This is a genomic window from Streptomyces sp. CNH287, assembly GCF_000424825.1.
Window position 1 is genome coordinate 1 of sequence record NZ_AUKQ01000021.1, and the last position, 55,285, is coordinate 55,285.

The 55,285-nt window shown below is 74.5% G+C and carries 54 protein-coding genes and 1 pseudogene (1 of these 55 cut by a window edge); 31 read left to right on the forward strand and 24 right to left on the reverse strand.

The genetic code is table 11. The features are described 5' to 3' along the window. Nucleotides 1-158: 158 nt before the first annotated feature. A complete protein-coding gene (locus tag H299_RS0120525; protein ID WP_027749939.1) occupies nucleotides 159-833 on the reverse strand; it encodes an SUMF1/EgtB/PvdO family nonheme iron enzyme in 675 nt (224 codons plus the stop codon). A gap of 158 nt (nucleotides 834-991) precedes the next feature. Here H299_RS0120525 and H299_RS38495 point away from each other — a divergent pair, with 158 nt between their 5' ends. Further along, a complete protein-coding gene (locus H299_RS38495) occupies nucleotides 992-1,591 on the forward strand; it encodes a PadR family transcriptional regulator (RefSeq protein ID WP_078512904.1) in 600 nt (199 codons plus the stop codon). Nucleotides 1,592-1,633: 42 nt separating this feature from the next. Here H299_RS38495 and H299_RS0120535 read toward each other — a convergent pair whose 3' ends face one another. Then, the gene (locus tag H299_RS0120535) at nucleotides 1,634-1,861 is read right to left on the reverse strand and encodes a hypothetical protein (protein ID WP_037759849.1); all 228 of its coding nucleotides are present in this window, start codon (nucleotides 1,859-1,861) and stop codon (nucleotides 1,634-1,636) included. Nucleotides 1,862-2,060: 199 nt separating this feature from the next. Here H299_RS0120535 and H299_RS35250 point away from each other — a divergent pair, with 199 nt between their 5' ends. The 3 genes from H299_RS35250 (at nucleotide 2,061) to H299_RS0120555 (ending at nucleotide 4,801) form a co-directional block, all read left to right on the forward strand. Further along, a complete protein-coding gene (locus H299_RS35250) occupies nucleotides 2,061-2,597 on the forward strand; it encodes an ATP-dependent Clp protease ATP-binding subunit (protein ID WP_037759851.1) in 537 nt (178 codons plus the stop codon). Between the two features lie 12 nt (nucleotides 2,598-2,609). Then, nucleotides 2,610-3,647: an EamA family transporter gene (locus tag H299_RS0120545; protein ID WP_051262669.1), complete on the forward strand. Its 1,038-nt coding sequence runs from the start codon at nucleotides 2,610-2,612 to the stop codon at nucleotides 3,645-3,647. A gap of 158 nt (nucleotides 3,648-3,805) precedes the next feature. After that, on the forward strand, nucleotides 3,806-4,801 hold the full coding sequence (locus tag H299_RS0120555) for a DMT family transporter (protein WP_027749943.1): 996 nt from the start codon (nucleotides 3,806-3,808) through the stop codon (nucleotides 4,799-4,801). 218 nt (nucleotides 4,802-5,019) lie between these two features. Here the strand turns inward: H299_RS0120555 and H299_RS0120560 are convergent, their stop codons facing one another. Further along, entirely contained in the window at nucleotides 5,020-5,694 is a 675-nt protein-coding gene (locus H299_RS0120560) for a pyridoxamine 5'-phosphate oxidase family protein (protein ID WP_027749944.1), read from the reverse strand. A gap of 46 nt (nucleotides 5,695-5,740) precedes the next feature. Between H299_RS0120560 and H299_RS0120565 the strand changes: the two genes are divergently transcribed. Then, entirely contained in the window at nucleotides 5,741-7,060 is a 1,320-nt protein-coding gene (locus H299_RS0120565; RefSeq protein WP_027749945.1) for an aminotransferase class I/II-fold pyridoxal phosphate-dependent enzyme, read from the forward strand. Here the strand turns inward: H299_RS0120565 and H299_RS0120570 are convergent. Beyond that, a complete protein-coding gene (locus tag H299_RS0120570; protein WP_051262670.1) occupies nucleotides 7,051-8,061 on the reverse strand; it encodes a DMT family transporter in 1,011 nt (336 codons plus the stop codon). The two genes, H299_RS0120565 and H299_RS0120570, sit on opposite strands and share 10 nt — an antisense overlap. A gap of 73 nt (nucleotides 8,062-8,134) precedes the next feature. Between H299_RS0120570 and H299_RS0120575 the strand changes: the two genes are divergently transcribed. Further along, complete coding sequence (locus tag H299_RS0120575) at nucleotides 8,135-9,046, forward strand: LysR family transcriptional regulator (protein ID WP_027749947.1); 912 nt, start codon at nucleotides 8,135-8,137, stop codon at nucleotides 9,044-9,046. A gap of 78 nt (nucleotides 9,047-9,124) precedes the next feature. On the opposite strand, the gene H299_RS0120580 is transcribed toward H299_RS0120575, so the two are convergent. Beyond that, on the reverse strand, nucleotides 9,125-9,571 hold the full coding sequence (locus H299_RS0120580) for a Rieske (2Fe-2S) protein (protein ID WP_027749948.1): 447 nt from the start codon (nucleotides 9,569-9,571) through the stop codon (nucleotides 9,125-9,127). Nucleotides 9,572-9,635: 64 nt separating this feature from the next. Beyond that, the gene (locus H299_RS0120585; protein ID WP_027749949.1) at nucleotides 9,636-11,750 is read right to left on the reverse strand and encodes a prolyl oligopeptidase family serine peptidase; all 2,115 of its coding nucleotides are present in this window, start codon (nucleotides 11,748-11,750) and stop codon (nucleotides 9,636-9,638) included. Between the two features lie 264 nt (nucleotides 11,751-12,014). Between H299_RS0120585 and H299_RS35255 the strand changes: the two genes are divergently transcribed. The 8 genes from H299_RS35255 (at nucleotide 12,015) to H299_RS35260 (ending at nucleotide 19,124) form a co-directional block, all read left to right on the forward strand. Then, a complete protein-coding gene (locus H299_RS35255; protein WP_051262671.1) occupies nucleotides 12,015-12,797 on the forward strand; it encodes an SAM-dependent methyltransferase in 783 nt (260 codons plus the stop codon). Nucleotides 12,798-12,970: 173 nt separating this feature from the next. Continuing rightward, complete coding sequence (locus tag H299_RS0120595) at nucleotides 12,971-13,801, forward strand: HipA family kinase (RefSeq protein WP_027749950.1); 831 nt, start codon at nucleotides 12,971-12,973, stop codon at nucleotides 13,799-13,801. Nucleotides 13,802-13,815: 14 nt separating this feature from the next. After that, nucleotides 13,816-14,199, forward strand: coding sequence for a DUF3037 domain-containing protein (locus H299_RS0120600; protein ID WP_037759872.1), 384 nt, complete (start codon nucleotides 13,816-13,818; stop codon nucleotides 14,197-14,199). Nucleotides 14,200-14,335: 136 nt separating this feature from the next. Then, on the forward strand, nucleotides 14,336-15,097 hold the full coding sequence (gene fabG, locus H299_RS0120605; protein WP_027749952.1) for a 3-oxoacyl-ACP reductase FabG: 762 nt from the start codon (nucleotides 14,336-14,338) through the stop codon (nucleotides 15,095-15,097). Between the two features lie 14 nt (nucleotides 15,098-15,111). Beyond that, a complete protein-coding gene (locus H299_RS0120610) occupies nucleotides 15,112-15,864 on the forward strand; it encodes an SDR family oxidoreductase (protein WP_027749953.1) in 753 nt (250 codons plus the stop codon). A gap of 288 nt (nucleotides 15,865-16,152) precedes the next feature. Continuing rightward, on the forward strand, nucleotides 16,153-17,736 hold the full coding sequence (locus H299_RS0120615) for an ABC transporter substrate-binding protein (protein ID WP_027749954.1): 1,584 nt from the start codon (nucleotides 16,153-16,155) through the stop codon (nucleotides 17,734-17,736). Nucleotides 17,737-17,865: 129 nt separating this feature from the next. Then, nucleotides 17,866-18,537, forward strand: coding sequence for a uracil-DNA glycosylase (gene ung, locus H299_RS0120620; protein WP_027749955.1), 672 nt, complete (start codon nucleotides 17,866-17,868; stop codon nucleotides 18,535-18,537). 92 nt (nucleotides 18,538-18,629) lie between these two features. Then, nucleotides 18,630-19,124, forward strand: a complete 495-nt coding sequence (locus tag H299_RS35260) for a hypothetical protein (RefSeq protein ID WP_037759854.1) — start codon at nucleotides 18,630-18,632, stop codon at nucleotides 19,122-19,124. On the opposite strand, the gene H299_RS0120630 is transcribed toward H299_RS35260, so the two are convergent. Further along, nucleotides 19,115-19,564 carry a hypothetical protein gene (locus H299_RS0120630; RefSeq protein WP_037759856.1) on the reverse strand — a complete coding sequence of 150 codons (450 nt, stop codon included), beginning with the start codon at nucleotides 19,562-19,564 and terminating at the stop codon, nucleotides 19,115-19,117. The genes H299_RS35260 and H299_RS0120630 overlap by 10 nt on opposite strands. 224 nt (nucleotides 19,565-19,788) lie before the next feature. Here H299_RS0120630 and H299_RS0120635 point away from each other — a divergent pair, with 224 nt between their 5' ends. Then, nucleotides 19,789-20,694, forward strand: a complete 906-nt coding sequence (locus tag H299_RS0120635) for a Gfo/Idh/MocA family protein (protein ID WP_027749957.1) — start codon at nucleotides 19,789-19,791, stop codon at nucleotides 20,692-20,694. 24 nt (nucleotides 20,695-20,718) lie between these two features. Here H299_RS0120635 and H299_RS35265 read toward each other — a convergent pair whose 3' ends face one another. Then, nucleotides 20,719-21,804 carry a DMT family transporter gene (locus H299_RS35265; RefSeq protein WP_051262673.1) on the reverse strand — a complete coding sequence of 362 codons (1,086 nt, stop codon included), beginning with the start codon at nucleotides 21,802-21,804 and terminating at the stop codon, nucleotides 20,719-20,721. 361 nt (nucleotides 21,805-22,165) lie between these two features. Here H299_RS35265 and H299_RS0120645 point away from each other — a divergent pair, with 361 nt between their 5' ends. Next, a complete protein-coding gene (locus H299_RS0120645; protein WP_027749958.1) occupies nucleotides 22,166-23,359 on the forward strand; it encodes a CapA family protein in 1,194 nt (397 codons plus the stop codon). Nucleotides 23,360-23,395: 36 nt separating this feature from the next. Here H299_RS0120645 and H299_RS0120650 read toward each other — a convergent pair whose 3' ends face one another. Further along, entirely contained in the window at nucleotides 23,396-24,268 is an 873-nt protein-coding gene (locus H299_RS0120650; RefSeq protein ID WP_027749959.1) for an undecaprenyl-diphosphate phosphatase, read from the reverse strand. A gap of 282 nt (nucleotides 24,269-24,550) precedes the next feature. Further along, nucleotides 24,551-24,832: a hypothetical protein gene (locus H299_RS40000; protein WP_027749960.1), complete on the reverse strand. Its 282-nt coding sequence runs from the start codon at nucleotides 24,830-24,832 to the stop codon at nucleotides 24,551-24,553. Between the two features lie 39 nt (nucleotides 24,833-24,871). Here H299_RS40000 and H299_RS0120660 point away from each other — a divergent pair, with 39 nt between their 5' ends. Continuing rightward, the gene (locus H299_RS0120660; RefSeq protein ID WP_027749961.1) at nucleotides 24,872-25,450 is read left to right on the forward strand and encodes a TIGR03086 family metal-binding protein; all 579 of its coding nucleotides are present in this window, start codon (nucleotides 24,872-24,874) and stop codon (nucleotides 25,448-25,450) included. A gap of 58 nt (nucleotides 25,451-25,508) precedes the next feature. On the opposite strand, the gene H299_RS0120665 is transcribed toward H299_RS0120660, so the two are convergent. Then, nucleotides 25,509-26,222 (reverse strand): TVP38/TMEM64 family protein, encoded by a 714-nt coding sequence (locus H299_RS0120665; RefSeq protein ID WP_027749962.1) that lies wholly within the window; start codon nucleotides 26,220-26,222, stop codon nucleotides 25,509-25,511. Between the two features lie 179 nt (nucleotides 26,223-26,401). After that, complete coding sequence (locus H299_RS0120670; RefSeq protein WP_027749963.1) at nucleotides 26,402-26,857, reverse strand: DUF4442 domain-containing protein; 456 nt, start codon at nucleotides 26,855-26,857, stop codon at nucleotides 26,402-26,404. A gap of 130 nt (nucleotides 26,858-26,987) precedes the next feature. On the opposite strand from H299_RS0120670, the gene H299_RS0120675 reads away from it, so the two are divergent. Next, nucleotides 26,988-28,013, forward strand: a complete 1,026-nt coding sequence (locus H299_RS0120675; protein ID WP_027749964.1) for a DUF8017 domain-containing protein — start codon at nucleotides 26,988-26,990, stop codon at nucleotides 28,011-28,013. A gap of 22 nt (nucleotides 28,014-28,035) precedes the next feature. Here the strand turns inward: H299_RS0120675 and H299_RS0120680 are convergent, their stop codons facing one another. Further along, nucleotides 28,036-28,878, reverse strand: coding sequence for a fused MFS/spermidine synthase (locus tag H299_RS0120680; RefSeq protein ID WP_027749965.1), 843 nt, complete (start codon nucleotides 28,876-28,878; stop codon nucleotides 28,036-28,038). Between the two features lie 94 nt (nucleotides 28,879-28,972). On the opposite strand from H299_RS0120680, the gene H299_RS0120685 reads away from it, so the two are divergent. Both H299_RS0120685 and H299_RS0120690 read left to right on the forward strand, forming a co-directional pair. Further along, a complete protein-coding gene (locus H299_RS0120685; RefSeq protein ID WP_027749966.1) occupies nucleotides 28,973-29,512 on the forward strand; it encodes a gamma carbonic anhydrase family protein in 540 nt (179 codons plus the stop codon). Nucleotides 29,513-29,608: 96 nt separating this feature from the next. Further along, complete coding sequence (locus tag H299_RS0120690) at nucleotides 29,609-30,361, forward strand: acyltransferase (protein ID WP_027749967.1); 753 nt, start codon at nucleotides 29,609-29,611, stop codon at nucleotides 30,359-30,361. A gap of 291 nt (nucleotides 30,362-30,652) precedes the next feature. On the opposite strand, the gene H299_RS0120695 is transcribed toward H299_RS0120690, so the two are convergent. Next, complete coding sequence (locus H299_RS0120695) at nucleotides 30,653-31,516, reverse strand: DMT family transporter (protein WP_027749968.1); 864 nt, start codon at nucleotides 31,514-31,516, stop codon at nucleotides 30,653-30,655. A gap of 119 nt (nucleotides 31,517-31,635) precedes the next feature. Between H299_RS0120695 and H299_RS0120700 the strand changes: the two genes are divergently transcribed. Both H299_RS0120700 and H299_RS35270 read left to right on the forward strand, forming a co-directional pair. After that, nucleotides 31,636-32,208 (forward strand): cupin domain-containing protein, encoded by a 573-nt coding sequence (locus H299_RS0120700; RefSeq protein ID WP_027749969.1) that lies wholly within the window; start codon nucleotides 31,636-31,638, stop codon nucleotides 32,206-32,208. Between the two features lie 30 nt (nucleotides 32,209-32,238). Beyond that, on the forward strand, nucleotides 32,239-32,847 hold the full coding sequence (locus H299_RS35270) for a YbaK/EbsC family protein (protein ID WP_051262674.1): 609 nt from the start codon (nucleotides 32,239-32,241) through the stop codon (nucleotides 32,845-32,847). Here the strand turns inward: H299_RS35270 and H299_RS0120710 are convergent. Continuing rightward, the gene (locus H299_RS0120710; protein WP_027749970.1) at nucleotides 32,844-33,335 is read right to left on the reverse strand and encodes a GNAT family N-acetyltransferase; all 492 of its coding nucleotides are present in this window, start codon (nucleotides 33,333-33,335) and stop codon (nucleotides 32,844-32,846) included. The genes H299_RS35270 and H299_RS0120710 overlap by 4 nt on opposite strands. Nucleotides 33,336-33,408: 73 nt before the next feature. Next, the gene (locus tag H299_RS0120715) at nucleotides 33,409-33,816 is read right to left on the reverse strand and encodes a CoA-binding protein (RefSeq protein WP_027749971.1); all 408 of its coding nucleotides are present in this window, start codon (nucleotides 33,814-33,816) and stop codon (nucleotides 33,409-33,411) included. Nucleotides 33,817-33,879: 63 nt separating this feature from the next. Between H299_RS0120715 and H299_RS0120720 the strand changes: the two genes are divergently transcribed. The 3 genes from H299_RS0120720 (at nucleotide 33,880) to H299_RS0120730 (ending at nucleotide 39,001) form a co-directional block, all read left to right on the forward strand. Further along, nucleotides 33,880-34,542, forward strand: coding sequence for a YigZ family protein (locus tag H299_RS0120720; protein ID WP_027749972.1), 663 nt, complete (start codon nucleotides 33,880-33,882; stop codon nucleotides 34,540-34,542). 65 nt (nucleotides 34,543-34,607) lie between these two features. Beyond that, nucleotides 34,608-35,816, forward strand: coding sequence for an exonuclease SbcCD subunit D (locus H299_RS35275; protein ID WP_051262675.1), 1,209 nt, complete (start codon nucleotides 34,608-34,610; stop codon nucleotides 35,814-35,816). After that, nucleotides 35,813-39,001 carry an AAA family ATPase gene (locus H299_RS0120730; RefSeq protein ID WP_027749973.1) on the forward strand — a complete coding sequence of 1,063 codons (3,189 nt, stop codon included), beginning with the start codon at nucleotides 35,813-35,815 and terminating at the stop codon, nucleotides 38,999-39,001. The genes H299_RS35275 and H299_RS0120730 overlap by 4 nt, the downstream gene beginning before the upstream one ends. Here the strand turns inward: H299_RS0120730 and H299_RS38505 are convergent. Then, nucleotides 38,991-39,221, reverse strand: a pseudogene (locus H299_RS38505) (Lrp/AsnC family transcriptional regulator); the annotation flags it as partial. The gene H299_RS0120730 and the pseudogene H299_RS38505 sit on opposite strands and share 11 nt — an antisense overlap. Before the next feature lie 174 nt (nucleotides 39,222-39,395). Here H299_RS38505 and H299_RS39685 point away from each other — a divergent pair. Then, nucleotides 39,396-39,569, forward strand: a complete 174-nt coding sequence (locus H299_RS39685) for a hypothetical protein (protein WP_158692366.1) — start codon at nucleotides 39,396-39,398, stop codon at nucleotides 39,567-39,569. A 40-nt stretch (nucleotides 39,570-39,609) separates the two neighbouring features. Here H299_RS39685 and H299_RS0120745 read toward each other — a convergent pair whose 3' ends face one another. Further along, complete coding sequence (locus tag H299_RS0120745) at nucleotides 39,610-41,337, reverse strand: DUF885 domain-containing protein (protein ID WP_027749974.1); 1,728 nt, start codon at nucleotides 41,335-41,337, stop codon at nucleotides 39,610-39,612. 32 nt (nucleotides 41,338-41,369) lie between these two features. Then, nucleotides 41,370-41,843 (reverse strand): Lrp/AsnC family transcriptional regulator, encoded by a 474-nt coding sequence (locus H299_RS0120750; RefSeq protein WP_027749975.1) that lies wholly within the window; start codon nucleotides 41,841-41,843, stop codon nucleotides 41,370-41,372. 59 nt (nucleotides 41,844-41,902) lie between these two features. Here H299_RS0120750 and H299_RS0120755 point away from each other — a divergent pair, with 59 nt between their 5' ends. Then, nucleotides 41,903-43,102 (forward strand): PLP-dependent transferase, encoded by a 1,200-nt coding sequence (locus H299_RS0120755; RefSeq protein ID WP_027749976.1) that lies wholly within the window; start codon nucleotides 41,903-41,905, stop codon nucleotides 43,100-43,102. On the opposite strand, the gene H299_RS0120760 is transcribed toward H299_RS0120755, so the two are convergent. Together H299_RS0120760 and H299_RS0120765 are read right to left on the reverse strand one after the other, a co-directional pair. Next, nucleotides 43,029-44,285: a GNAT family N-acetyltransferase gene (locus tag H299_RS0120760; protein WP_027749977.1), complete on the reverse strand. Its 1,257-nt coding sequence runs from the start codon at nucleotides 44,283-44,285 to the stop codon at nucleotides 43,029-43,031. The genes H299_RS0120755 and H299_RS0120760 overlap by 74 nt on opposite strands. A 140-nt stretch (nucleotides 44,286-44,425) precedes the next feature. After that, nucleotides 44,426-46,021 carry an alkaline phosphatase D family protein gene (locus H299_RS0120765; protein ID WP_027749978.1) on the reverse strand — a complete coding sequence of 532 codons (1,596 nt, stop codon included), beginning with the start codon at nucleotides 46,019-46,021 and terminating at the stop codon, nucleotides 44,426-44,428. A gap of 162 nt (nucleotides 46,022-46,183) precedes the next feature. On the opposite strand from H299_RS0120765, the gene H299_RS0120770 reads away from it, so the two are divergent. The 3 genes from H299_RS0120770 (at nucleotide 46,184) to H299_RS0120780 (ending at nucleotide 52,013) form a co-directional block, all read left to right on the forward strand. Beyond that, the gene (locus tag H299_RS0120770) at nucleotides 46,184-47,998 is read left to right on the forward strand and encodes an HSP90 family protein (RefSeq protein ID WP_027749979.1); all 1,815 of its coding nucleotides are present in this window, start codon (nucleotides 46,184-46,186) and stop codon (nucleotides 47,996-47,998) included. Beyond that, on the forward strand, nucleotides 47,995-51,036 hold the full coding sequence (locus H299_RS35290) for a hypothetical protein (RefSeq protein WP_037759859.1): 3,042 nt from the start codon (nucleotides 47,995-47,997) through the stop codon (nucleotides 51,034-51,036). The genes H299_RS0120770 and H299_RS35290 overlap by 4 nt, the downstream gene beginning before the upstream one ends. 116 nt (nucleotides 51,037-51,152) lie before the next feature. After that, entirely contained in the window at nucleotides 51,153-52,013 is an 861-nt protein-coding gene (locus H299_RS0120780) for an RNA polymerase sigma-70 factor (protein WP_027749980.1), read from the forward strand. Nucleotides 52,014-52,018: 5 nt separating this feature from the next. Here H299_RS0120780 and H299_RS0120785 read toward each other — a convergent pair whose 3' ends face one another. Then, entirely contained in the window at nucleotides 52,019-52,789 is a 771-nt protein-coding gene (locus tag H299_RS0120785; protein WP_027749981.1) for an SDR family oxidoreductase, read from the reverse strand. A 198-nt stretch (nucleotides 52,790-52,987) separates the two neighbouring features. Between H299_RS0120785 and H299_RS0120790 the strand changes: the two genes are divergently transcribed. Continuing rightward, nucleotides 52,988-53,755 (forward strand): GntR family transcriptional regulator, encoded by a 768-nt coding sequence (locus H299_RS0120790; RefSeq protein WP_027749982.1) that lies wholly within the window; start codon nucleotides 52,988-52,990, stop codon nucleotides 53,753-53,755. A gap of 115 nt (nucleotides 53,756-53,870) precedes the next feature. On the opposite strand, the gene H299_RS0120795 is transcribed toward H299_RS0120790, so the two are convergent. Further along, nucleotides 53,871-55,028, reverse strand: a complete 1,158-nt coding sequence (locus tag H299_RS0120795) for an ROK family protein (RefSeq protein ID WP_027749983.1) — start codon at nucleotides 55,026-55,028, stop codon at nucleotides 53,871-53,873. 72 nt (nucleotides 55,029-55,100) lie between these two features. After that, a protein-coding gene (locus tag H299_RS0120800) for a response regulator transcription factor (protein ID WP_027749984.1) crosses the window boundary here: on the reverse strand, nucleotides 55,101-55,285 show its 3' end. Its footprint extends 466 nt past the window's final position; only the last 185 of its 651 coding nucleotides appear in the window; the start codon falls outside the window, past its right edge — the gene reads right to left on this strand; the stop codon is at nucleotides 55,101-55,103.

The window sequence follows — 55,285 nt, forward strand, 5'->3', positions numbered from 1 at the left end:
AACGTTGTGTGGGCTCTGATCCGTGACGGAAGGTGCTACCAACGTGAACTCCCGGTCACAGTGGCGGCTTGACAACATCATTAGGAGGTGAGGGCCGTGCCGTCCCGCTACCGGCGATCGCGGTCCGCCGGTGGCGGGGCCTGCGCACCCGAGGGGGATCAGCGCGGGAGGGTACGCGCGACGCGGAATCCCACGTCGTCGACCTGGAAATCCGGGTGGCTGCGGCGCCGCGCGGAGGCCCGGCAGCTCCAGTGCTCATCGAACCAGCCACCGCCGCGGAGCACCCTGTAGGCACCGTAGACCTCGGCGTCGTAGACGTCCCAGCACCAGTCCCAGACGTTGCCGAGCATGTCGTAGAGCCCCCACGCGTTGGGGCGTTTGCCGCCCACCTCGCGGACGCGCTCGTGTGAGTTGCCGCGGTACCAGCCGATCTCGTCGAGCTCTCCGTAGTGCGGCCCGGCCGTCCCGGCCCGGCAGGCGTGCTCCCACTCGGCTTCGGTCGGCAGCCGGTAGCCGTCGGCGGACGCGTCCCACTCGATGTCCTCGGCCCCGGCAAGGAAGTGGTACGCGGGTGTGAGGCCGTCGCACCGGGACAGGGCGTTGCAGAACCGGGCCGCGTCCCACCAGGAGACGCACTCGACGGGCAGCTGGTCCCCGCGGGCGGCACTCGGACGCCGGCCGGTGACCTGTGCGTACCGCGCCTGGGTGACCGGGAACGCCGCGAGCTGGTAGGGCGCGAGGTCGACGGGCCAGCTGCGCTGTGTCCGCCGGTCCGACAGCGTCACCCGTCCCGGCGGGATGGCGATCATCTCGTTCCCCGTCGTCAGGTCCATGATCGGGAGATCCTAGCGCGCCCCGCCAGGGCGAGACGTGCGGCCCGCCCGCGGGGCCCTGGCTCTGGCCGGTTCCGAGGGTTGCCGTAAGAACAGTTGCGATATATCGTTGAAACATCGCGACCGATCAAAGAGAGATCCGAAAGGCAGGTACAGCGATGAGTGCACAGGGACATACGCATGGCCGTGGCCGGGGCGGTGGAGGCTGCGGTCCCCGTGAGTCGGAGGGCTGGCGCGCGGCGTTCGGCCCCTTCGGGCCTCCGTTCGGCGGCGGCCCGCCCTTCGGGCCCCGCGGTCGCGGCGGCCCGCGCGGTCGGGCGCGGCGCGGGGACGTACGCGCCTCGATCCTGAAGCTGCTCGGTGACCGTCCGATGCACGGGTACGAGATGATCCAGGAGATCGCCGAGCGCAGTGGCGGCGCCTGGAAGCCGAGCCCCGGGTCCGTCTACCCCACGCTCCAACTGCTGGAGGACGAGGGGCTGATCGCCAGTGAGAGCGAGGGCGGCAAGAAGCTCTTCGCGCTCACCGAGGCGGGCCGCGCCGAGGCCGAGGCCGCGCCGGACGCCCCCTGGGAGGAGGCCGGCCGCGGTGTCGACTGGGAGGCGATGAACGAGATCCGCAAGGCGGGCGGCGGGCTGATCGAGGCGTTCAAGCAGGTCTGGGCCACGGGCACGCCGGAGCAGCGCGAGAAGGCGCTCGGTGTGGTCAACGACGCCCGCAAGCGGCTCTATCTGATCCTGGCCGAGGATGAGGACTGAGGACTGTGGGTGGGCCTGGCGGGCCGCCGGTCTGACGTCTGGTCAGTTCCGGTTGCCCGCCCGGCCCGTCGGCCGCCAGATCCTGGCAGTGTCGAAGGAGTCGTTGGCGCGCGGCAGGCGCAGGTCGTCGTGGCAGTGGAAGGCGGCCCAGAAGAGGTCGCCGGGAAGCGCGTCGGCGGGCGCGTACACGCGGTACACGTACTGCTTGCCGTCCGTTGCGGCCAGGCCGACCAGCCAGCAGTCCAGGGTGGGGCGGGCGGTGCTGGGCATCGGTCTCCTCGGGCCGGGCGGAGGGCATGCTGCCGGAGCGGGTCACCGCTGCCGCGAGGGGGGACGAGCGGCGGGCGGGTGAGGTTGCCTTCTCCTTCTCAGGGAGGAGGCGGCGCGCCCCGGTGCCCGACCTGGGGGGTACTGGCATATGCCACTGAGCGAGGATGTCCGGGAACTCCCGTTGTGATCAGGTGGGACGGTGCACAGCCGTACGCCGTCCAGTGGGCCCTCCGACCACGAAGCCGAGTACCAGTTCAGCGCGGAACTGGTCTCGGTGATAACCACGGCACGCCGCCGTGCGGCCCGTGACGCCGACCAGCAGATCGACACCGCCCACCTGCTGCACGGCCTGCTGGAAGACGACCCCGAGGTGGTCCGCCTGCTCGACGGCGGCCCGCAGGCGGGCAGGCTCCTGGGCTATCTGGTCCAGCGCAGCATCGGTTACGGGCTCCGCTGGCAGGGCACCGTCGAGGACTCCGGCGCGCTCCCGGTGGTGTGTGCGGACGGGGTGCCCGGCTGGTCCCCTGCGGCCGTGACCGCGCTCGGCCGGGCGGTGACGCGGGCACGGGAGCGGGGAGCGGCGCGGGCGGACGGGGTGGACCTGTTCCTGGCCCTGCTGCGGGACGGGGAGTGCCGCGCGGTGGAGGTGCTGCGGCGGGTGGGTATCGACGTGGAGCGGCTCGCGGACCGCTTCCACGACAGGTGTGAACAGGGTGACACTCCTGTCGGTGCTTGACATGATGTGCCGATGCACGCCACCTCGCCCCCGTCTCCCCTGCCTCGCGCCGCGCAGCGCCGGAAGGCGGGCCTCACCCTGGCCCTCCTCTCCGCCTTCGCCTTCGGCGGTTCCGGCCCCGCGGCCAAGCCGCTGATCGAGGCGGGCCTGGACCCGCTGCACGTGACCTGGCTGCGTGTCACGGGCGCGGCCCTGGTGACCCTGCCGCTGGCCTGGCGCCACCGGGGGCTGCTGCGCAGCCGTCCCGGACTGCTCGCCGGATTCGGGCTGCTGGCCGTCGCGGGCGTGCAGGCGTGCTACTTCGCGGCGATCTCCCGCATCCCCGTCGGGGTCGCCCTGCTCATCGAATACCTGGCGCCCGCCCTCGTGCTGGGCTGGGTCCGCTTCGTCCAGCGCCGCCCGGTCACGCGGGCGGCGGCCGTCGGGGTCGTGCTCGCCGTCGGCGGGCTGGCGTGCGTCGTGGAGGTGTGGTCGGGGCTGAGCTTCGACGCCGTCGGGCTGCTGCTCGCGCTCGGCGCGGCCTGCTGCCAGGTCGGCTACTTCGTCCTGTCCGACCACGGCAGCGACGGCGCGGACGGCCGGGAGGCCCCGGACCCGCTGGGCGTGATCGCCTACGGCCTCCTGATCGGCGCCGTCGTGCTCACCGTGGTGGCGCGGCCGTGGACGATGGACTGGGCCGTGCTCGGCGGCGGAGCGGACCTGGACGGCACGTCCGTACCGGCGGGGCTGCTGCTGGCCTGGATCGTCCTGGTGGCGACCGTCGCGGCGTACCTGACCGGGGTGGTGTCCGTACGGCGGCTCTCGCCGCAGGTCGCGGGCGTGGTCGCCTGCCTGGAGGCGGTCGTTGCGACCGGGCTCGCCTGGATACTGCTCGGTGAGCACCTCTCGGCGCCGCAGACCGTCGGCGGCGCCCTGGTGCTGGCGGGCGCCTTCATCGCGCAGAGTTCCGCGCCGAAGCCGCCGTCGCCCGCCCCCGTCGCGTCGGGCCCCCCGGGTGCGGGCGAGGCGCGGTCAGGAAACGCCTTGCCGGTGGAGACGGACGCGCCGTAGGGTCTCGGGCATGCACAACAGTGTGATCACTCCGCCGGTCGCCTAGAGCGGCCAGCTGACGAGGACCGCGCCGCGGATCGGGACACCGCCGCCGCGCAGGAAGTCGCTGCCCGCATACGGCTCATGCGACCACTTCCTGAACCGCGCGGAGTACACACGTGTTTCCTTCTGCCCTTTCCGCTGCCGCCGGACTTCCCGTCCGGCGGGGCCTCTTCTTCCTGGCCGTGGCCGGTGCCGCCTGGGGCACAGCCGGGGCGGCTGCCGCCCTCCTCTACCGCTCCAGTGATCTCGGGCCGCTCGCCCTGTCGTTCTGGCGCTACGCGGGCGGGCTGGCGCTGCTGCTCGCGGTGGCGGCGCCGCGCGCCCTCCGCGCCCGTACCGCCGCCACCGCGGCACCGGCCGTCCTGCCCGGGCGGGAGCCCTGGCGGCGGCGTGCCGCCCGCACCCTCGCCACCGGCGTGGGGCTCAGCGTCTTCCAGACGGCCTACTTCGCCTCCGTGCAGCGGACCGGACTGGCCGTGGCCACGGTCGTCGCCCTGGGGGCCGGACCGGTGCTCATCGCGCTCGGCGCCCGGCTGACTCTGGGCGAGCGGCTCGGCCGGTCCGGGCTTGCCGCCGTGGCGGGCGCGCTCGCGGGCCTGCTGATCCTCTACTTCGGCGGCGGTGAGGGTGCCGAGGGCGGCGACGGTGCGGTGGAGCCGTTCGGGGTCGCCCTGGCGCTGCTGTCGGCGGCGGGCTACGCCTTCGTCACACTGCTGACCCGGTGGGAGGGGCGGACCGGCGTGAACGGCGACGCCTTCGGCACCACGGTCCGCTCGTTCGCCGTCGGCGCGGTCTGCCTGCTGCCGTTCGGTGCTGCCGAGGGACTCCTGCCGCACACCGCCGACCCGCTGCTGGTGTTGGTGCTGTTGGCGTACGTGGCCGCGGTGCCGACCGCGCTCGCCTACGCGCTCTACTTCGCCGGGGCGGCGGTCGTACGGGCCGCCACGGTCTCTGTCGTGATGCTCATCGAGCCGGTCAGCGCCGCCGTGATCGCCGTCGCGCTGCTGGGGGAGCGGCTGACCGCGGCGACCGCCGCCGGCACGTTGCTGCTGCTGGTCACGGTCGCCGCTCTCGCGCTGTGGGAGGTGGGCTTCAGCGCCGCCCGGCGGTGACGAAGAGCGGCACGGTCAGCAGGAACCGCCCCGACGCGGCGCGCTGACGCTGGTCGGCGATCCACGTCTGTGCGTGGGTCGCCGGCCATGGTGACGTCCGCGAAGCCCGCGTCGAGCAGCTGCGCCCGGCAGCGGCGCGCGGCACGCTGATGGGCCAGCCTGTCCGCGCGGACGTGCATGAGGAACACCGCGCAGGACGCACACGCGGTGCGCGCCCGTCAGCCGAGCGCGTGGAGGTAGGCGGGCTCGGCCGTGCCGGGCGCCAGGTCGTCGGCCGGTACCGGAGCGCCGTACGCGGTGGTGACCGGCAGGACGCCCGTCCAGTAGGGGAGCGGGACGTCCTCCGGTTCGTCCCCGGGGCCGCCGGCGCGCACCTTGGCCGACACCTCGACCAGGTCGAGGGCGAGCACGGCGGTGGCCGCCAGCTCCTTGGTGCTTGCCGGGCGGCAGTCGGCGGCGCGGCCCGGGAGCACTCCGTCCACCAGCGCGTCGAGCGCCGCCTCGCACTCCTGCCGGTCGGTGACGGCGCGGGCGGTGCCGTGTACGACCACCGAGCGGTAGTTGACGGAGTGGTGGAAGGCGGAGCGGGCCAGGACCAGTCCGTCGAGGTGGGTGACGGTGACGCAGACCGGCAGCCCCGGGTCCGTACGGCCCGCCTCGCGCAGCGGCCGGGACCCGGTGGAGCCGTGCAGGTAGAGGCGCTCGCCCGCGCGGGCGTAGAGCGTGGGCAGCACGACCGGCGCTCCGTCGCGGACGAAGCCCAGGTGGCAGAGGTAGCCAGCGTCCAGGATCGCGTGTACGAGGGGGCGGTCGTAGGACGCCCGGTCCTGGTTGCGGGTGGGCACGGTGCGCTCGGTCACCGCGTACGAGCCGGGGGCGGGGGCGTCGGACATGCGGGTCTCCTTGCGGAATCTTTTGTACTAGTGCATAATTATGTTTGTGTTAGGAGAATATACGATCGAAGGGCGGCGCGCAGCCGAGATCGCGGCCAGCGTGGAGCGCGGCGTCGGCTCCGGCGGCTTCGCGCCCGGTCAGGCGCTGCCCCCCGTCCGCGAGTTGGCCGCCACGCTGGGGGTGAACGCCAACACGGTGGCCGCCGCCTACCGTTCGCTGCGCGAGCGGGGGGTGATCGAGACCGGTGGCCGGCGCGGCAGCCGGGTGCGCGCGCGGCCTGCCAGCACGCCCCGCGAGGACCTGCGGGTCGAGGTACCGCCAGGGGTGCGGGACGTCTCGCAGGGCAATCCCGACCCCGCGCTCCTGCCCCCGCTGGGCGAGGCGCTCGCGGTGGCCGCCCGGCGCGACCCGGTGCTCTACGGCGCGCCCGCCGTCACCCCCGAGCTGGCCGGGGCGGCTCGCGCGGCGCTGGACGCGAGCGGCGTCCCCGGCGGACCGGTGGCCGTCACCTCCGGATCACTGGACGCCATCGAGCGCGTGCTCGCCGCGCATCTGCGCCCCGGGGACACGGTGGCCGTCGAAGACCCGGGCTGGGGCAGCCTGCTGGATCTCGTCCCCGCCCTGGGGCTGCGCGCCGCACCGGTCGCGCTGGACGACGACGGCCCGCTTCCCGCCGCCGTCGAGAAGGCGCTGCGGGAGGGGGCCCGCGCCCTGGTGATCACTCATCGCGCGCAGAACCCGACGGGCGCGGCGGTCTGTGCGGCCCGCGCGGCGGAGCTGCGCGCGGTGCTGGCCGCGCATCCGGACACCCTGCTGATCGAGGACGACCACGGGCACGGCATCGTCGACCTGCCCCTGCACCCGCTCGCCGGTGCCACGGCGCACTGGGCGTTCGTCCGCTCCACCGCCAAGGCGTACGGCCCCGACCTGCGCCTGGCCGTGCTGACCGCAGACGCCGTCACGCACGACCGGGTGGGCGGGCGGCAGCGGCTGGGTCCCGGCTGGGTGAGCCACCTGCTCCAGGACGCCGTGGCGCACCTGTGGGCCACCGGTGCGGTCGGCGCGGAGGTGCCCCGGGTCTACGGGGAGCGGCGCTCGGCGCTCGTGCGCGAACTGGCGGTGCGGGGGGTGCCGGCGCACGGCCGCAGCGGACTGAACGTCTGGGTGCCGGTGCCGGACGAGACCGGCGCGGTGACCCGGCTGCTCCAGTCGGGCTGGGCGGTGGCTCCCGGCGCGCGCTTTCGTACCGGGTCGCCGCCGGGGGTGCGGCTGACCGTCTCCCGGCTGTCCCCGGCCGAGGCCGGGCCGCTGGCCGAGGCCGTCGCGGCGGCGCTGCGGCCGGCCGGGGGCCGGCGCTACGACTGACGGCGGCGCCGGGCGGCGCCGGGCCGGCTCTGGGTGAGAGCGGCACCCAGCAGGATGACGACGGCACCCACCGGCGTGTTCCAGCTGAGCCGCTCGCCCAGCAGTACGACACCCGCCACAGTCGCCACCACCGGGATGAAGTAGGTGACCAACTGACCCGTGGTCGGGCCGACTTCGGCGACCAGTCCGTACTGGATGAGGACGGCCAGCCCGGTGCCGAGCGTGCCCAGCGCCGCCACCGCCAGCAGCGGACCGGCGGTAGACGAGTCGGGCACCGAGGTGAACAGCGGCGTCACCACCGCCAGTTGCGCGGTGGCCAGAAGCAACTGGCCGCTGGACATGGACAGATGGGAGTGCGGGCTGCCCGCCAGATTTCTGCGCACGTACAGCCAGCCGACCGCGTAGCTGGCGGCGGCACCCAGCGCCATCGCGGTGCCCGCGGGGTCCTGGCCGGAGAAGCCGCGCCAGGCGCCGAGCACCGTCAGCACGCCCGCGAAGCCGAGCACCAGCCCCGCCACGCTGCGCCGGGTGGGCCGGTCCTCGGAGAGGGCGGCGAGCGAGAGCAGCATGGCGAACAGCGGGGTCGTGGCGTTGATGATGCCCGCCAGGGTGGAGGAGATGGACAGTTCGGCGTAGGCGAAGAGGGAGTAGGGCAGGGCGTTGATGAAGAACGCCGAAACCGTCAGATGCGCCCACAGCCGCGGAGCGCGGGGAAGCCGCTGTCGCTTCAGCGCGAGCACCGCCACCAGCACCAGGGCACCGAACAGCAGCCGCCCGAAGGCCACTTGGAGCGGCGCGTACGCCTGGGTGCCGATCTTGATCAGCAGAAAGCTGAAGCCCCACACCAGGCACAGCACCCCGAAGCGGACGCGCCAGTCGAGGCCCCGGCGGGCCCTGTCCGGCCGCGCGCCGGTGGCGGACCCGGCCGCGGCGGGCTCGGCGGCTGCCCGGGGAGCACCGCCGGTCCGGTGGGGCGAACGGATGCGCGCGGCTGAGTCCATGGCTCCACGCTTCCCGCACAGAAGCTTTAGCACAAGCGAGATTTTCTTTCGCCGACGACGTAGTGTCGCTTACATGTTGAACCTGGAGAGACTGCGCACCCTGCACGCGGTCAGCTGCCACGGCTCGGTGGGCGGCGCCGCCGAAGCGCTGCACGTGACCACCTCCGCCGTCTCCCAGCAGATGGCGAAGCTGGAGCGGGAGACGGGCCAGCCGCTGCTGACCCGCAACGGCCGCGGCATCCGGCTGACCGACGCGGGCAGGCTGCTGGCCGGGCACGCGGAGCGCATCCTCTCGCAGCTCGAACTCGCGCACGCCGAACTGGAGGCGCAGCGCGGGCAGGCCGTCGGCGAACTGCTGCTGGCCGCCTTCCCCACCGCGGCCCGCGGCCTCTTCCCGGCGGCTCTGGCCCTGCTGCGCGAGCACCATCCGCGGCTGCGCGCCCGGCTCACCGAGCGCGAACCGGCCGAGTCGGTCCGGCTCCTGGTGCGCGGGGACATCGACCTGGCCGTCGTACTGGACTGGCACAACCGGCCGCTCTCCCTCCCTGGCGGCCTCGCCAAGGCGCCGCTGCACGACGACATCGCCGACGTCGCGATGCCCGTCGGCCATCCGCTCGCCGGGCGGCCGTACGTCGCGTTGGTCGACTTCGCGGAGGACGAGTGGATCTCCTGGCCCGAGGGGGAGTTCTGCCACGACTGGCTGATGTTCACCCTGCGCGGCGCCGGCATCGAGCCGCGCATCGCGCACCAGGCGGAGGAGCACCACACCCAGCTCGCTCTGGTGGCCCGGGGGCTGGGTGTCGCGGTCGCGCCCCGGCTCGGGCGCGGCCAGGTGCCCGAGGGGGTCGCGGTGGTCCCCGTCCGGCACACGATGCAGCGGCACGTCTACGCGATCTGGCGGGAGGACGCGGACCGGCGCCCCTCCATCCGGGCGGCGGCAGGCGCGCTCCGGCTGGCGGCGCGGGAGGTCGAGCCGACCTGCTGAGGGCGCGCGGCGCGCCTCGGCCCCGGGCTCCGGCTGCGGTCAGCCCGGGCCGGTCCGGGCCTGTTCGCGACGGCCGTCTCAGCCCAGCAGGATGCGTCCGTCCGCGATCGACACGTTCACCTCGGGCAGCCCCTTGGTGGCCGGGCCGCGGGCGACCCCGCCGTCGCTGATGTCGTACCGGCTGCCGTGGCAGGCGCAGTTGATGGTCCCGTCCGCCACCGAGCTGACCAGGCAGCCCCGGTGCTGGCACACCGCCGAGTACGCCTTGAACTCGCCCGCCTCCGGCTGGGTGACCACCACTTTCCGGGACGCGAAGATCCGGCCTCCGCCGCGCGGGATCTGCGCGGTACGGCCCAGCTCCACGCCCTTGCTCTCCTCGGGCCGCGGGCTGCCGCTGCGCTCGCCTCCGCTCTCGCCGCCCCCGCCGGAGCCGTCGCCGCAGGCGGCCTGGGGGACCCCGAGACCGGCGGCCCCCGCCGCGGCGAGCACACCGCGGCGGGAGGGGGTGGGTGCGCTGTCGTTCATGGTGGCACTTCCTGTCTGGTCGGGCACGGTTCTCAGCTTCTTACGGAACCGCCCGCCCCAGCGCTCAGCGACACAGGGCCGTCCGCAGGAACCGCAGTTCCGCCTCCAGCAGCCGCGCCCCGGTCGTCTCGTCCTTGACCATGTGCGAGGCGCCCGTCAGCGGCAGCACGGAGTGCTCCCGGCCGGCCGCCAGCAGGGCGGCCGAGAAGCGGAGCGTGTGCGCGACGGCCACGTTGTCGTCCGCCAGCCCGTGCACCAGCAGCAGCGGGCGGCTCAGCGCCGGGGCCTCTGCCAGCAGCGAGCAGCGGTCGTAGTTCTCCGGCTCCTCCTCCGGGTGTCCCAGGAAGCGCTCCTTCCAGTGTGTGTCGTAGAGGCGCTGGTCGGTCGGCGCGGCCCCGGCGACGGCGGCGCGGAAGACGTCCGGGCGGCGCAGCACGGCGGCCGCGGCCAGCGTGCCACTGAAGGACCAGCCGCGGATCGCCACCCGGTCCGGGTCCAGGTACGGACGGGCGGCGGTGACCGCGCGCAGCGCGTCGACCTGGTCCTCCAGCACGGGCGTCAGCTGGTCCCCGCGTACGGCCTTCTCCCAGGCCGGGCCGCGTCCTGGGGTCCCGCGCCCGTCGGTGACCAGCACCGCGAAGCCCTGCTCGGCGAACCACTGGGACACGCACGCGTGCCAGTGCCGCGCCCGCAGCGCCAGCCGCAGCCCGGGCCCGCTGTACGGGTTCAGCAGCACCGGCAGTTCCGCGCGTCCCGCCCCGCCCGCCGCGTACCCGGACGGGAGGAACAGCGTGCCGCGCAGCCGCCGCTCACCCAGCGTCAGGTACTCCGGGCGGGGCGGCACCGCCGGGTCGGCCGCCAGGGAGCCGATCCGTGCCCCGGCGCCGTCCGCGCGCCCGTCCCCGTGCAGCACCGTCACCTCCTGGCCGTGCTCCGTCAGGCCGCTCAGGACCGTGGTGGCGCCACCGCTCGCCGCCTCCTGGAACCTGCCGGGCCGCCCGCTCAGCCGGACGCATCCCGCGCCGGGGGAGTAGCGCCACACGTGCTCCTCGAACGGGTCGTCGGTGCCGGTGAACAGCACCTCCTCGCCCGCCGTCGAGAGCACGCCGGTCACCTGGAGCCCCGGCGGGGTGACCGTCCCGCCCCCGACGGCCAGCCGCCGGGTGTCCTCGCTCTCGATCGGGTGCACCAGCGCGCCCGAGGCGGTGCGGCAGGGCGTACCCGGCACCAGCTCCACCCAGTGGGGGTCGCGCTGCTCGTGCAGCAGCCGGGTCGCGCCGTCTGCGGGGTCGACGGCCAGCACGCGCAGGGTGCGCTGGTCCCGGCTCTGCACGGCCGCCAGCGGACCGTGCGCGTCCCAGTCCACCGCCGCCACGTACTCGAAGGCGGCGCGGTCCCAGCGCACCTCGTGCCGGGGCGCGCCGTACGCCAGGGGCAGCAGGTGCAGCGACACGTCGGCGTTCGCCGTCCCGGCGGTCGGGTAGCGCAGCACGCGCGGCGGCGCCTCGGGCCGTGCCGGGTCGCTCAAGTAGCGGCGCCCGACCCCGGACGTGTCCACCCGGGCGGCCAGCAGCGCCGAGGAGTCCGGCGCCCACCAGTAGCCGCGCAGCCGCCCCATCGACTCGGCGGCGATGTAGTCGGCGAGCCCGTACGTCACCTCCGTGTCCTCCGGCGCGGCCAGCAGCCGGTCACCGCTGCCGTCCGGCGCCACCACCCGCAGCTCGCCGCCGGTCACGTACGCGATCAGCCGCCCGTCGGGTGAGGGCCGCGGGTCGGCGACAGGGCCCGCGGCGGGCACCGTCACCGGCGCCCGCCCGTCGTCGCGCACCGCCCACAGCAGCCCGCCCAGCGCGAAGACCGTCAACTCACCCGCGGCGTCCGTCGCGTACTCCGCTATGCCCTCGGCCATGTCGCGGGTCCGCTCGCGGCGGGCCCGCTCATGCGCGGTCACCGCGCCGCCGGTGCCCGCGCCCAGCGCGTACGGGTCGGCGAGCAGTCGCTCCGCTCCGTCCTCCCACACCCACAGGCGGCCGACGGGGTCCTCGCTCCCGGTGGACCGCACGAAGCGCACGCGGGTGCCGTCCGGTGAGACGGTGAGGTGGCTCACCGTGCCGAGCGAGAAGCGTCGGGTACGGGCGAAGTGGCGGGGGAACCCAGGGTGGGTGATCGAGGCGTCCATGGCGGGGACTCTCGCACATGGGGTCGGCGGCGGGTGCCACGACTGCGTGGGCCGGTATTCGGCACCGGGGCCGACACGAATGCCGCCCCTCGGGGTGCAGGAGGCGCTCCACGGCCGTACCGGGTGGTGCGCGCGCCGATTCCCTTACAGCCGAAGGTTCTTGACGGGCAGTCACTTCCTGACGTCGCCTCATTTCCCTTGTCGCGCGCCGGAAGGCAGAATGACCGCCGCGCGAGATGAGGCGGAAGGCAGAGGTGGCTGGCCATGGTTGAGGTGGATACGACGGTGCCGCATTCGGCTCGGATTTACGACTACGTCCTGGGCGGTAAGGACAACTACCCGGTCGACTGGGAGGCGGCCGAGGAGTCGCTGAAGGTCTGGCCGGGCCTGTGGACGAGCATGCGGGTCAACCGGGCCGTCATGCGGCGCATGGCGCACTGGCTGGCCACCGAGGGCGGTGTCCGCCAGTTCCTCGACGTCGGCACCGGTATCCCCACGTCGCCGAATCTGCACGAGGTGGTGCAGGAGACCGCTCCCGAGTCCCGGGTGGTCTACGTGGACAACGATCCCATCGTGCTCGTGCACGCGCGTGCCCTGCTGACCAGCACCCCGCAAGGCCGTACCGCCTATGTCGAGGCGGACATGCGGCAGCCCGCGGGCCTCTTCTCGGCACCGGAGCTGAGCGAGACGCTGGATCTGAGCCGCCCGGTGGGGGTCACGGTGATCGCGATGCTGCAGTTCGTCGAGGACGCCGTGGGCCTGATCGAAGAGCTGACGGCACCGCTGGCGCCGGGCAGCTACCTGGCCGTGACCGCGCCGACGGCGGACCTGGCGCAGGGGTCCACCGCGCTGGCCGAGGTCTACAACCGCCGGGGCGTGCCCATGTATCTGCGCTCCCGCAGCGAGATCGAAGCCTTGTTCGCCGACCGCTGCGAGCTGATCGAGCCGGGCGTGGTGCCCATGCAGCACTGGCGCCCCGAAGCGGGCGAGAAGCCGGTGGGCGTCGAGCAGGCCAACATGTTCGCCGGTCTGGGCCGCCTCCGCTGACGTCCGCATCTGCTGGGGAGCACCAGCGTACGCGTGGGGGTGACTTCCCGCGAAGCCGGGGGAGGGCAGGGGAAGCGCCGGACGCCCTGGGCCGTGCGGCCCGGGCGGTGCCCTCTGCAAGCCGGGCCCTCGCCCCACCCTGTCAGGGGTTCTCCGCCGTATAGCCTGGCGCAATGCTCCCCGAAGTCACCGCCACCCGCTACGTCACGCCCCTGCGGGAGGGCGGCTCGCTGCCCGGCCTGCTGGAGGCCGACGACCTGGGCACCTACGTCACCAAGTTCACCGGGGCGGGCCAGGGCCGCAAGACGCTTGTCGCCGAGATCATCTGCGGCCGGCTCGCCCAGCGGCTGGGCCTGCGCGTGCCGGAGCTGGTAGGGGTGCGGCTCGACCCGGTGATCGGTCCCGGCGAACCCGACGAAGAGGTGCAGGAGCTGCTCAAGGCCAGCGGCGGCCTCAACCTCGGCATGGACTTCCTGCCCGGCTCGCTGGGCTTCGACCCGCTCGCCTACGAGGTGAGCCCTGCGGAGGCGGGCCGGGTGGTCTGGTTCGACGCGCTGGTCAACAACGTGGACCGGTCCTGGCGCAACCCCAACATGCTGGTGTGGCACCGGGACCTGTGGCTGATCGACCACGGGGCCGCCCTGATCTGGCACCACAACTGGCCCACGGCGCACGCCGCGGCGGCCAAGCCGTACGACGCCTCCGACCACGCCCTCGCCCCCTTCGGACCCGACGTCCCCGGCGCCGCCGCCGCACTCGCCCCCCTGGTCACCCCCGAACTGCTGGCGCGCTGCGCCGCCGACGTGCCGGATGAGTGGCTGCTGGACGAGCCGGGCTTCGAGAGCCCCGACGCGCTCCGCCGCGCCTACACCGAGGTGCTGGCCGCCCGCGCGGCTACGATCCACGAGCGCGTCACCGTCGGCGCGCGCAGCGAGGACCGCCCCTCGCAGGCGCCCGGCTGGCTGACGGGGCGTCCGGAGCGGGAAGGGAGTGACGCCCAGTGACCCGCACCGTGCCCGTGCCGCCCCGCGTGGTGTTCGAGTACGCGCTGCTGCGCGTCGTCCCCCGCGTCGAACGCGGCGAACGGATCAACGCCGGGATCGCGCTCTACTGTCGGGCGCACTCCTTCGTCGCCGCCCACACCCATCTGGACGAGGAGCGGCTGCGCGCGCTGGACCCGGGCGCGGACGTCGCCGGGGTGCGCGCGGCGCTGCGTGCGGCCGAGGGCGTCTGCCGGGGCGGACCGGCCGCCGGGCAGGCGGCCGGGGACGAGGCGGGGCGGCGCTTCCGGTGGCTGGTCGCGCCGCGCAGCACCGTCGTGCAGCCCGGTCCCGTGCACACGGGGCTGACCGCGGACCCGGCGGCGGAGGCGGCGCGGCTGCTGGACCTGTTGGTGCGCTGAGCGACTCCTGTGCAGGCCGGTGTCGAACCCCGCCGCGCTGCCGACCGTTGACAGCGCGTGTCCGGCCTTCTAGCGTCACGACTGCCATAGCTACTAAGCGGTTGCTCACCACTGTGCCAGGGCGAGGAGAACCAGCATGTCCACCACCGAGCAGCGCGTCGCGATCGTGACCGGCGCGGCCCGAGGGATCGGCGCGGCCACGGCCGTCCGGCTGGCGGCCGAGGGCCGCGCGGTCGCCGTACTCGACCTGGACGAGGCGGCCTGCGCGGAGACCGTCGCGACGGTCATCGGCGCGGGCGGGAAGGCGGTCGCCGTCGGCTGCGACGTGGCCGACTCCGCCCAGGTGGAGGCAGCCGTCGAGCAGGTCCGCGAGCAGCTCGGCGCGCCGACGGTCCTGGTCAACAACGCCGGGGTGCTCCGCGACAACCTGCTGTTCAAGATGAGCGACGCGGACTGGGACACCGTGCTGAACGTGCACCTGCGCGGCGCGTTCCTGATGTCGCGCGCCTGCCAGTCGCACATGGTCGACGCCGGGTTCGGGCGGATCGTCAGCCTCTCGTCCAGCTCCGCGCTCGGCAACCGGGGGCAGCTCAACTACGCCGCGGCCAAGGCCGGCATGCAGGGCTTCACCAAGACCCTCGCCAAGGAGCTGGGCAAGTTCGGCATCACCGCGAACGCCGTCGCGCCCGGCTTCATCGCCACCGACATGACGGCCGCCACCGCCGAGCGGGTGGGCATGGGCTTCGAGGACTTCCAGACCGCCGCCGCCTCGCAGATCCCCGTGGGCCGGGTCGGCCGCCCCGAGGACGTCGCCAACGCCATCGCCTTCTTCGCCGGGGATGCCGCGGGCTTCGTGTCCGGCCAGGTCATGTACGTGGCCGGCGGCCCGCTCAACTGACGGAGGGACTGCGCATGACACAGCAGGAGACCGGCGAGGTCGCGCTGATCACCGGCAGCAGCCGGGGCATCGGGTACGGCGTCGCCGAGGCGCTGGTCGCCCGGGGCGACCGGGTCTGCGTCACGGGGCGGAACGAGGAGGCCCTCCAGGAGGCGGTACGGCAGCTGGGGCCCGGCCGGGCCATGTACGCCGCCGGCAAGGCTCACGACGAGGCGCACCAGGCGGCGGCCGTCGAGCAGGTCATGGAGCGCTTCGGCCGGATCGACCACCTGGTCAACAACGCGGGGACGAACCCGGTGTTCGGCCCCATGGCGGAAATGGACCTGGGGGTCGCGCGCAAGGTCTTCGAGACCAACGTGATCTCCGCGCTCGGCTTCGCCCAGCGCACCTGGGCCGCGTGGCAGCGGGACAACGGCGGCACGGTGGTCAACATCGCCTCCATCGCGGGCGTCTCCGCCTCTCCCTTCATCGGCGCCTACGGCATGAGCAAGGCCGCGATGATCAACCTCACCCAGCAGTTGGCCCACGAGTTCGCCCCCGTGGTGCGCGTGAACGCGCTGGCCCCGGCAGTGGTCAAGACGAAGTTCGCCGCCGCCCTCTACGAGGGCCGGGAGGAGGAGGCCGCGGCGCGGTACCCGATGGGGCGGCTCGGCGTACCGGCCGACATCGGCGGGGCGGTCGCCTTCCTCACCTCCGCCGCCTCCGGCTGGATCACCGGCCAGGCCCTCGTCGTGGACGGCGGGCTCTTCCTGAACGCGGGCGTCTGACCCGCACCGCAACCGCTTCACCTCCGCGCGCAGTTCGGGCGCCGGTCCACCGTGACCGGCGCCCGAACTGCGCGCGCAGGAAAAGCCCGTGCGGAATATCTGATGCCATGCATTCTGCCCGGCCGAATGCTGAGGTATGGTCTCACTCGCTTCCGGCCGGGTATACGTGTCCGCGCAGGCATATGCCCGAGTGTGGCATGCGCGGAAACACCTGCCCGCGCCGGCAGCCGATTCATTCCAGGAACGCACCACCAGCAGAGGAATCCAGGCCGGCGCAGGAGCGTGCACGTGTATGACCGGAAGTTGCCTCGGCTCGTCTCGGCGCTCGTACTGACCGCATCCCTGCTCGCGGGCTGCGGCGTACTTCCGGGCGGCGAAGAAAAGGACCAGACCATTGTGGTCGGCACGACCAGCGCGCCCAGTGTGCTCGATCCCGCGGGAGCCTGGGACGGTTCCTGGGAGCTGTTCCGCAATGTGTACCAGACCCTTCTGCACTTTCCGAACTCGAGCAGTGCACCGGAACCGGATGCCGCGCGGCGCTGCGGATTCAGTGATTCCGCAAGCCGGGTCTTCCGCTGCACGCTGCGCTCGGGACTGGAATTCTCCAACGGCAACCCGCTGGACGCGCGGGCGGTCAAGTACTCCCTCGAGCGGGTGCGCCGCATCAAGGCGGAGACCGGCCCGGCACCCCTGTTGGAGGGTGTGGAGCGCATTGACACCCCGGACGCGCACACGGTCGTCTTCCACCTCGAGCGGTCCGACGCCACCTTCCCCTTCGTCCTCGCCACCCCGGCCACCGCCCTCGTCGACCCGGAGAGCTACCCCGCCGGCGAACTGCGCGAAGGTGACGGGATCACCGGTTCGGGCCCGTACACGCTGGAGTCCTACGCGGACGGGAGCGAGGCGCGGCTGACCGGGAACACGCGCTACCAGGGGCCTGCCGACCGGCGCAATTCACGGGTCACCATCCGCTACTTCGAGGATTCCGGCTCCATGGTGGAGGCTCTCGAAGCGGCCGAAATCGATGTGATCTACCGGGGATTGACACCGCGCCAGATCACCCGCTTCGAGGAATCGGCGGCCCGTGGCGAGGACAAGATCAACCTGAACGAGATGGCGGGCACGGAGATCCGCTATCTGGTCTTCAACGCCCGCCACGAGCCGGTGGGGAATCCGGCCGTCCGCAGGGCGATCGCTCAGTTGATCGACCGTGCGGCACTGGTCCGGAAGGTTTACGCGGGAACGGCCGAGCCGCTCTATTCCATGGTGCCCGCCCGCATCACCGGGCACACAAACGCTTTCTACGACCGCTACGGAGAACCGAGCCGCCGCAAAGCGCAGACCATCCTCCGGAATGCGGGCATCGAGGAGAAGGTCTCCCTCACGCTCTGGTACGCCACCGACCGTTACGGTGCCACCGCGAAGCGCGAGTTCCAGGAGATCGAGAGACAGCTGGAGGATTCCGGTCTCTTCGACGTCGCACTCGTCGGCCGCACCTGGAAGAAGTTCCAGGCGGGCTACGCCAAGGGCGAATACCCGGTGTTCGGCAGAGGCTGGTTCCCCGACTTCCCCGACGCGGACAACTACATCGCCCCCTTCGTCGGCCGGCACAACGTGCTGGGCACCCCGTACGAGAACGACGCCATCACCAAGGACCTCCTGCCCCGCTCGCGCCAGGAGAGCGACCGGGGCGTGGCCAGCCGCGTCTTCGCCAGGACGCAGCAGCTGCTGGCGGAGGACACCCGGCTGCTCCCGCTGTGGCAGGGGCGGGTGTACGTGGCCTCGCAACGCGAGATCGCGGGGGTCGAACGCTGCCTCGACCCATCGATGATCATGCAGGTGTGGGAGCTGCACCGCAAAGCCAGCTGGTAGCCGCCTGGCGGCGCCTCCGAAGGGGCGCACGGCGCGCTGTCAGTGGTGCCGGGTACGTTGCGCTCAGCAGTGGAGATCAGCACTGAGATCAACACACCCGCACATACCGGAGGTTGAGGCGTGAACGGCATGCTGCCCGAGTCCTGGCAGGACGTCCTCGGCGAGGAGCTGGAGAAGCCCTACTTCAAGGAGCTGACCGCCTTCGTCGACGAGGAGCGGGAGCGCGGGCCGGTCTACCCGCCGCGCGAGGAGGTCTTCGCGGCGCTGGAGGCCACTCCCTTCGACCAGGTCAAGGTGCTCGTCCTCGGCCAGGACCCGTACCACGGGGAGGGCCAGGGGCACGGCCTGTGCTTCTCCGTGCGGCCCGGCGTGCGCACGCCCCCGTCGCTGCGCAACATCTACAAGGAGATGCGCGAGGAGCTGGGCCACCCGGTGCCCGACAACGGCTATCTGATGCCCTGGGCCGAGCAGGGCGTGCTCCTGCTCAACGCGGTGCTCACGGTGCGCGCGGGCGAGGCCAACTCGCACAAGGGCAAGGGATGGGAGCAGTTCACGGACGCCGTGATCCGGGCCGTGGCCGCCCGCCCCGACCCGGCGGTCTTCGTCCTGTGGGGGGCGTACGCGCGCAAGAAGCTGCCGCTCATCGACACGGAGCGGCATGCGGTGGTGCAGGGGGCGCATCCCTCGCCGCTCTCCGCGAAGAAGTTCTTCGGCTCCCGCCCCTTCGGGCAGATCGACCGGGCGGTGGCCGCGCACGGGCACGCGCCCATCGACTGGCGCGTCCCGGACCTGGGCGCCTGAGCCGCGTTGTCAGTGGGGCCCGCTAGCGTCGGAGATCCAGTGCCGTGACGTGACCAGACGTGCGGCGTGACGCGTACCGCAGGAGGCACCCCGTGGCCGAGCCGCACGAGCGGGCGTTCGAGGACGCCCTGATGACCCGTATCGGCCAGGCGGTGATGCTGCACCGGGGCGGTGACCGGGAAGAGGCCCGGCACCGCTTCGCCCGGCTCTGGGAGGAGGCGGGCGGTGAGGCGCCCGGAGACGTCCTCTTCCACCGCTGCACCATCGCGCACTACATGGCGGACACCCAGGACGACCCGGCCGACGAGCTGGAATGGGACCGTCGTGCGCTGGCCGCCGCCGACGCGCTCGCCGGGGAGCGGGTGGCCTGGGGGCGCCATGAGCTGGCGGTGCGGGCGCTGTACCCCTCGCTCCACCTCAACCTCGCGGCCGACCACGTGAAGCTGGGCGACACCCGCTCGGCGCGCCGCGAGCTGCACCGGGCGCACGGAGCGTCGGGGGCGCTGGCCGAGGACGACTACGGCAGGGGGATCAGAGCCGCGATCGAGCGGCTGGAGACGCGCATCGCGCGGATGGATCAGCCGTAGTTCTCCTGGCAGATGCGCGCCGCCGCGCTGTCCGGGCCCCACTGGCCGTACTGCTGCCCCAGCCCGCACACGTCGCCGGCGGCCTCGCGGGCCGGGGGCACCTGGACCGGCGCCGGGTTACCGGCGTCCCCGCCCACCTGCGGCACCCCCGGCAGCGCGGGCGCGGGCTGCACGGCGCGCTTCGGCGCGGGGGCCGGGCGCGGATCGGCCGCAGGCGCCCCCTTGCGCCGCACGGCGCGGGACCGCTCCGGGTCCGGCCGGGACCCGCCCAGCCGCGCCGTCGGCTTGGCGCTGCGCGGAGTGGGCACACCGGCCTTCTCGGGAGCCGAGTCCCGGCGATCGCCGCCGTCCGGAGACCCGGAGCCCGGCACGGTCACACAGCCGGAGAGCGCCGAGGCGGCGACCCCCACGAGCAGTACTGCTTCTTTCACACGTCGCATTCGGGAAACTCTGCTGGGCGAGGCCCCCCGGCGGATAGCCCCCACAGGGGTGAACGCGGGGGCGCGCAGGCGCCGTCCGCGGTGCGGGGCGGCTGCCCCGGGCCCTGGGCGGCCCGCGTATGCTGCCGGGGCGGTACGGCCGGTGCCCGGGCGTCCGGGCCGCCGGCGAGCCGCAGGCGGGGAGAGCCGGAGTGTCCGGGGAGCGAGCGTTCAGGGGAGCCAGCGTGAAGGTCGGCATCATCGGGCTGGGCAGCATCGCGGAGAAGGCGTACCTGCCCGTGCTCACCGCCCAGCCGGGGCTGGAGCCCCACCTGGTCACCCGTGACCCGGCCGCGCTCGAGCGCCTCGGCGAGGCGTACCGCGTCCCGCGCGGCCAGCGGCACGGCTCCGTGGCGGAGCTGCTCGCGACCGGGCCCGACGCCGCGTTCGTGCACGCCGCCACGGCGGCACATCCCGAGCTGGTGACGGCGCTGCTCGACGCCGGGGTGCCCACCTACGTCGACAAGCCGCTGGCCTACGAACTCGCGGACGCCGAGCGGCTGGTGTCCCTCGCCGAGCGGCGCCGGGTCTCCCTCGCCGTCGGCTTCAACCGCCGCTTCGCGCCCGCCTACGCGCAGTGCGTCGAGCATCCCAGGGACCTGATCCTGCTCCAGAAGCACCGGGTCGGCCTGCCCGAGGACCCGCGGCGCATGATCTACGACGACTTCATCCACGTCGTGGACACGCTGCGGTTCCTCGCCCCGGGCCCCGTCGACCACATCGGCGTACGGGCGCGGGTGCGCGACGGACTGCTGCACCACGTGGTGCTCCAGCTCGCCGGTGACGGATTCACCGCCATCGGTGCGATGAACCGCCGCTCCGGGTCGGCCGAGGAGATTCTCGAGGTCTCCGGCCAGGACGCGAAGCGCGAGGTCCGCGACCTGGCCGCGATCGTCGACCACAAGGGCCAGCCGAGTGTCCGCCGACGCGGTGACTGGGTATCCGTCGCCCGCCAGCGCGGTGTCGAGCAGGTCGTGCTCGCCTTCCTCGACGCGGTGCGGGCGGGCGGGACGCTCAGCGCGCAGGACGCGCTGCGCACCCACGAGCTGTGCGAGCGGATCGTCACCGAGACGCGGGAGCAGGGCGCCTGACCCGGGCCCGCACCGCCGGCGCCCTCAGCAGGGCTGTGTGGGCACCGCGATCCGTTTGTCCGCAGCCTCCCGCATCGCCTGCGAGCTGGGACCCGCGCCCTGCTGCGGTGCAGGTGCAGGTGCCGCGGGGGACGCGGCGGCGGCCGGTGAGGACACCGCCCCCCGGCCTTCGGCAGCGCCGCGCGGGGCTGGTTCGGTCGCGCTCGCGCCGCCGGTGTGCGGGGTGGGCCCGGGGATCACCACGGACGCGGGCTGACCGCTGTCCGGAGCACCGAGCCGGGCCACGCTGTCCCTGGTCAGGATGGCCAGGCCCCACCCGGTGAGCAGTGCGGCGGCGAGGGCGGTCAGTGCCCCCGGCACACCGAAGCGGAAGCCCTCCTCGAGCAGGATGAGGCCGACGGCCGCGGCCACCACCGGGTTGACCACGGTGGCGGTGGCCAGCGGGGCGGCGAGCCCGCCGCCCCGGTAGGACGCCTGGGCCGTGGCGAGCCCGGTGACCGCGAACACGGCGATCAGCAGGAGCACGGGCAGCGCCTCCGCGATCGAGGTCAGCGCCCAGCCCTCGGCCACCGTCTTCACGCACACCGACGCCGTACCGAAGGCCACACCGGCCGCCATCGCCAGCGACACGCTCCGGGCGCCCGGGCGGCGCACGCCGCTGGCCACCCACGCGGCGGCGAGGAAGCCCGCGATCGCGGTGGCCGCGACCCCGGCCACCGCGTACTGCTCGGCCTCGCTCAGCGGCCGGGACTGGTGTGCGCCGGTGAACGTCAGAATCCCGGCCAGACCGACCGAGACCAGGGCGATCCCCCGCCAGGCCGTGCTGGTGACGGGACGCTTGACCATCACGGCCGCCATCGGCGCCGCGATCACGATCGTCAGCACGCCGAGCGGCTGCACCACGGTCAGTGGTCCGAGGCCGAGGGCGGCCACGTGCAGCAGGGCGCCGACGCCGTTGAGCACGACGGCGACCCACCACCGCCCGCTGCGGAGGAGGGCGTAGCGGCTCGGCGCCGTGGTCGCCGCGAGCCTCTCCTGGACGATCGCGGCGGCGGCGTAGCAGACGGCCGACACGACGGAGAGCAGGATCGAGGACAGCAGGGCACTCATGGGCGGTCCCGATGGAGTGAGCGCTTCCTGTTCATCACTCCACCATTGTCCACCGGAGCCCGGATGTCGTCGTCTGGCAGTGGAGTCTTGGCGTACAGCCAGCGCAGTACACGGACCGCGCGCACTACGCCCGGCAGCGGATGCGCCACACATCGTGGCTGACCCGGCCGGCGCTCGCTATCCGCGCTCGCACGGCCCGCGTGTCCCGTGTGCCCCGTCCGCGCCCATCGGCCCCACGGGCTGCCCCGGCGGAGGGAGATCCTGAGCCATTCGCCGCAAGCGGTGCCCCCGCGCCTGGCAGGCGGTCCTTATTCATACGTTATTGGGCTTATCTGATTATTTCCGAGCCTGGAGAAGTCCGATGAGCCCTCAGAAACGCACCGGCGTCCTGCTCGCCACCGCGGCCCTGCTCGCCGTGGCAGCCGGCTGCGGCGCCGACGAACCCTCCGGAGCCGACGGCTCCGAGAAGGGCCGGAGCACCGCCGCCCGGTCCGCGGACGACGCGGCACGCGGCGGCTTCGACCTGGTCGCCACCGGCGACATCCTCGTCCACGACTCCATCATCCGGCAGGCGCGCGCCGACGCGGACGGCTCGGGCTACGACTTCCGCCCCATGCTGGCGGGCGCCGAACCGCTGGTCTCGGACGCGGACGTGGCCATCTGCCACATGGAGACCGTCTACGGTCCCGCCGGGGGCCCGTTCACCGGCTACCCCGCCTTCCAGACCCCGCCCCAGGTGGCGCGGGCGATCAAGGCGACCGGCTACGACAGCTGCTCGACCGCCTCCAACCACACGCTGGACGCGGGACCGGAGGGCGTGGCCCGTACGCTGCGCGCGATGGACGCGGCCGGGGTGCGGCACGCGGGCTCGGCACGCTCCGCCGCGGAGCGCGCCGAACCGGCCGTACGGGAGGCGGGCGGCGCCACCGTCGCCCAGCTCGCGTACACCTACGGCACCAACGGCATCGAGGTCCCGCGCGACCGCCCGTGGCTGGTCAACCTCCTCGACCCGGAGCAGGTCATCAAGGACGCCCGGCGCGCGCGGCGGGCCGGCGCGGACGTCGTCGTGGTGAGCGTGCACTGGGGCGACGAGTGGCAGGAGAAGCCCAACGCGCAGCAGCTGGAGCTGGCCGACCGGCTCACCCGCTCCCGCAGTGCGGGCCGCCGGGACGTCGACCTGATCCTGGGCACCCACAACCACGTGCCGCAGGCGTACGAGAAGGTCAACGGCACCTGGGTCGTCTACGGACTGGGCGACCAGGTCGCCGGCGTGATGAACGACCCGCGCGGCCAGCTGGGCTCGGCCGCCCGCTTCACCTTCGCCCCGCCGCGGGAGGACGGGGGCGAGTGGACGGTGCGCAAGGCCGAGTTCATCCCGTTCCGGATGGAGAGCGCGCCGCCCTACCGGGTGACCCACCTCAACCAGGACCGGGCGGGAGCGGGGAGCGATCCGGGCGGCGCCGGCCAGGGGCAGCGCGACCGCGACCGCGCGAGCGTGCGGGAGGCGGTGCTCAGCAGGGGTGCGGGCGCGGACGGCCTGACCATGGGACGCTGACGCGGCCCCGCGCCCGCCATGCCTCCCGCCCCGGACTCAGCCCGCCGAGTCCGCCTCGTGCGGGGTCAGCACGCCCGCCCCGATCAGGGCGAAGATGAGGATGCCCAGCAGGATGCGGTAGATCACGAAGGGCATGAAGCTCCGGGTGGAGATGAACTTCATGAACCACGAGATCACGGCGTACGCGACGACGAAGGCGAGCACCGTGGCGAAGAGCGTCGGCCCCCAGGAGACGTGCCCCTCGCCGATCTCGGTCAGCTCGAACAGCCCGGAGGCCAGCACGGCCGGAATCGCCAGCAGGAAGGAGTAGCGGGCGGCGGCCTCGCGGGTGTAGCCCATGAAGAGGCCGCCGCTGATGGTGGCTCCCGAGCGTGAGACGCCGGGGACGAGGGCGAGCGACTGCGCCAGGCCGTAGAGCAGGCCGTCGCGCACCGTCAGCTGCTCGATGGTCTTGCCCTGCCGGACGGCGCGGTGCCGCCCGCCCTGCGAGTCGCGGGCGGCCAGCCGGTCGGCGATGCCCAGGATGACGCCGAGCACGATCAGGGTGGTGGCGATCAGCCGCAGGTCGCGGAACGGACCCTCGATGTGGTCCTTGAGGGTGAGGCCGAGCACGCCGATCGGGATGGAGCCGATGATCACCAGCCAGCCCAGCTGGGCGTCGTGGTCGCGCCGCATCGCCTTGTCGGTCAGCGAGCGCGACCAGGCGGAGACGATACGGACGATGTCCTTGCGGAAGTAGATCAGCACCGCGGTCTCGGTGCCGATCTGGGTGACCGCGGTGAAGGCGGCACCGGGGTCCTCCCAGCCGGCGAAGGCGGCGGTGAGCCGCAGGTGCGCGCTCGAGGAGATGGGCAGAAACTCGGTCAGCCCCTGGACGAGCCCGAGGATGAATGATTCGAACCAAGACATGTGTTCCTACGCTGTCCAGACGGTGATCAGGGGTCGGCCTGTGCCCTTGCGGGTCAGCGGCGGGGAGTGGGCTGACGGGGTACTCATGCTGACCCTTTGCTCGCGCGGCTGACAGTGTGTCAGCTTCGGTGTGTGGTGTGCGCGCACAGGAGCGGAGAGGCTTGCGTCCTGGCCGCCAGGAGCGTAGCGCCCCAATCTGTACGCGCGGTGAATGACCCGGGCGAGGGGCCTGCGCAGGCGGGCGCACCTCCCTCTCTGCGCCTCCCCGCGCGCCCCGCCCGCTCAGCGGCCGTAGGCGCAGGGCGGGACGCCGGCCGTGGCGGTGAAGTCGCGGGCCAGGCGGGCCTGGTCGCTGTAGTCCAGTTCCAGGGCAAGCGAGGCCCGGCCGACGGCGTCCTCGGCGGCGGCGCGCTCCAGCGCCTCGTGGAGGCGGTAGTCGCAGCAGCACCCATGTGGCGCCGCGGCCGGTTCACGGCGCCGGAAGCGGACCCGGCCGAGCAGTTCCGAGGCGCCGACGATGCCCCGCGTGTCGCGCTGCGGCCCGGTCGTATCGCGTTTCTTCAAGCGGCCGTACGGCCTTCGGCCCAGAGTAGGGTCGGCACCATGACGGACAGCATCAGCGAACTGCTCGACGCGGCGGCGGCCCGGACCGTCCCCGTGGTGCGCGGTATCGGCGACACCGACCTGGACGCGGCCACCCCGTGCGCCGACTACCAGGTCGAGGACCTGCTCAACCACCTCTTCCTGGTGGTGGTGAACTTCCAGGCGCTCGCCGCCAAGGAGGAGGCCGACTTCGGCAGCACCCCCGAGCGGGTGCGCGGCGACTGGCGCGACCGCTTCGCCCGGGAGACCGCGCTGCTGGCCGAGGCGTGGGCCGCGCCGGGTGCGGAGGAGGGCGAGACGGGCGCCATGTCCATGCCCGCCCAGGTCGTGGGCGGCATGGTGCTGCTGGACCTCGTCGTACACGGCTGGGACCTGGCTCGCGCCACCGGCCAGGACTACGTCCCGGACGAGCGGGCCGTCGCACGGCTCGCCCCGCTGGTGGGGCAGCTGGCGCCGACGGCCCGTGAGCGGGGTGTGTTCGCCGCTCCGGCGCCCGCGGAGGAAGCCGCCACGGACTTCGAGAAGCTCCTGGCCGCCACCGGCCGCGATCCGCGCTGGAGTGCTCCGGCACCGCGCTGAGGTTGCCTCGGCGACGGTCCCGGCCCTGGCCCGCCCGCGACGGCGCCTCCCGTGCGGCTCACGCGCGCGAGGCGACGTCCCGCAGCTTCGCACGCTTGCGCCACGCGAAGACGGCGCCGCCCAGACCGGAGAGCGCGATGAAGCCGAAGGCGGCCAGGAAGACGGGCGAGGTCGGTGAGGTGGCGCTGCTGCCCGCCAGGACGTAGGCGGCGGTGTTCGGCACCGAGCCGAGCGCCGTCGCCGTCAGGAAGGCGGTCCAGCTCATCCGGGAGACGGCGGCTCCGTAGTTGGAGGCCACGAAGGGGACTCCCGGCATCAGCCGGATCACCATCATGGAGCGGAAGCCGTGCGCGCTCAGCTGCCGGTCCAGCGCGGTCAGCACCCGTGCCCGCAGCAGCGGGCGCAGCGCGTCCTGCCCCAGCAGCCTGCCGAGGCCGAAGGCCATGCCCGAGCCGAGGACCGTCCCCGCGAGGGCGGCGACCGTGCCCGTCTGGGCGCCGAAGAGGGCGCCGGCCGCCAGGTTGAGGAAGGGGCGCGGGACGAAAGCCGTCGTGCAGCACCCGTAGGCCAGGGCGAAGAGCACGACGGCGAGCGCGCCGGAGAGCTGGGCGGGCCAGCCGTGCGCGAGCAGGCGCTGCGGCTCGAAGAGGAGCACCCCCGCAGCCGCCGCGGCGAGCAGGACCACCAGCAGGCCGAAGCGGGACCATGGGGAGAGCAGCGTCCGAAGGAGGCGGGCGGGCAGACCCTCGCGCTGCGCGGCGGAGACCGACATCCTGGCGAGAGTATCCGACGAATACGGCGATAGGCCCGGCCCGGGGCAGTGAAGTGGCTAACCTTCCGCCGTGCCGGCACAGGGTGCAACGGCGAGCGGTGCCGGGGCGGGCGCGCCCGCCCCGCGCGGAGGCCCCGCGGCCCGGCGGCGCGCCGGGGCGTCTCGTCACCGGACAGACCTCAGCGGTGGGGCCGGAGCGTCCAGACGATCGTCATCTCGCCGGTCACCGTGCCGTCTTCGCGGGCGAGGGAGACGTGGACGGGGAATTCCGGGCGCTCGCCGCGGTTGAGTTCGGCGATCACCTCGGCGGCGGGGCGGCCCAGTTCGGCGGTGGCGGTCACCGGTCCCATGGCGAGCTTCCGGTAGCTGATCTCCGCGCGGACGGCCAGCGGCACCGCGCGGGAGAGCTGTTCGCCGAAGGCGGTCAGCACGATCGCTCCGCTGGCCGACTCGGCGAGGGTGAACATCGCCCCCGCGTGCGGGCCGCCGACGTGGTTGTGGAAGTCGTCCTGGTCGGGGAGGGTCACCACCGCGCGCTCGCCGGTGGCTTCGGGGAAGTCGAGGTTCAGGGTGCGGACCATCGGCACGGTGGCCGTCATCAACTCGCCGATCGGCGGCACTGCGGGTGTGGACATGAGCCAGAGGTTACCACTGGGTAATACCTGTGGGTAGGGATCTCCGTACGAATGCGCCCCTGTACCGGGTCGGTACCGAAAACAGGGCGGGCGTCCTCGGCGCGGAGCGTGCCCCATAGAGTTACCGGCCATGTGGCCAGGAGACCAGCAGCCCGGGGGCGGGCAGAACCCCCAGCAGCCCAACCCGTACCAGCAGCCCGGGTACCAGCAGCCGAACCCGTACCAGCAGCCGGGGTACGGGTATCCGCAGCAGCCCGACCCGGAGCAGAACCCGTACCAGCAGGCGGGTGCCGGGCAGCAGCCGTGGGGTGCCAGCACGATGCCGGGCGGCCCGCAGCCGCCGCAGGGCGGTGGCGGGAAGTCGCGGACGACGGTCATCGCCGTCGTCGCGGCGCTCGCGGTGATCGCCGCGGCGGTGATCACCGGCGTCTTCCTGCTCCAGGACGACGGTGAGAAGGAGGAGGCCGGTCCCGCGAAGTCGCCCTCGGCCAAGCCCTCCGCGGGCAGGAGTGAGAAGCCGGCGGACCCCAAGCCGACACCCGAGGCGTCCAAGGACCCCGGCGACCCGGTCGTGCCCGGCTGGCAGGCCGTGATCAACCCCAAGCACTACTCGGCCTTCGACGTCCCCGACAACGAGGACTGGAAGGTCGCCTCGCAGGGCACGGTCACCGGCTTCACGGACAACAAGAAGCCCGAGGACCTGCTCGTCGCCATGTCCGCCCCGGCCTACTTCAAGGAGGACTGGTGCAAGGACAGCAACCGGGCGATCGTCGGCACCAAGGGCGGCCAGGGCTCCCGCAACACCAAGGAGGCCGCTGAGATCGCGGCGTCCAACTGGGCCATCGCCGCCTACGACCAGGAGCAGAAGGGCAAGCTCAAGGAGTCGGGCGGCAAGCCCTTCAGCAACAAGCAAGGCATCAAGGGCCACACCGCCACCGCCACGCTCACCGGCGCGCCCAAGGACGGCAAGTGCGAGGTCTCGGAGGCCAAGGTGGTCAGCGTCTCCTGGATCAACTCCAACGACGACCTGGTGCTCTGGGTCTTCCTCACCGACGCCGGTGTCCCGGACGAGATCCCGGACGCCACCATCAAGAAGATGACGGGCAGTCTGCGCAACTACGGCGAGCCCGGCGAGGAGGGCGACCCGCGCGGCTGACGCGCGGGGCGCACGGCCGGCGTCAGCCGACGCCGAACGCGCCGCCCGGCGGTGCTGGCGAGGGCATGGCGGACTCCTCCTGTACGGGCACCGCGTCGCCGGTGAAGCGCCGCAGCGCCACTCCGTGCACGACCCGCGCGGGGAAGGCGTCCGCGGCCACCCGGCGGGCGAGCGCCTCGAGCGGCAGCGGGTCCGCGGAGGCGAGCAGCACGGCGTTGCCGAAGCGGCGTCCGCGCAGGACGGCGGGCTCGGCGACCAGGCACAGCTGCCCGAAGACCGCGCCCAGCGTCGCCAGCTGCGAGCGCAGGAAGGTGAAGGGCGCCGCATCGGCCAGGTTGGCCGCGTAGAGGCCGTGCGGACGCAGCGTCCGCACGGCGGCCCGCGCGCAGGCGAGCGTGGTCAGGTGGGCCGGGACGAGGGAACCGCCGAACACGTCCGCGACCACCGCGTCGGCGGAGGCGGGCGCGGACGCCTCCAGCGCGGCCCGCGCGTCCGCCGCCAGCAGGGTGACCCCGCTGGCGGGCGGCAGCGGCAGGCAGCGGGCGACCAGGTCGAGCAGTGCCCGGTCGTGGTCGACCACGCGCTGGCGCGATCCGGGACGGGTGGCCGCCAGGTAGCGGGGCAGGGTGAGGCCGCCGCCGCCCAGATGGAGGACGTCGAGCGCGCCCTCGGGCCGGGCGAGGTCCAGCGCGTGGGCCAGGCGGCGCGTGTACTCGAACTCGAGGTGGCGGGGGTCGTCCAGGTCCACGTAGGACTGCGGGGCGCCGTCGACCGTCAGCAGCCAGGCCCGCTCGCGGTCCACGTCCGGCATCAGCTTGGCGGTACCGCCCGCGACGGGGCGGCTCACGGGTATCGGCTCGGGCACCGTCCCATTGTGCCCGCCCCGCCCACCGGAGGCGGCCCGCGGGCCGGTCGTCTACGGTGCAGCCAGCGCGGCACCGCGGCGAGAGGAGCAGACGATGACAGCACGGGCACTGATCTCGCCGGTGGGCGGGAAGCGGCCGAGGGTGGCCCCGGAGGCGTTCACCGCACCGACCTCCGTCGTCGTCGGCGACGTCACGATGGCCCCGGGCTCCAGCCTCTGGTACCACGCGGTGCTGCGGGGGGACTGCGGCTCGATCGTCCTGGGCGAGGACAGCAACATCCAGGACAACTGCACCGTGCACGTCGACCCCGGTTTCGCCGTCACCATCGGTGCACGGGTCTCGGTGGGCCACAACACGGTGCTGCACGGCTGCACGGTGGAGGACGACATCCTCGTCGGCATGGGGTCCACGGTGCTCAACGGCGCGCACATCGGCGCGGGCTCACTCGTCGCCGCGCAGGCGCTGGTCCCGCAGGGCATGCGGGTGCCGCCGGGCTCGCTGGTCGCCGGGGTGCCCGCCAAGATCAAGCGGGAGCTGACCGCGGCGGAGCGCGAGGGCATCAAGCTCAACGCGGTGATGTACCTGGAGCTGGCGGAGGCGCACCGGGAGGCGGGTCCGGCCGCCCGGGGATGACCTTGCCCCGGCGCCGAGGCGGCGGCGCGCGGGTGGAAGGAAGATCACAGGACCTGCGCCGATCCGGCTGCCGGACGGGGCGGCTACGGTGAGCGGATGCCCTCGATCAGGAACCCGCTCCCCTCGCTGGCGGCCCGCGCGGTGCACCGTGCCTGGCACCACGCGCAGCGGCTGGGTGCGGTGACGGCCGAGCGGCGCGGCCCGTACGCCTTTCGCGCCCTGGGCACCGGCACCCGGTTGGCCTTCCCGCAGGGCACGATCTTCGGGGCGCCCTGGATCGAGATCGGCGACCACTGCGTCATCGGGCAGCACGTGACCCTGACCGCCGGGATGATGCCCGATCTGGACCTGGGCCGCACGACCGTGCTGCGGCTGGGCAACGGAGTGGTGCTGGGCCGGGGCAGCCACGTCATCGCCGACACGGCCGTGACCCTGGGCGACGACGTCTTCTGCGGACCGTACGTCTACATCACCTCGACCAACCACTCCTACGACGACCCGCACCAGCCCGTCGGCAGGCAGTGGCCGCGCACCGCGCCGGTGGAGATCGGCACCGGCAGCTGGCTCGGCGCCGGAGCGGTGATCCTGCCGGGCGCCCGGCTGGGCCGCAACGTCGTGGTCGCCGCCGGGGCGGTCGTACGGGGCGAGGTGCCCGACCACGCGGTGGCCGCGGGCGCGCCCGCCCGCGTCGTACGGCGCTGGGACCCGGAGGCGGGCTGGCAGCCGCCGCTGCGTACTCCGGCGCCGGTGCCCCTGCCCGAGGGCATCACGCCCGGCGAACTGCACGCGCTGGCCGAACTCGCCGAACTGGGCGAGGCGGACGGGGCTCCCGGCGCCGACACGGCGTAGGCCCTGTCGTCACCATGTCGCCTGCTGTGCGGCGTCTGGCACGCGTCCCCTCGGCCCTTCGGGCCTGGGGAGGCCCCATGCCTCGGCCCTTCGGGCCTGGGGAGGCCCATGCTCGCCGCGTTGTCGGAGTCGCCCACGTACGGCCCGGTACGAGGACGAGTCCGTAGCCTTGCGAGCGCACGCACCACACGCCGCACAGCCCGGCCTCCGGCCGGACACCGTCATTTTGACGACACGGCGTAGCTCCGCCGCCCGCGCGGGCCGGGCCCTCAGGGGCGGGTGCCCCGGGGCTCAGCCTGTGGCCAGCAGGACTGTGCCCGCCAGCGCCAGCACCGCCCCGGCCGCCTGCACCCGGCGCAGCCGCTCGCGCAGCACGCCGCGCGCCGCCAGCGCGGTGACCAGGGGGTAGAGCGAGGCCAGCACCGCCGCCACGGTCACCGGGCCGGACTGGGTGGCCACCATGTACGTGCCGTTCCCCGCGACGTCGGCCAGGCCGACGAAGGCGAGCGCGGGCAGTGCGGCGTACACCACGGGACGTCCGCCCTCCGGCAGCGCGGGCACGCCCCGGCGGCCCTGCGCCAGCAGCGCCCCGCCCGCGACCGCGACGTTGCACACCCGCTGCACGAACAGGGCCAGGAAGAGCGCCGTCATCGTCGCCGAGGCATGCTCGATCAGCGCCAGCACCGCGCCGAACCCGAAGGCCGCCACCAGGGTCAGCAGGACCGTCTGCCGCTGTACGGGCGCGCCGCGCAGCTCCGGCCCGCCTGCCATGACCACGCCGCCCACGGCGATCAGCAGTCCGGCCCCCTGGAGCCAGCCGGGCCGCTCGCCCAGCGCCAGCCCGGCGCCGACCGGCACCAGGACGGCCAGGGAGGCCAGGGGCGAGACCACGCCCATCGGGCCCTGGGCCAGCGCCCGGTAGAAGGAGAACATCGCGACCGGGCCGACGATCCCGGCGGCCACGGCGAACCACAGCTGCGGACCCCACTCGCTCCAGCCGCCGGTGACCACGACGATCACGCCGAGCACCACCGTGGCGAGCGCCTGCGAGACCACCACCACGGTCGCGGCCGGAATCCGCCGGGTCAGCAGGCCGCCGCCGAAGTCGGCCAGCCCCCAAAGGAGGCTCGTGGCCAGGGCCAGGGCTGCGCTCATCGAACATACCTCGCAGTACAGTGTGGTGGATGCTGAAGTGCAGCACACCGTAGTCGATTACTTTGCACTGCGGCATTGAATATAATGTTCTCTGCGATTCTGGACGGTGTGGCAGCCCCGTGACCGATCTCGACCACCTCACGCAGTCCCTCGCCCGCAGCCTCAAGCGCCGGCGCCACGAGCGCGGCTTCACCCTCGACGCGCTCGCCGCCCGCGCGGGCGTGAGCCGGGGCATGCTGATCCAGATCGAGCAGGCGCGTACGAACCCGAGCGTCGGCACGGTCGTCAAGGTCGCCGACGCCTTGGGCGTGAGCATCACCACGCTCCTGGAGTTCGACCAGGAACCCCTGGTCCGCGTCGTCCCCGCCGAGCAGGCCGTCCGCCTGTGGTCCACCGAGTCGGGCAGCCACAGCACGCTGCTCGCGGGCACCGAGGCCCCCGGCCCGCTGGAGCTGTGGTCCTGGCGGCTGATGCCGGGGGAGGGCAGTGATTCCGACGCGCACCCGCGGGGCACCACCGAACTGATCCACGTCTCCGCCGGAGAACTGGCACTGAGGGTGGACGGCACGGACCACCGGCTGCCCGCCGGGACGTCGGCCGCCTTCGGGGCGCACGTCCCGCACGGCTACCGCAACGACGGCGCCGACCCGGTCGAGATGACCATGGCGGTCTCCGTCCCGACCCCCCGCTGACGCAGGGCGCGCCGGCCCTACGATGCCTCCATGCGCGCACCCATCGGAGACTTCGACCAGGCCCGCCCCGCACCCGACTGCCTCGGCCTGCTCAGCGCCCCGGTCGCCGCCGCCGTACGGGAGTGGACCGGCACGGTGCCGGCCGAGCGGCTGCTCTTCGTGGACACCGACCCCGATCTCGCGGACACGGACGCCTTCGTGCGGGCGTACGGCGCCGAACTGCGGGAAACCTCCGCCAACTGCGTCGTGGTCACCGCCAAGCGCGCCGGTGAGCGGGTGCTGGCCGGCTGCCTGGTCCCCGCCAGCACCCGGCTGGACGTCAACGGCGCGGTCCGCCGCCAACTGGGCGCCCGCAAGGCGTCCTTCGCACCGCACGAGACCGCGGTCGGGGAGACGGGCATGGAGTACGGGGGCATCACCCCGATCGGACTGCCGGCGGGCTGGCCGGTGCTGATCGACCTCGCGGTGACCGAGATGCCCTGGGTGCTCATCGGCAGCGGCAGCAGGCGTGGCAAGCTCATCGTGCCGGGGAAGGCGCTGGCACAGCTGCCGGGAGCACTCGTCATCGGGGGTGCTCGGCGGCTGGGCACGGCGGGCGCCGGAGTCGCAGCGGCGGACGCGGAGCGGGACGGTTCCTAGGGCGTGCCCGCGCGCCGGGACAGGTCGATCGAGAGCGCCGTGGAGTGCTCGGCGAAGCCCAGGCTCCGGTAGAGCTTCTCGGCCTCGCCGGTCGCGTGCAGGTCGACCCGGGTGACGCCTTGCGCGGCGAACCAGCCGAGCAGCGCATCCGTCGTCGCGCGGGCGTAGCCGCGACCCCGGTAGCGGGGGTCGGTGCAGACGCTGAAGATGAACCCGAAGCGGCCGGTGGGATGCCCCGGCCCCGGCAGCCGCTCCTCCAGGCTGCCCACCGAACAGGCGGCCAGATGCGGCTCGCCCGGCTCGTCCCCGTCCACCACGAAGGCACCCAGTGTGGTCCTCGGTCCGGACAGCTGCCGCCGGGCGGCCTCCTCCGCGCCGCCCTCCCAGGCCCCCGGCTGATCGCGGCCGTGCATCGCCGCGAACATCAGCCGTCGCAGCCGGACGATCTCCGGAGCGTCATAGGGGCGCGCGGCCCGTATCTCTGCCATGGGCGGATGCTACGGCCTCCTCCGCGCGGCGGGACCCCTGCGCGCGGCGCCGCCGGCGCCCGGCGTAAGCGGCTCAGCCCAGGCGCGGGATCTCGATCGCCGGGCACCTGTCCATCACCATGTCGACACCGGCCGCACGGGTGCGCGCGTACGCGTCCTCGTCGACCACCCCCAGCTGGAACCACACGGCCTTGGCACCCGCCGCGACCGCCTGGTCGGCCACCGCACCGGCCAGCGACGAGTTGACGAAGACGTCCACCACGTCGACGGGGAAGGGGACGTCCGCCAGCGTCGCGTACCCCGGCTCTCCCTCGACCGCCTCGGCCTTGGGGTGCACCGGCACCACGCGTTTGCCGAACCGCCGCAGCACACCCGCCACGCCGTACGCCGCCCGCTCCCGGTTGTTCGAGAGGCCGACCACCGCCCAGGTGTCGCCCGAGGAGGTGAGAATCCTGCGCACCGTCTCCGTATCCGCGTACATGCCCTGCACAACCGGCATACCGGCCCCGCGCATTCCCGGTGCGGCCCTCACTACGCTGGCCCCATGCAGCAGCAGTATCTGACCGTCCCCGGCGAGGGCGTTCACGAGACCGAGGTCAACCGGTCGCGGTTCCGCTGCGCGCTGGCTCCCGCAGCGACGGAGGCGGAGGCGCGCGCCTTCCTCGCCCGGGTCCGGGCGGAGCACCCGACCGCCAGTCACCACTGCTGGGCGTACGCGATCGGCGCGGACGGCGCCCTCACCCGGGCGGGCGACGACGGCGAACCGGGCGGCACGGCCGGTGCGCCCATGCTCCAGATGCTGACCCGCCGCGGTGTGACCTGCGTGGTGGCGGTGGTCAGCCGCTGGTTCGGCGGGACGAAGCTCGGTGCGGGCGGCCTCATCCGTGCTTACGGCGGCGCCGTCGGCGAGGCGCTGGACGCGCTCGGCACGGTCACCCGGCAGCGCACCCGGCTCGCCACCGTCACCGTCGACCACCAGCGGGCCGGGCGGCTGGAGAACGAACTGCGCTCCCGGGGCACCCGGGTGCACGAGGTGCGCTACGGCGCCGAGGTCGCCCTCGCGGTCGAGGTGCTCGAGGCGGACCTGGAGGCATTCCGCTCCTGGCTGGCCGACGCCACGGCGGGCGGCGCCCGCCTCGACCTGGGCGCGGACTCCTTCGGCGCGGCTGCGGACGGCCGAGGCCCCGTGCGCCCCGCCGCTGACTGATAGCGTGCTGCCCGGGCGTCGGCAGCCGGGGGCGGAGGGATGAAGATGCAGGTGGGGGTGGTGCGGTGAGAATCCTGCACACGTCCGACTGGCATCTGGGCCGCAGCTTCCACCGGGTCAGCCTGCTGGAAGCCCAGCGGGCCTTCCTGGACCACCTCGTGGCGACGGTCCAGGAGCAGCGGGTGCAGGCCGTGCTCGTCGCGGGCGACATCCACGACCGCGCGGTGCCGCCGCTCGCCGCGGTCGAGCTGTTCGACGACGCCCTGCACCGGCTCGCCGCCCTCGAGGTACCCACCGTCATGATCTCCGGCAACCACGACTCGGCCGGGCGGCTCGGTGTGGCCGCCGGGCTGATCGAGAAGGCCGGCATCCACCTGCGCACGGCCCCGGCGGGCTGCGGCACCCCGGTGCTCCTGTCCGATGAACACGGCGACGTGGCCGTCTACGGGCTGCCCTATCTCGAACCGGCCCTGGCGCAGGCCGTGCTCGGCGCCGAGCAGCGCGGCCACACCGCCGTCCTGGAGGCCGCCATGGACCGGGTGCGTCGCGACCTGGCCGGCCGGGCGGCGGGCACCCGCTCGGTCGTGCTCGCCCACGCCTTCGTCACCGGCGGCCAGGCCTGCGACAGCGAGCGCGACATCAGCGTCGGCGGGGTGTCCGCCGTCCCGGCCGCCGTCTTCGACGGCGTGGACTACGCCGCGCTGGGCCATCTGCACGGCTGCCAGACGCTCACCGAGCGGGTGCGCTACTCCGGCTCCCCGCTCGCGTACTCCTTCTCCGAGGCGCGGCAGCGCAAGTCCATGTGGCTGATCGACCTCGACGCCCGCGGTGCCGTGCACGCCGAGCGGCTGTACTGCCCGGTGCCCCGGCCGCTGGCCCGCCTGCGCGGGACGCTGGCGGAACTCCTGGAGGAGCCGGCCCATCAGGAGCACGCGGACTCCTGGGTCGAGGCGACGCTCACCGACCCCTTCCGGCCCGACGAGCCGATGGTGCGCCTGGCCGCCCGCTTCCCGCACATCCTCAGCCTCGTCTTCGCCCCGGAGCGCACCGAGCAGGACCCGCACCTCAGCTACGCCGAGCGGCTGCGCGGACGCGGCGAGCAGGAGATCGCCGAGGACTTCGTGCGCCACGTCCGGCACGGCAGGGACGCCGACGCGCACGAGCGGCGGATGCTGCGGGACGCCTTCGACGCCGTCCGCGTTGCCGCGAGCGCGGACGGCGAGGGCGACGCCGGAAGCGGCGGCGGAGAGATTCTCGGCGGTGCCGCCCGGTGAGGCCGCACCGCCTCGGCCTGACGGCCTTCGGCCCCTTCGCGGGCACCCACCACGTCGACTTCGACGCCCTCTGCGCCGACGGCCTCTTCCTCCTGCACGGCGCGACCGGCGCGGGCAAGACCTCGCTCCTGGACGCCCTGTGCTTCGCGCTCTACGGCGGCGTGCCCGGGGCCCGCCAGCAGCCCGGCGGCAGCCTGCGCAGCGACCACGCCGACCCGCGCACGCTGACCGAGGTGGTGCTGGAGGTGTCCGTCGGCGGGCGCCGTCTGGAGATCACCCGGCGCCCCGAGCAGCTGCGGCCCAAGAAGGCGGGGCGCGGGCTGACCAAGGAGCGGGCATACGCCGCGCTGCGCGAGTACGACGCGGGGGCGGGCGAGTGGAAGCCGCTCAGCCGCTCCCACCAGGAGATCGGCATCGAGATCGCCGACCTGCTGGGCATGAGCCGGGACCAGTTCTGCCAGGTGGCGCTGCTGCCGCAGGGGGACTTCGCGCGCTTCCTGCGGGCCGGGGCCGAGGACCGGGCCAAGCTGCTGGGGCGGCTCTTCGACACCGGCCGCTTCGTCGCCGTCGAGGACGAACTGGTGCGGATGCGCCGCGGCGCCCAGGAGGAGGTGCGCGGCGCGGACGACGCGCTGCTGGCCCTCGCCCACCGCATGCGGCAGGCCGCCGGCACCGACCTCGGGCTCGGGCAGGGCCACGGCGACGCCGACGGCTGGCCGCCCGCGCCGCTCGGCCTACCGGAGCAGCGGCGCGGCGAGGTCCGCAGCCGCACGGCCGGGCGGGCCGAGGAGGGGGCCGGACAACGTGCGGCGGAGCTGCCGGGCCGGCCCGCCCTGGCCGAGGCCGTGCTGGAGTGGGCGGCCCTGGCGCGGTCCGCCGCGCGGGAGCGCCGCGACGGCGCCGCGCTCGCCGCCCGTGCCGCGGAGGAGCGGCACACCCGCGCCCTCGCGTACCTGGAGGAGAGCCGGGAGCAGGACCGCCGGCGCCGGCGCTACGACGCCGCCCGGGCGCGGGCCGACCGGCTCCGCGCCGAGGCGCCCGAGCGCCGGCTCACCACGGACCGGCTGGCCGCTGCCCGCGCGGCCGACGCCGTCCTCCCGGCAGCCGCCCTGCGCGAGACGGCCGCGGCCGAGCAGGCCGCGGCCGAGCGGGCCGAGCGCGAGCACCGCGCGGCGCTGCCCTCCGGGTGCGCGGCCCTGGACCCGGCCGCGCTCACCGCGCGCGAACGGGAGACGCGGCAGGAGCTGGGCACCCTGGAGTCCGCCCGCCGCGCCGAGGGGCGCTGCGCCGCCATCGACACCGAACTGGCCGCCCTGGAGCGGGAGTCCCGTACCGACGAGGAGGCTCTGCGGGAGGCCGAGGAGTGGCTCAAGGAGTGGGAGACGGCCCGCCCCGCGCTCCAGCTGCGGGTCGAGCGTGCCCAGGACGCCGCCACCCGCGCCGAGCAGCTGGCCGGCCGCCTCGGCCCGGCCCGCCGCCGGCTCGCCGCCGCCCGCCGTCGCGACGGGCTGGAGGACGAGCTGCGGGAGGCGCGTACCGAGCTGCTGACCGCCCGTGAGGAGGCCGCCCGCGCACACCAGCACTGGCTGGACCTGCGCGAGCGGCGGCTGCGCGGCTTCGCCGCCGAACTGGCCGCCGAGCTGAGCCCCGGCGCGGCCTGCGCCGTCTGCGGCAGCACCGCACACCCCGAACCGGCCCGGCCCGGCGACGCGCACGTCGATCAGCGAGCCGAGGACGCCGCGCTGGCGGCACACCGCCGGGCAGAGGCGCTGCGGGAGGAGGCGGGCCAGCGCGAGCGGGCACTGGCCGAGCAGCTGACGGCCGCCCGCGCCGAAGCGGATCAGGTGGACCAGGCGGACGAGCCGGGACCGGAGACGGACGCGGGGGCCGAGGGAGCGGCGGCCACGCCCCGCGGCGTCGGCGAACTGGCCGCCGCGCTGGGAGAGCTGGAGCGCGCGCACGCCGACGCGCACACCGAGGCGTCCGGCGCCCACGCCGCCCGGGAGGGCCTGGCCCGCGCCGAACGCGAGCAGTCGCGGCGGCTGGACGGGCGCCTCGCGACCGAGCGCCGGTCCGCCGCCCGCACCTCGCACCGCGAAGCACTCCAGCGCGAACGGGCCGCCCTGCTCGAGGAGGTGCGGGCGGCCCGCGGTGGCGCCGCCGGGGTCGCCGAGCGCGCCGCGCTCCTGGAGCGCCGCGCCGGACTGCTCGCCGAGGCCGCGGAGGCGGCGCGTTTGGCCGACACCGCGCGGCTACGGCTGGCGAACGCGGAGGAGGGGGCCGCCGACGCCGCGCGGCGGGCCCGCTTCGGGACGGTGCGGGAGGCCGTCGACGCCGCGCTGGACGCCGCCGCCCAGGCGGACCTGCACGAGCGGCTGGAGAGCTGGCAGGCCGAGGAGCGCGCCGTGGCCGCCGAACTGGCCGTCCCCGGGCTCGCCGAGGCCGCCGAGGCGCCCGCCGCCGATCCGGCGGCGGCACAGGCGGCGGCGGAGACCGCCACCCGCCTGCTGCGGGACGCCTCCGCCGCCCACCAGGCGGCCCGGCAGCGCTGCACCCAGCTGGACGGGCTCAGCGCCCGCGCGAGCGCCGACGTACGCCGCCTCGCCCCGCTGCGCGAGACCCACCGGCGGCTCGCCGCGCTGGCCGGCCTCGCCGCGGGCACCTCGGCGGAGAACGAGCGCAAGATGCGGCTGGAGACCTACGTGCTGGCGGCACGGCTGGAGCAGGTGGCCGCCGCCGCAAGCGCCCGGCTGGCCCGGATGTCCGCCGGGCGGTACACCCTGGTGCACTCCGCCGAGCGGGCGTCCGGGCGCGGGCGTTCGGGTCTGGGGCTGCACGTCATCGACTCCTGGACCGGCGTCGAGCGGGACACGGCCTCGCTCTCCGGCGGCGAGACGTTCTTCGCCTCCCTCGCGCTGGCGCTGGGCCTCGCCGACGTCGTCACCGACGAGGCGGGCGGCACACCGCTGGACACCCTCTTCATCGACGAGGGGTTCGGCAGTCTCGACGAGGAGACCCTCGACGAGGTCCTCGACGTGCTCGACTCGCTGCGCGAGCGGGACCGCAGCGTGGGCATCGTCAGCCATGTCGCGGACCTGCGGCGGCGCGTCCCCGCCCGGCTGGAGGTGGTCAAGACCCGCACCGGCTCCTCGCTGCGGCACCGCGCCGGGACGGTCAGCGGCTGAGCGGGCGCCGGGGGAGCGGGGAGGAGCAGACGAGCCTGGTGGTGACCGGGCCGGGCGCGCCGATCCGGCCGACGGCCTCCTCCAGGTGCCGCATCGAGCGGGCCGAGACCTTCATGACGAAAGGCCTTCGTGACGAAGCAGTCGTCTCCGGTGCCGCGTAGCCGGTGATCACGCCCGTCTCCTGGAGCCGCCGTGTCCGCTCGGTCACCGCGCCGACGGACGTCCAGGAGGCACCGGTCGGTGGCGTCCGGTGAATTCTCGGTCATGGGCGGTGCCTACCGGGAGACTCCCCGGCCGGACAAGTGACCGGCCGGGGAAGTCCCCTTCAGCGGGCGGCGCGGGAATCCTAGGTGAGTGCCATGCCTGCGACGGCGCGGCGAAGGGCGCGTACGCGTTGGCGCGGCTCGGCTACCGCGTCAAGGAGATGCTCGGCGGCCGCGTCAAGGAGATGCTCGGCGGCATCGAGTGCCGGAGACGCCAGGGCTACCCCGTGCAGGCCGCCGGCGGCGTCATCCGCCTCGCGGCCGACCCGCGGACCGCCCCGGCGGGCGCCGCGTGCGGCTGCTGACCCGGCGGCCGGCCCGCCCGCGGCCCCCGGGCCGGCCGCCTCACAGCGCCGAAAGCTCCGCGACCAGGTCGTCCAGACCCAGGGACCCCTGGGAGAGGGCCGCCATGTGCCAGGCGCGGGCGTCGAAGGCGTCGCCGTGGGCGCGGCGCGCGTTCTCCCGGCCGGTCAGCCAGGCGCGCTCGCCGAGCTTGTAGCCGATGGCCTGGCCCGGCATGCCCAGGTAGCGCACCAGTTCACTCTCCACGAACTCCGCAGGGCGCCCGCTGTGCATGCCGAAGAACTCCTGGGCCAGCTCCGGGGTCCACCGCTCGCCCGGGTGGAAGGGCGACTCGGCGGGGATCTCCAGCTCCAGGTGCATGCCGATGTCCACGATGACCCGCGTCGCCCGCATCATCTGCGCGTCCAGGTAGCCCAGCCGCTGCTCGGCGTCGGTCAGGAAACCCAGTTCGTCCATCAGTCGCTCCGCGTACAGGGCCCAGCCCTCCGCGTTGGCGCTGACCATGCCCACGGACGTCTGGTAGCGCGAGAGGGTGTCCGCGACGTGCGTCCACTGCGCCAGCTGGAGATGGTGCCCGGGCACACCCTCGTGGTACCAGGTGGAGACGAGGTCGTAGACCGGGAAGCGGGTCTCGCCCATCGTCGGCAGCCAGGTGCGCCCGGGGCGGGAGAAGTCCATCGAGGGCTGGGTGTAGTACGGCGCCGCCGCGCTGCCCGGCGGCGCGATGCGCGACTCCACCCGCTTGACCCGCTCGGCCAGTTCGAAGTGCGTGCCGTCCAGCTTCTCGATCGCCTCGTCCATCAGGGACTGGAGCCACTCGCGCGTCTCCTCCACCCCCTCGACAGCCCGCCCGTGCGTCTCCAGGTGGTCCAGCGCCACCCACGGGGTCTCGGCGCCGGGCAGTACCTTCTCCGCCTCGGTGCGCATCTCCGCCAGCAGCCGGTGGTACTCGGCCCAGCCGTACGCGTATGCGTCCTCCACGTCCAGGTCGGCGCCGCTCCAGTAGCGCACCCAGCGCAGGTACCGCTCGCGGCCCACGGTTTCCGGCGCGCCCGCGACACCGGGGGCGTACACCTCGCGCAGCCAGTCGCGCAGCGCGGCGACGGCGCCGGTGGCAGCCGCCGAGGCCACCGTCAGCTCCTCGCGCAGGGAGTCGGGTCCCTGGCCCGCGAAGGTGGCGAACCAGCTGTCCTCGCCGGTGGCGGCGCCGTCCTCGTCCTCGCCGATCCACTGGCTCAGCTGCTTGATCATCGTGGCCACCTGCCGGGGCCCGCCGGGCAGCTGCTCGGCCAGCCCGGCACCGAGCGAGGCGCGGTAGCCCTCCAGCGCCGCGGGCATGGCCCGCAGCCGCCGCGCGACCTGCCCCCAGTCCTCCTCGGTCTCGGTCGGCATGACGGTCAGGATGCTGCGCACCGAGTGCGCCGGGGAGTTCAGGTTGCTCACGGCGCGCAGGCCCTCGCGCGCCTCGTGCACGGCCAGTTCGGCATGGAGCCGCTCGCGCAGCAGGCGGGCGCAGCGCCGCTCCGCGTCGCTGTCCGCGCCCGGCCGCCCCTCGGCCTCGGCCAGCCGCCGCAGCGTCTCGCGGTTCAGCTCCGCCAGCTCCTCCTGCCCCGCGGGGGAGTAGTCGGGCAGCCGCCCGTGGCTCTCGGGCACGCCGAGGTAGGTGCCGGTGATCGGATCAAGGGCGACGAGGGCGTCGACGTAGTGGTCGGCCACCTGGCGGGGCAGGGGCGCGCTGTTCTTCGTATCGGGGTGCTTCGTATCGGACATGGGCCCCATCCTCATACGTCAGCGGCGCCGCGTCACGTGGGTGGCAGCAGCGGACCGCAGACCCACTGCTGGAAGATCAGCCGCGTCTCCACCCGGGCCACCTCGCGGCGCGAGGTGAACTCGTCCAGCACCAGGCGCTGCAGGTCCGCCGCCCCGGCCACCGCCACGTGCACGAGGTAGTCCTCGGGACCCGTCAGGTGGAAGAGCGCCCGCGCCTCGGGCAGCGCGCGGACCCGCTCGACGAACGGGCCGACCAGCTCCCGCCGGTGCGGCCGTACCTGCACCGACAGCAGCGCCTCCAGCGGGCGGCCCAGCCGCGCGGGGTCGAGCCGCAGCGCGTGGCCGAGGATCACCCCGCCGCGGCGCAGCCGCGCCACCCGGTCCAGGCAGGTGGACGGCGCGAGGCCGACGGCCGCGGCCAAGTCCCGGTACGTCGTCCGGGCGTCGTTCTGGAGCACCCGCAGGATCTCCAGGTCGACCGGGTCCAGCGCGACGGAATCGGGCATCTGCCGAACGTAACACGGCAGGTCCCCGCCACAGCCCGCGCACTGTTCAGGATCGGGGCATGGAGACGACAGCCGCGACCACCCGCTCGCTCGCCACCGAGGCGGTGCACGCCGGACGCGAGGACCTCGCCGCCCTCGGCCTGCACGCCGCCCCCCTGGACCTGTCCACCACCTACCCCTCGTACGACAGCCGCGCGGAGGCCGCCCGGCTCGACGAGTTCGCCGCCACCGGAGCACAGCTGTCCGGGCCGCCGGTCTACGCCCGGCTGGACAACCCCACCGTCGCCCGCTTCGAGCAGGCGCTCGCCCGCCTGGAGGGCACCGAGTCGGCCGTCGCGTTCGCCAGCGGCATGGCGGCCCTGACCGCGACGCTGCTGAGCCGCGCGGCGGCCGGTCTTGGGCACGTGGTGGCCGTACGGCCGCTGTACGGATGCAGTGACCACCTCCTCTCGGGCGGCCTGCTCGGCACGGAGGTGACCTGGGTCGACCCGGCGGGCATCGCCGACGCCGTACGGCCGGACACCGGGCTGGTGCTGGTGGAGACCCCGGCCAACCCCACCCTGGCCGAGCTGGACCTGCGGGCCGTCGCCCACTCCTGCGGCGCGGTGCCGCTGCTGGTGGACAACACCTTCGCCACCCCCGTGCTCCAGCGCCCCGCCGAGAGCGGCGCCCGGCTCGTGCTGCACAGCGCGACGAAGTTCCTGGGCGGGCACGGCGACGTGCTCGGCGGCGTGATCGCCTGCGACGAGGAGTCGGCCCGGCAGCTGCGCCGCATCCGCTTCGCGACCGGCGGCGTGCTCCACCCGCTCGCCGGCTACCTGCTGCTGCGCGGGCTGGCCACACTGCCCGTACGGATACGCGCCCAGTCGGCCACCGCGGCCGTGCTGGCGGGCCGCCTCGCCGAGGACCCGCGCGTCACCCGCGTCCACTACCCCGCGATCGGCGGCGCCATGGTCGCCTTCGAGGTGGCGGGCGACCCGCACGACGTGATCGCCGGAGTCCGGCTGATCACCCCTGCGGTCAGCCTCGGCAGCGTCGACACGCTCATCCAGCACCCCGGTTCCCTCAGCCACCGCATCGTGGCGCGCAAGGACCGGCGCGCCGGGGGCATCAGCGACCAGCTGCTGCGCATGTCGGTGGGCCTGGAGGACCCCGAGGACCTGTGGCGCGACCTGGACGCCGCGCTCAGCGCCCGTCCGCGGGCACCGCTGAGCGCGCCTCGGGAGCCGTCGCAGGTCCCGGAGCAAGCCCGGCAGTGATCACCAGGGTGCCCTCCTCCACCTGGTGCTCCAGCGGCAGCCCCAGGCCGCGCATCAGGGCGGCCATGCCCGTGTTGGACGCCTGGGTCACGGCGTACACCTGGGCGCAGCGCGCCTCCCCGGCCATCTCGACCAGCCGCCGGAGCAGCCCGGCACCTACGCCGCGGCGCTGCCAGCCGTCCTCCACCAGGAGGGCCACCTCCGTCTCGTCGCCGTCCCACAGCAGGTGTCCCAGCGCCACCAGCCGACCGGAGGCGGTCTCGGCGGCGAGGGTGCGGCCGAAGCGGGGCGAGAGCAGGTGCCGCAGGTAGCTGTCCGCGTCGTGCACCGGGCCGTGGTAGCGCCGCGCGAGGGTCGCGGGGGAGCAGCGCGCGTGCATCGCGCGGGCCGCGTCCAGGTCGCGGACGTCGGCCCGCCGCACGGTGATCTCCCCGCCCTGCGGCAGCGCCAGCGCGTCCTGCTGCCGCGGCGTCTGGCGGCCCAGCTGCTCGTCCAGCTCGACCAGCGCGCGGGCACGGGCGAACTCCGTCGGGGTGAAGGGCGGTTCGCTCCGCTCCACGAGCAGCGCGCCGCCGGAGGGGTCGGGGAAGCGCAGGGTGTGCTCCTCGAACACCCCCTCCGGCGGCACGGGCGAGCCGGCCGCGCCGCCGCGTACGGCGCCGCCGGGCAGGGCGCGGATGGTGCAGCGGCCGAGCAGCTGCCGCAGGGCCAGGGGCAGTTCGGCGCTGTCGAGGGCGGTACGGGTGGCGAGGTGGAGCGCACGCGTCGTGGCGTCCACCAGGTCGTGCGGGACGGCGCGCCCCAGCCAGGTGTCCGTGCACCCGGCCGCCGTCGCCAGGTCCGTCAGCTCGTCCGCCGTCAGCTCCCGGGGCGCGCGCAGCAGGAGTTCGTCCACCGTCCAGCCCCGCGGCGCGTCGTCGGGGCGGTGGCCCAGGGGGAAGGTCTGGAGCGTGAGGATGTCCACGTCCCGTGCCGCCAGCGCGGTGCACAGCGCCGCGAGCGCGCCCGGCTCGTCCCGCACCGTGGTGCGCATGCGCCACAGGCACGGTGCCGCGCCGCTCCCGGCGGCCGGCGCCGTGCGGTCCCGGCGGCGCGCCCAGCGAGGGCGCAGTGCGAGAGGCACCCGCCGCCTGCCGGGCCGACCGCCCGGTGATTCCTGCGAGTACGCTGGGAAATCGGTCATACGGTCACCCTCACCCTTTGGTGTTGCGCGGTCACCAACGTCCTGTGACAGCTGAGTAAAAGCTGTATCTGGAGGGTTGGTGACCCTTTCCGCCCTTCTGTGAGATCCGTCGCAGCCGGCGCTCCCCGGGCGGGGCGCCGTCACTGCCCGATCAGGCCCGCCCGCAGGACCTTCGTGTAGAGCACGCCGCCGCCCTGCTCGCGCAGCCGCACCGTCAGATCTCCGCTCGCCCCGTCGATGTCGACCTGCCCGAAGTACTGGCCGCCCCGCGACGGCGGCACGTTCGCCTCCGTCGGCGCCCGTACGAAGTCCTGCCGCGGGCCGAAGGTGCCGTCCAGCTTCAGCGCCGGGAAGCCGCCCGCGTTCAGCGGCCCGGAGACGAACTCCCAGAAGGGCGCGAAGTCCCCGAACGCCGCCCGCTCCGGCGCGTAGTGCTGCGCCGAGGTGTGGTGCACGTCCGTGGTGAGCCAGAGGGTGCCGGTGATCCGCCGGTGCTTGACGTGCCGCAGCAGCTCCGCGAACTGGAGCTCGCGGCCCAGCGGCGCGCCCGGATCGCCCTGCGCCACCGCCTCGAAGTCCGTCGCCCCGTCCTTGACGGTCAGGCCCAGCGGCATGTCCGAGGCGATCACCTTCCACACCGCCCGCGAGCGGGACAGCTCCCGCTTGAGCCAGCGCAGCTGCTCCGCGCCCAGGATGCCCTGCCGCTCGTGGGGCTGCCTGCCCGGCGAGTTGGCGTTCCGGTACGAGCGCATGTCCAGCACGAACACGTCCAGCAGCGGGCCGTGCCGCACCACGCGGTAGACCCGGCCCTCCCGGTCGCCGGACGGCAGGGTGCGCACGGGGAAGTACTCCCCGAAGGCGCGCAGCGCCCGCGCGGCGAGCACGTCGGCGTCGCGGACGGTGTACCGCTGGTCGTCCAGGATCTGCCCCGGGTACCAGTTGTTGTGCACCTCGTGGTCGTCCCACTGCGTCACGGAGGGCACCTGCGCGTTGAACGCGCGGAACTTCTCGTCCAGCAGGTTGTAGCGGAAGTTGCCCCGGAACTCCGCCAGCGTCTCGGCGACCTTCGACTTCTCCTCGGTCGTGACGTTGCGCCACACCCCGCCGCCCGGCAGCTCCACCCGCGCCGCGATCGGCGAGTCCGCGTAGATCGTGTCGCCGTTGTTCAGGAAGAAGTCCGGGTCCAGCCGCCGCATCTCCTCGAACACCGGATAGCCGCCCCGGTCCGGGTTGATGCCCCAGCCCTGCCCGGCCAGGTCGCCCGACCACAGGAAGCGCACCCCCGAGGACCCGTCGTCCGGGGCGGTGCGGAAGGTGCCGTGCACCGGCTCGCCCGAGCGCCGCGGGTCGTCCGGGTCGGCCAGCAGCACCCGGTAGTGCACCTGCCGGCCGGCGGGCAGGCCGCGCAGCGACGTCGTACCGGTGAAGTCCGTCCCCGGCCCCAGCAGCGGACCGCGCCAGCGGCGCACCCGGCGGAACGACTCGGTCGCCGAGGTCTCCACCACCATCCGGGCGCGCCGGTCCGACCGCACCCACACCAGCCCCGAGGACGTGGTCACGTCACCGGCCTGCACCCCCCAGCGGGCCGCCGGGCGCCCGGCCAGCGCCTGCGCGGGCGCGCTGCCCGCGAGCAGCGGCAGTCCCGCCGGCGGCAGGGTGACCGCCGCGGCCAGCGAGCCGCGGAGCACCGCACGCCGGCTGGGGGAGGGGAGCGGGCTGGGCTCGGGACGTGTCATCGGTCGGCCTCCCGGTACGGCGACGGCGAACGGCACGGCCGCGGCGCAGGCCGCGGCTGCGGGGTGACAGTCCGGATCGTAGGTCCCGCACGGGGCGGGCAAGAAGGGACGCGCATGGTCCACGTGGTGAACGGCCGGAACTCCGCCATAGGATTCCCTGCGATGACTGCCGAAGAGATACCGCCGCACACCTTCCAGGTCGATCTGCGCGGACTGGTGGATCTGCTCTCCCACCACCTCTACGCCAGCCCCCGCGTCTACCTGCGCGAACTCCTCCAGAACGCCGTGGACGCGCTCACCGCCCGGCGCGCCCTCCAGCCCGGCGCGCCCGCCACCGTACGCCTGCACGCCGGGGACGGCACCCTGCGCGTCGAGGACTCCGGGATCGGCCTCACCGAGGCCGAGGTGCACAGCCTGCTGGCCACCATCGGCCGCAGCTCCAAGCGCGACGGACTCGAGTCGGCCCGCGCCGAGTTCCTCGGCCAGTTCGGCATCGGCCTGCTCGCCTGCTTCGTCGTCGCCGAGGAGATCCGGGTGGTCTCCCGCAGCGCCCGCGACAAGGACGCGCCCCCCGTCGAGTGGCGGGCCCGCGACGACGGCTCCTACGGCGTGCGCACCCTGCCCGCCGACGCCCGCCCCGAACCCGGCACCACGGTGCACCTGACCGCCCGCCCAGGCACCGGCGAATGGCTGGCGCCCGCCCGGGTCCGCGAACTGGCCAGGCACTTCGGCTCGCTGCTGCCCTACGACGTACGCGTGGACGGCGAACACGTCCCCGACCTGCCGCCCGTGTGGGAGCGCGGACACCGCAGCCCCGCCGCCCGCCGCGTCGCGCTCGCCGCGCACTGCCACGACACCTTCGGCTTCTCGCCGCTGGACTCCTTCGAGCTGGACGTGCCCCTGGCGGGCGTGCGCGGCATCGCCCACGTGCTGCCCTCCGCGGTCAGCCCCGCGCAGCGCGGCGCCCACCGCGTGCACCTCAAGGGCATGCTGCTCACCGACCGCGCCGACGACCTGCTGCCGGACTGGGCCTTCTTCGTCCGGTGCGTCATCGACACCGACACCCTGCGCCCCACCGCCTCCCGCGAGAGCCTCTACGCCGACGAGACCCTGGAGGCCGTACGTGAGGCCCTCGGCGGCCGGGTGCGTGACTGGCTCGCCCGGCTGGCCTCCGGCGAGCAGGACCGGCTGGCCCAGTTCCTCGCCGTCCACCGCCTGGGCGTCAAGGCGCTGGCCCGGCACGACACCGGAATGCTCGAACTGATGCTTCCGTGGCTGCCGTTCGAGACCACCGACGGGCAGCTGTCGCTGGAGGAGTTCGCCCGCCGGCACCCCGTCGTGCACTACACCCGCTCGGTCGAGGAGTTCCGCCAGGTCGCCGCGATCGCCTCCGCGCAGGGCATCGGCGTGGTCAACGGCGGCTACACCTACGACAGCGACCTGGTCGAACTGCTGCCACAGGCCAGACCCGGCACCACCGTGGCCGAACTGGACAACGACACCGTCACCGCGCACCTGGACACCGTCGACCCCGACGAGGAGCTGGCCCTCGCCCCCTTCCTCACCACCGCCCGCGCCACCCTCGAACCACTGGGCTGCGACGCCGTGCTGCGCGCCTTCCACCCCGTCGCCGTCCCCGCACTGCACCTGGACGACCGCACCGCCCGCCACGAACAGGCGCGGGCGGAGGAGGCGGACCGGGCCTCCGACCTGTGGGCGGGCATCCTGGGATCGCTGCGCGGCGGTTCCCCCGCGCGTACCCGCCTCGTCCTGAACCACCTCAACCCGCTGGTGCGCCGGATGGCCGCCGTCGGCGACCCGGAACTGACCGGCACCGCCGTCGAAGCCCTCTACGGCCAGGCGCTCCTGCGGGCACAGCGCCCGCTGCGCCCCGCCGACTCCGCCCTGCTCAACCGCACCTTCATGGGCCTGCTCGACCGGGCCGTCCAGCCGACCCCGCCCGAGGAGGGCCGATGAACCCACCGCATCCCGACCGCATCCGCGCCGCGCTCGCGGAGAGCGCCCAGGAGCCCGAAGGCGCCGCGCGCAACGCCCGGGCCGAGGAACTGCTCGCGGACGCGGAGGCCACCGGGGACCGCCCGCTGCTCATCGCCGCCCTGCTCAACCTCATCGGCGCCTACAACTTCAGCGCCGAGTCCGACAAGGCGTTCGTGCCCTTCTCCCGGCTCCTGCGCATGTGGGACGAGGCGCCCGGCGACTTCGACGAAGCCGCCGCCCACCGCCTGCACTGGATCTTCAAGTGGGTCTCCAGCGGCATGCTCGACCAGCCGCACATCCCGCTGGCGTCCATCGAGGGCTGGCAGTCGGAGATGGCACACCGCTACCGGCTGGCGGGCCACTCGGAACGGGCCGTGCGGCAGAGCGAGTTCACCATCGCCCGGCACGTCGGCGACCGCCCCCGCGCCGCCCGCGCCTACGCGGCCTGGCTCTCCGCGGACCGCGACGAGATGAGCGACTGCCACGCCTGCGAACTGCACGAGCAGGGCAGCTGGCAGGAGAAACTGGGGGACGACGACAAGGCGCTGCGGCTGTGGGAGCCGGTGCTCCGGGGCGACCACAGCTGCCTGCACGAGCCGCACGCCGTACTGGCCTCCTCACTGCTGCCGCTGCTCCGGCTCGGCGACACCGCCCGCGCCCGCGCCAACCACCTGCGCGGCTACCGTATGGCGCGTTCCCTGGCCAGCATGCGGTACGCGGTCGCCGCGCACCTGGAGTTCTGCGCGCTCACCGGCAACGAGGCCCGCGGCCTGGAGATCCTGGCCGAGCAGACAAGTCACTGGGAGCCCGCCGGCGACCCCGACACCTACCTCGACTGGATGGTCTGCACCGCCCTGCTGATGCGCAGGCTCACCGAACTGGGCCACAGCGCCGCCCCCGTGCCCGGACCGCCGGAGCGCGACTGGACCGCAGTCACCCTGCTCGAACACGCGGCGGACGAGGCGCTGGCCGTCGCCGCCCGCTTCGACCAGCGCAACGGCAGCACCGCGGTCAGCGACGCCGCCCGCACCCGGATGGCCGCGGCCCCCCTGCTCGGACAGCTGCCGCTGGGGCTGCGCCCGGCCCCGCTGGGCCCCGTCCCGCCCGCCGCCGCTCCCGCCCCCGCCGCCGCACGGCGCCCGGCCGGCGACCCGCGCGCCCTGCTCGCCGAGGCACGGCGGCTCAGCGAAGCGGGCCACCCAGCCGCCCGGGAGCACTGGCGCGAACTGGCGGACGCGGTGGAGCGCGAGGGCACGCTGCTGCTCGGCGGCGAGCGGGCCGAGTTGCTCGACCACCGCGCCATGGAGCTGGCCCGCACCGACCCGGCGGCGGGCGCCGCGCTGTTCACCGAGGCCGCGGCCCTCTTCACCGCCGCCGAGGCGCACGGCGACGCCCTGGCCTGCCGGGCCCGCGCCGCGCTGGCCCACAGCTTCGCGGGCAGCCCCGAGGAGTCGCTGGAGACCCTCGGCCCGCTGTGCGCCGAGGCCGTCTCGCTGCACGCGCGGGGCCGCGCCAGCACCCGGCACGCCACCGCCGTGCTGCTCTCCCGCGTACGGGCGGGCGCCGCGCTCCTGGGTACCGCCGAGAACCCCCGCCAGGCCGCCGCCGCGCTCGACGCGGAGCTGGTCGAACTCCTGGCCTTCGCCGCCCCGCGCCGCGCCGAGCCGGGCGTCCTCGCCCGCATCGCCGAGGCCACCGAGTCGCGCGGACGGCTCGCCGGGCAGCTCGGCGACGCCGCGGGTGCGGCCCGGCTGCTGGACGAGGCCGCCCGCACCTTCCACGCCGCCCGCCGCCCCTGGCAGGCCACCGAGCCCGAACTCGCCCGCGCCCGGGCGCTCCTGGCCGCGGGCGACCCGGCCGAGGCCGAGGCCGCGCTGCGCGCGACCCTCGCGGACTCCGGCCGGAGCGGCGGCCCCGGCGACCGGGAGGGCCGCACGCTCACTCCGCTCGAGAACGCCCGCCTGCACCTCGTCCTGGCCGACGCCCTCGGCGCGCAGGAGCGGCGTACCGAGGAGGCCACCTGCCTCCTGGAGGCCGCGCACTGGGCCGACACCGCCGGCGAGGGCGCCCGGCTGGGCGCCGCCGCCCGGCTGCGGCTCGGCGGCTGCCTGCTCGACCTCGACCGCTGGGAGGAGGCGGCGACCGTGCTGGAGGGCGTCCTGCCCGATCTGCTGGAGGGGGAGCACGAGGCCGCCGGAACCGACGAGGAGGAGGACCTCCGGCGCGACCTCGTACAGGCCCGCTGGTGGCTGGGCCGGGCCCTGAACGGCGTCCGTGAACACCGCGCCGCCGCCGAGCAGTTCCTGCTGGCCGCCGAAGTCGCCCAGGGCTGGGAGGACCAGCACGACCACGCCATGCTCGCCCACCTCGCCGCCGACGCGCTGGGCGGCGCCGACCTCCCGGACGAGGCCCGCGAGGCGTACGAGCGGGCCGAGAAGCTGTGGCGCCCGCTGGGGGAGACGCACGCCGTCATCCGGTCGCTGCGCTCGCGGGCGTGGCTCGCGGTGGACCGCGGAGACGTCCCCGGAGCCGTCGAGCTGATGGGCGCCGCGCTGACCGAGGCCGAGACCGGCATCCAGGGCGCGCGCGGCGAGCAGGAGCGCATCGCCCTGCGCATGGAACTGGGCCAGGGCTACCGGCAGACGGCCGAGCTCCTCCTGCAGACCACCGACGGCCCGCCGGACGAGCGGCGCGCCGACGGCGGCCAGGCCGACCGGAAGTACGAGGCGAGCCTGACGGTCCACCAGGAGGCCGTCGTCTTCGCCGACCACGCCCTGACCGCCTTCGCCGCCTGCGGGGACACCGGCCTGGCGGCCCGTACCGGCACCCTGCTCATGGCGGGCCGGCTGGAGGTGGACCTCGGCCGCGGCGCCGCCGCGGCCGACCGCGCCCGCCAGGTGCTGGACCTCTGCCCGGAGGGCGCCGCCGCCACCAAGGGCGCTCTCGCGGGGCGCCGCGAGGAGGCCGCCGTGCTGCTGGAGGCCGCAGGCGCGGCCCAGACCCGTCCGGCGAGGTGAGCGCCGGGTGCGATGATGACCTGGTGGCAGCGGAGGACACCAGGGCGAAGGTCCGCGACGGCACCGCGGCTGATGCGGATGCGGGCGCGAGCCCCGGCGGCGACGCTCCGGCCCGGATCTTCGAGGAGCACCGGCCGGTGCTGGCGGGCGTGGCCTACCGCATGCTCGGGCGGGTGGCCGATGCCGAGGACGTCGTTCAGGACGCCTGGCTGCGCTGGTCCGCGGCCGACCGCGAGGCCGTCCGGGAGCCGCGCGCCTACCTCGTGCGCGTCACCACCCGGCTGGCCGTCGACCGCCTGCGCCAGGTACAGGCACGGCGCGAGGCGTACGTGGGGCCGTGGCTCCCCGAGCCGCTGGTCACCGACCTGCACTCGCCGCGCGTGCCGGACACCGCCGAGCGCGTGGTGCTCGCCGAGTCCGTCTCCCTCGCCGTCCTGGTCGTGCTGGAGTCGCTCTCGCCGCTGGAGCGCGCGGTGTTCGTGCTGCGCGAGGCGTTCGGCTTCCCGCACGCCGAGATCGCCACCACGCTGGACCGGAGCGAGTCGGCCGTACGGCAGCTCGCCATCCGCGCCCGCAGGCACGTGGAGCAGCGCAAGCCGCGCTTCGAGGTCGACCCGGCGCAGCAGCGCGACCTGACCGAGCGCTTCCTGGCCGCGTCGCTGGCCGGGGACCTGGAGGGGCTGCTGGCCGTCCTCGCCCCCGACGTGCGGCTGCGCGGCGACGGCGGCGGGAAGGCCAGGGCGCCGCTGCGCACCCTCGTCTCGGCGGACAAGGTGGGACGCTTCCTGGCCTCCGTCGCCGGTACGGGCCCGCCGGACACCGGCTTCCGGACGCTGGAGCTGAACGGCGCCGTCGCGCTCCTGGCCACCAGCGGGGGACGCCCGTACGCGGCGCTGGTGCTCGACGTGGCGGACGGCCTCGTGCAGACCGTCTACCTGCTGGCCAATCCGGACAAGCTCGCGCGCCTGGAGGCGTAGGCCGCTCAGCTGCCGCCGGAGACGCGCAGGATCGCACCGGTGGTGAAGGACGCCTCCGGCGAGAGCAGCCAGGCCACCGCGTGCGCGATCTCCATCGGCTCGCCCGGCCGCCGCAGCGGCGTCGTGTCCGCCTTCTTCCAGGGCCGGTCCGGGTCGCCCATGGCGGCGTGCATGTCCGTGAGCACCGCGCCGGGCTGCACGGAGTTGACCCGCACGCCGTCCGGGCCCAGCTCCTTGGCCAGGCCGACGGTCAGGGCGTCGACGGCGGCCTTCGTCGCCGCGTAGTGCACGTACTCCCCGGGGCTGCCCAGAGTGGCGGCGGCGGAGGAGAGGGTCACGATCGCGCCGCCGGTGCCGCCGTGCCGGCGCGACATGGCCAGCGCGGCCCGGCGCGTACACAGCACGGTGCCCGTCACGTTCACTTCGACGACCCGGCGCATCACCTCGGCGGGGGTCTCGGTGAAGCGGCCCAGCGGCCCGCTGATCCCCGCGTTGGCGACCAGGCCGGTGACCGGGCCCAGGGCGTCCTGGACGGTGCTGAACAGGGCGTCGACCTGCTCCTCGTCACTGGTGTCCAGCTGGACGGCGACCGCCTCGCCGCCCGCCGCGCGGACGGCGCCGACCGTCTGCCGGGCCGCCTCCGCGCTGCGCTCGTAGCCGATGCCGAGGTGGTGGCCCGCGCGGGCCAGCCGCACCGCCGTCGCAGCGCCGATACCGCGGCTGCCGCCGGTGACGATGGTGACCTGTTGTTGGTTCTGCTGTGACCGGGGTGCCATGCAATTCCTCCAGAATGAACGATGATCGATCGTTTCATCACGCGGAGTGCGCGGCAAGGGCGAAAGACGTCCCTATTGGTCTTGACCAAGCTCTGGGGTGGCCATAAAGTCACACCCATAAGAAAGAACCTTTAATAAAGAACCAGAAGTAAATCCGGCGCAACTCGCGCTGGGCACACGGTGATTGCGGAGGCAAGGGTGGGGACCACGCAGCTGGAGACGGCGCCGGAGCCGAAGTACTGGCACCTGCGGACCGTGTTGACCGACGCACTCGACTCCGAGTTCTCCGTCGGCGAGATCCTGCCGAACGAGCGCGATCTGGCGGCTCGTTTCGGCGTCGCGCGCGCGACGCTGCGGCAGGCGCTGGAGCAGCTGGAGCTGGAGGGGCGGCTGCACCGGCGGCGCGGGGTGGGCACCACCGTCGCCCCGCCCCGGGTCGGCGTGGACGTGGGCCCGGTGCGTGACACCCGGCCCGGACCGCCCGCCGACGAATGGGAGGTCGAGGGCTGCGAGGCCGTCGCCCCGCCCGCCTCCGTCGCCCGCCTGCTGGCCACCGCTCCCGACGCCTGGGTGCACGCCGTGCGGCGGACGCGGATGGGCCACGGCCAGCCCGTCGCCACCGAGCTGCTCTACATACCGGCCGATGCCGTGTCCGCCGTGCTCTCCGCCGCCGCGGCGCCGGAGGAGACCGTGGACGCCGCCGAGAACTCCGTGCGCGCACGGGACCTGGTGCGCGCGCTGCACCAGCTGGATCTGGAGGGCCAGGACCGCGCGGTGGAGCTGGGCTCCGCGCACGCGGACGACGCCCGTCAGCTCGACCGGCTGCCCGGTGCGCCGGTCCTGGTGGTCACCACCCGGTACTTCGCGGCCGGCCGCACCGTCGCCGTCGCCGTCTCCACCTACCGCGCCGACACCTGCCGGCTCACCTTCGGCGAAGCCGACCCGGTGGCCCTGATGGCGAGCTGACACCCGGGACGGGCCGGGTTCCTCCCCGGCCTCCCGGGCCCACCGCCGCGCGCACCGGGCCCCGTACGCACGGGCTCGCTCGCGCGCCTGCCCGCGTGCGCCCCGGCCGTACGCCTCAGCTGACGCCCGTGCCCTCCACGGTGAACAGCTGCGCCTCCGCATGGTCGAGCGCCACCCGCAGCGCCCCGGTCGCGACCGCCGCCTCCCCCAGGAGGGAGAGCGTGACCCGGGGCGGGCGCAGGCAGAAGCGCTCCAGCTCGGCCCGCAGCGGCGGCAGTACGCCGTCCAGCCCGGACGCCCAGCCGCCGACCACCACCAGCTCCGGATCGAGCGCCAGCACCAGGGCCGCGACGTCGTGCACCAGCCGCCGGATGAAGCGCTCCTCCGCCTCCCGGGCCCGCGCGTCGCCCTTCCGTGCCAGGGCGAACACCCGCGCCACCGCCGCCTCGTCCAGCGGGTGCAGCGGTTCGCCGGTGGTGGACAGCAGGTTCTCCGGCCGGGCCTCCCGGCCCAGAAGGTGCAGCGCCCCGATCTCGCCTGCCGCGCCGCCGAAGCCGCGGTGCAGCCTGCCGCCGATGAGCGCGCCCGCGCCCGGGCTGAGCCCGGCGAGGACGAACACCACGTCGTCGGAGTCGATGGCGGCGCCCTTCCAGTGCTCGGCCAGCGCGGCGGCGTTCGCGTCGTTCTCCACCAGCACCGGGCACCGGAAGGAGCGGCGCAGCCGCTCCTTCAGCGGCAGCCCCGTCCAGCCCGGCAGCGCGGTGCCCAGCCGCACGCTGCCGTCGGCCTGGACGATGCCCGGTGAGCCCACGCCCACCGCCAGCAGCGAATCGCGCGAGACCTCCGCGCGGCGCAGCAGATCCGCGACGGCCCCGCGCACCCGCTCCAGGCGCTCGTCGGCCGTGGCCGTCTCACCCACCTCGCGGGCGACCGTGGCGGTGAACCGGCCGGTCAGGTCGGAGAGCACGGCGGCGATGCGGTGCGGCCCGATCTCGATGCCCAGCAGATGGCCCGCCTCGGCCCGGAAGCGGAACCGGCGCGCGGGCCGCCCGCGCCGCGCGTCACCGCCCTCGTCCACGGCCTCCGCGACCAGCCCGGACTCGATCAGGCCCTCCACGACACCCTCGACGGTGGGCCGGGAGAGCCCGGTGCCGTGCACGAGATCCGTGTAGGTCAGGGTCGGCGGCCGGTCCGTGCCGCGCAGCGCGCGCAGCACGACCGCGGAGTTGATCCTGCGCAGCAGGGACGGGTCCCCGCCGGTGAGCCTCCCCAACGTCCGCCTCCCTGGCTGTGCATGTGTGCCGGATGTTATCCGCTACAGCAGGTCACGGCGAGTGCCGGGACATCAGCCTGGTGCGACGAAGCCCGATTCGTAGGCAGTGATCACCGCTTGCACCCGGTCGCGGGCGCCGAGTTTCGCGAGCACGGAGCTGACGTGCGACTTGACCGTCTCGGTGCCGAGGTAGAGCTGCCGGGCGATCTCGGCATTGGCCAGCCCCCGGGTGATCAGCAGCAGCACCTCCCGCTCGC

Coding starts and splice junctions, on each gene's coding strand:
- H299_RS0120525 (WP_027749939.1), bottom strand. CDS start 833: ATGGACCTGACGACGGGGAACGAGATGATCGCCATCCCGCCGGGACGG.
- H299_RS38495 (WP_078512904.1), top strand. CDS start 992: ATGAGTGCACAGGGACATACGCATGGCCGTGGCCGGGGCGGTGGAGGC.
- H299_RS0120535 (WP_037759849.1), bottom strand. CDS start 1,861: ATGCCCAGCACCGCCCGCCCCACCCTGGACTGCTGGCTGGTCGGCCTG.
- H299_RS0120545 (WP_051262669.1), top strand. CDS start 2,610: ATGCACGCCACCTCGCCCCCGTCTCCCCTGCCTCGCGCCGCGCAGCGC.
- H299_RS0120560 (WP_027749944.1), bottom strand. CDS start 5,694: ATGTCCGACGCCCCCGCCCCCGGCTCGTACGCGGTGACCGAGCGCACC.
- H299_RS0120570 (WP_051262670.1), bottom strand. CDS start 8,061: ATGGACTCAGCCGCGCGCATCCGTTCGCCCCACCGGACCGGCGGTGCT.
- H299_RS0120575 (WP_027749947.1), top strand. CDS start 8,135: ATGTTGAACCTGGAGAGACTGCGCACCCTGCACGCGGTCAGCTGCCAC.
- H299_RS0120580 (WP_027749948.1), bottom strand. CDS start 9,571: ATGAACGACAGCGCACCCACCCCCTCCCGCCGCGGTGTGCTCGCCGCG.
- H299_RS0120585 (WP_027749949.1), bottom strand. CDS start 11,750: ATGGACGCCTCGATCACCCACCCTGGGTTCCCCCGCCACTTCGCCCGT.
- H299_RS35255 (WP_051262671.1), top strand. CDS start 12,015: ATGGTTGAGGTGGATACGACGGTGCCGCATTCGGCTCGGATTTACGAC.
- H299_RS0120595 (WP_027749950.1), top strand. CDS start 12,971: ATGCTCCCCGAAGTCACCGCCACCCGCTACGTCACGCCCCTGCGGGAG.
- fabG (WP_027749952.1), top strand. CDS start 14,336: ATGTCCACCACCGAGCAGCGCGTCGCGATCGTGACCGGCGCGGCCCGA.
- H299_RS0120610 (WP_027749953.1), top strand. CDS start 15,112: ATGACACAGCAGGAGACCGGCGAGGTCGCGCTGATCACCGGCAGCAGC.
- ung (WP_027749955.1), top strand. CDS start 17,866: ATGCTGCCCGAGTCCTGGCAGGACGTCCTCGGCGAGGAGCTGGAGAAG.
- H299_RS0120630 (WP_037759856.1), bottom strand. CDS start 19,564: ATGCGACGTGTGAAAGAAGCAGTACTGCTCGTGGGGGTCGCCGCCTCG.
- H299_RS35265 (WP_051262673.1), bottom strand. CDS start 21,804: ATGAGTGCCCTGCTGTCCTCGATCCTGCTCTCCGTCGTGTCGGCCGTC.
- H299_RS0120645 (WP_027749958.1), top strand. CDS start 22,166: ATGAGCCCTCAGAAACGCACCGGCGTCCTGCTCGCCACCGCGGCCCTG.
- H299_RS0120650 (WP_027749959.1), bottom strand. CDS start 24,268: ATGTCTTGGTTCGAATCATTCATCCTCGGGCTCGTCCAGGGGCTGACC.
- H299_RS0120660 (WP_027749961.1), top strand. CDS start 24,872: ATGACGGACAGCATCAGCGAACTGCTCGACGCGGCGGCGGCCCGGACC.
- H299_RS0120665 (WP_027749962.1), bottom strand. CDS start 26,222: ATGTCGGTCTCCGCCGCGCAGCGCGAGGGTCTGCCCGCCCGCCTCCTT.
- H299_RS0120670 (WP_027749963.1), bottom strand. CDS start 26,857: ATGTCCACACCCGCAGTGCCGCCGATCGGCGAGTTGATGACGGCCACC.
- H299_RS0120675 (WP_027749964.1), top strand. CDS start 26,988: ATGTGGCCAGGAGACCAGCAGCCCGGGGGCGGGCAGAACCCCCAGCAG.
- H299_RS0120685 (WP_027749966.1), top strand. CDS start 28,973: ATGACAGCACGGGCACTGATCTCGCCGGTGGGCGGGAAGCGGCCGAGG.
- H299_RS0120690 (WP_027749967.1), top strand. CDS start 29,609: ATGCCCTCGATCAGGAACCCGCTCCCCTCGCTGGCGGCCCGCGCGGTG.
- H299_RS0120695 (WP_027749968.1), bottom strand. CDS start 31,516: ATGAGCGCAGCCCTGGCCCTGGCCACGAGCCTCCTTTGGGGGCTGGCC.
- H299_RS35270 (WP_051262674.1), top strand. CDS start 32,239: ATGCGCGCACCCATCGGAGACTTCGACCAGGCCCGCCCCGCACCCGAC.
- H299_RS0120710 (WP_027749970.1), bottom strand. CDS start 33,335: ATGGCAGAGATACGGGCCGCGCGCCCCTATGACGCTCCGGAGATCGTC.
- H299_RS0120715 (WP_027749971.1), bottom strand. CDS start 33,816: ATGTACGCGGATACGGAGACGGTGCGCAGGATTCTCACCTCCTCGGGC.
- H299_RS0120720 (WP_027749972.1), top strand. CDS start 33,880: ATGCAGCAGCAGTATCTGACCGTCCCCGGCGAGGGCGTTCACGAGACC.
- H299_RS0120745 (WP_027749974.1), bottom strand. CDS start 41,337: ATGTCCGATACGAAGCACCCCGATACGAAGAACAGCGCGCCCCTGCCC.
- H299_RS0120750 (WP_027749975.1), bottom strand. CDS start 41,843: ATGCCCGATTCCGTCGCGCTGGACCCGGTCGACCTGGAGATCCTGCGG.
- H299_RS0120755 (WP_027749976.1), top strand. CDS start 41,903: ATGGAGACGACAGCCGCGACCACCCGCTCGCTCGCCACCGAGGCGGTG.
- H299_RS0120760 (WP_027749977.1), bottom strand. CDS start 44,285: ATGACCGATTTCCCAGCGTACTCGCAGGAATCACCGGGCGGTCGGCCC.
- H299_RS0120765 (WP_027749978.1), bottom strand. CDS start 46,021: ATGACACGTCCCGAGCCCAGCCCGCTCCCCTCCCCCAGCCGGCGTGCG.
- H299_RS0120770 (WP_027749979.1), top strand. CDS start 46,184: ATGACTGCCGAAGAGATACCGCCGCACACCTTCCAGGTCGATCTGCGC.
- H299_RS35290 (WP_037759859.1), top strand. CDS start 47,995: ATGAACCCACCGCATCCCGACCGCATCCGCGCCGCGCTCGCGGAGAGC.
- H299_RS0120785 (WP_027749981.1), bottom strand. CDS start 52,789: ATGGCACCCCGGTCACAGCAGAACCAACAACAGGTCACCATCGTCACC.